The organism is Streptomyces sp. NPDC004284 (genome assembly GCF_042874035.1).
In the GTDB taxonomy this organism is placed as follows: Bacteria; Actinomycetota; Actinomycetes; order Streptomycetales; family Streptomycetaceae; genus Streptomyces.
In genome coordinates, this window is record NZ_JBIAMJ010000019.1 from 1 (window position 1) to 54,460 (window position 54,460).

At 72.4% G+C, this 54,460-nt stretch carries 55 protein-coding genes, 1 tRNA gene, 1 pseudogene and 1 riboswitch (1 of these 58 cut by a window edge); of the genes and pseudogenes, 27 read left to right on the forward strand and 30 right to left on the reverse strand.

What is annotated here, in order from left to right; translation table 11 throughout:
- Positions 1–120 precede the first annotated feature (120 nt).
- Positions 121–193: transfer RNA gene (locus tag ACFYUS_RS33260), tRNA-Leu, on the forward strand.
- Positions 194–426: 233 nt separating this feature from the next.
- Complete coding sequence (locus ACFYUS_RS33265; protein WP_388860717.1) at positions 427–570, forward strand: HNH endonuclease; 144 nt, start codon at positions 427–429, stop codon at positions 568–570.
- Positions 571–663: 93 nt separating this feature from the next.
- Here ACFYUS_RS33265 and ACFYUS_RS33270 read toward each other — a convergent pair whose 3' ends face one another.
- A complete protein-coding gene (locus tag ACFYUS_RS33270) occupies positions 664–1,125 on the reverse strand; it encodes a hypothetical protein (RefSeq protein WP_388860720.1) in 462 nt (153 codons plus the stop codon).
- Between the two features lie 855 nt (positions 1,126–1,980).
- On the opposite strand from ACFYUS_RS33270, the pseudogene ACFYUS_RS33275 reads away from it, so the two are divergent.
- Positions 1,981–2,927, forward strand: a pseudogene (locus ACFYUS_RS33275) (major capsid protein).
- A 79-nt stretch (positions 2,928–3,006) separates the two neighbouring features.
- Here the strand turns inward: ACFYUS_RS33275 and ACFYUS_RS33280 are convergent.
- Genes ACFYUS_RS33280 through ACFYUS_RS33290 form a run of 3 tightly spaced genes read right to left on the reverse strand, consistent with a single transcriptional unit; the run spans position 3,007 to position 4,611 of the window.
- Positions 3,007–3,855: a helix-turn-helix domain-containing protein gene (locus ACFYUS_RS33280; protein WP_388860723.1), complete on the reverse strand. Its 849-nt coding sequence runs from the start codon at positions 3,853–3,855 to the stop codon at positions 3,007–3,009.
- Positions 3,856–3,869: 14 nt separating this feature from the next.
- Entirely contained in the window at positions 3,870–4,385 is a 516-nt protein-coding gene (locus ACFYUS_RS33285) for a DUF6879 family protein (RefSeq protein ID WP_388860726.1), read from the reverse strand.
- Positions 4,357–4,611 (reverse strand): hypothetical protein, encoded by a 255-nt coding sequence (locus ACFYUS_RS33290; protein ID WP_388860729.1) that lies wholly within the window; start codon positions 4,609–4,611, stop codon positions 4,357–4,359. The genes ACFYUS_RS33285 and ACFYUS_RS33290 overlap by 29 nt, the downstream gene beginning before the upstream one ends.
- 185 nt (positions 4,612–4,796) lie before the next feature.
- On the opposite strand from ACFYUS_RS33290, the gene ACFYUS_RS33295 reads away from it, so the two are divergent.
- The 3 genes from ACFYUS_RS33295 to ACFYUS_RS33305 all read left to right on the forward strand — a co-directional run bounded on the left by ACFYUS_RS33295 (position 4,797) and on the right by ACFYUS_RS33305 (position 6,913).
- Entirely contained in the window at positions 4,797–4,988 is a 192-nt protein-coding gene (locus ACFYUS_RS33295; RefSeq protein WP_383167423.1) for a hypothetical protein, read from the forward strand.
- A 325-nt stretch (positions 4,989–5,313) separates the two neighbouring features.
- Positions 5,314–6,471, forward strand: a complete 1,158-nt coding sequence (locus tag ACFYUS_RS33300) for a serpin family protein (RefSeq protein WP_388860732.1) — start codon at positions 5,314–5,316, stop codon at positions 6,469–6,471.
- Between the two features lie 37 nt (positions 6,472–6,508).
- Positions 6,509–6,913, forward strand: coding sequence for a hypothetical protein (locus ACFYUS_RS33305; protein ID WP_388860735.1), 405 nt, complete (start codon positions 6,509–6,511; stop codon positions 6,911–6,913).
- Between the two features lie 29 nt (positions 6,914–6,942).
- Here the strand turns inward: ACFYUS_RS33305 and ACFYUS_RS33310 are convergent, their stop codons facing one another.
- The 3 genes from ACFYUS_RS33310 to ACFYUS_RS33320 all read right to left on the reverse strand — a co-directional run bounded on the left by ACFYUS_RS33310 (position 6,943) and on the right by ACFYUS_RS33320 (position 10,069).
- The gene (locus ACFYUS_RS33310; protein WP_388860738.1) at positions 6,943–7,611 is read right to left on the reverse strand and encodes an O-methyltransferase; all 669 of its coding nucleotides are present in this window, start codon (positions 7,609–7,611) and stop codon (positions 6,943–6,945) included.
- Complete coding sequence (locus tag ACFYUS_RS33315; protein ID WP_388860740.1) at positions 7,608–8,702, reverse strand: DUF2330 domain-containing protein; 1,095 nt, start codon at positions 8,700–8,702, stop codon at positions 7,608–7,610. The genes ACFYUS_RS33310 and ACFYUS_RS33315 overlap by 4 nt, the downstream gene beginning before the upstream one ends.
- Positions 8,703–8,785: 83 nt before the next feature.
- Positions 8,786–10,069 carry a cytochrome P450 gene (locus tag ACFYUS_RS33320; protein WP_388860743.1) on the reverse strand — a complete coding sequence of 428 codons (1,284 nt, stop codon included), beginning with the start codon at positions 10,067–10,069 and terminating at the stop codon, positions 8,786–8,788.
- A gap of 229 nt (positions 10,070–10,298) precedes the next feature.
- Here ACFYUS_RS33320 and ACFYUS_RS33325 point away from each other — a divergent pair, with 229 nt between their 5' ends.
- Positions 10,299–11,468 carry a steroid 3-ketoacyl-CoA thiolase gene (locus ACFYUS_RS33325; protein ID WP_388860746.1) on the forward strand — a complete coding sequence of 390 codons (1,170 nt, stop codon included), beginning with the start codon at positions 10,299–10,301 and terminating at the stop codon, positions 11,466–11,468.
- On the opposite strand, the gene ACFYUS_RS33330 is transcribed toward ACFYUS_RS33325, so the two are convergent.
- The 7 genes from ACFYUS_RS33330 to ACFYUS_RS33360 all read right to left on the reverse strand — a co-directional run bounded on the left by ACFYUS_RS33330 (position 11,452) and on the right by ACFYUS_RS33360 (position 19,172).
- A complete protein-coding gene (locus ACFYUS_RS33330) occupies positions 11,452–12,567 on the reverse strand; it encodes an NAD(P)H-dependent flavin oxidoreductase (protein WP_388860750.1) in 1,116 nt (371 codons plus the stop codon). The two genes, ACFYUS_RS33325 and ACFYUS_RS33330, sit on opposite strands and share 17 nt — an antisense overlap.
- A gap of 191 nt (positions 12,568–12,758) precedes the next feature.
- Complete coding sequence (locus ACFYUS_RS33335) at positions 12,759–13,160, reverse strand: transglycosylase SLT domain-containing protein (protein WP_388860753.1); 402 nt, start codon at positions 13,158–13,160, stop codon at positions 12,759–12,761.
- Between the two features lie 286 nt (positions 13,161–13,446).
- Positions 13,447–14,322 (reverse strand): ECF transporter S component, encoded by an 876-nt coding sequence (locus ACFYUS_RS33340; protein WP_388860756.1) that lies wholly within the window; start codon positions 14,320–14,322, stop codon positions 13,447–13,449.
- The gene (locus tag ACFYUS_RS33345) at positions 14,319–16,091 is read right to left on the reverse strand and encodes an ABC transporter ATP-binding protein (protein WP_388860759.1); all 1,773 of its coding nucleotides are present in this window, start codon (positions 16,089–16,091) and stop codon (positions 14,319–14,321) included. The genes ACFYUS_RS33340 and ACFYUS_RS33345 overlap by 4 nt, the downstream gene beginning before the upstream one ends.
- Complete coding sequence (locus ACFYUS_RS33350) at positions 16,088–17,179, reverse strand: energy-coupling factor transporter transmembrane protein EcfT (RefSeq protein WP_388861155.1); 1,092 nt, start codon at positions 17,177–17,179, stop codon at positions 16,088–16,090. The genes ACFYUS_RS33345 and ACFYUS_RS33350 overlap by 4 nt, the downstream gene beginning before the upstream one ends.
- Before the next feature lie 95 nt (positions 17,180–17,274).
- Positions 17,275–17,928, reverse strand: coding sequence for an SCO2322 family protein (locus ACFYUS_RS33355; RefSeq protein ID WP_388860761.1), 654 nt, complete (start codon positions 17,926–17,928; stop codon positions 17,275–17,277).
- Positions 17,925–19,172: a prenyltransferase/squalene oxidase repeat-containing protein gene (locus ACFYUS_RS33360; RefSeq protein ID WP_388860764.1), complete on the reverse strand. Its 1,248-nt coding sequence runs from the start codon at positions 19,170–19,172 to the stop codon at positions 17,925–17,927. The genes ACFYUS_RS33355 and ACFYUS_RS33360 overlap by 4 nt, the downstream gene beginning before the upstream one ends.
- Before the next feature lie 74 nt (positions 19,173–19,246).
- Positions 19,247–19,397: riboswitch (cobalamin riboswitch) on the reverse strand.
- 148 nt (positions 19,398–19,545) lie between these two features.
- On the opposite strand from ACFYUS_RS33360, the gene ACFYUS_RS33365 reads away from it, so the two are divergent.
- On the forward strand, positions 19,546–21,543 hold the full coding sequence (locus tag ACFYUS_RS33365) for a protein kinase (RefSeq protein ID WP_388860767.1): 1,998 nt from the start codon (positions 19,546–19,548) through the stop codon (positions 21,541–21,543).
- Between the two features lie 9 nt (positions 21,544–21,552).
- Here ACFYUS_RS33365 and ACFYUS_RS33370 read toward each other — a convergent pair whose 3' ends face one another.
- Positions 21,553–22,638: an MBL fold metallo-hydrolase gene (locus ACFYUS_RS33370; protein ID WP_388860770.1), complete on the reverse strand. Its 1,086-nt coding sequence runs from the start codon at positions 22,636–22,638 to the stop codon at positions 21,553–21,555.
- A 132-nt stretch (positions 22,639–22,770) separates the two neighbouring features.
- On the opposite strand from ACFYUS_RS33370, the gene ACFYUS_RS33375 reads away from it, so the two are divergent.
- From ACFYUS_RS33375 to ACFYUS_RS33385, 3 genes are all read left to right on the forward strand, one after another.
- The gene (locus ACFYUS_RS33375) at positions 22,771–24,234 is read left to right on the forward strand and encodes an aldehyde dehydrogenase (RefSeq protein WP_388860773.1); all 1,464 of its coding nucleotides are present in this window, start codon (positions 22,771–22,773) and stop codon (positions 24,232–24,234) included.
- Positions 24,234–24,467, forward strand: coding sequence for a ferredoxin (locus ACFYUS_RS33380; RefSeq protein ID WP_388860776.1), 234 nt, complete (start codon positions 24,234–24,236; stop codon positions 24,465–24,467). The genes ACFYUS_RS33375 and ACFYUS_RS33380 overlap by 1 nt, the downstream gene beginning before the upstream one ends.
- Positions 24,468–24,563: 96 nt before the next feature.
- The gene (locus tag ACFYUS_RS33385; RefSeq protein WP_388860779.1) at positions 24,564–25,109 is read left to right on the forward strand and encodes a hypothetical protein; all 546 of its coding nucleotides are present in this window, start codon (positions 24,564–24,566) and stop codon (positions 25,107–25,109) included.
- Between the two features lie 19 nt (positions 25,110–25,128).
- Here ACFYUS_RS33385 and ACFYUS_RS33390 read toward each other — a convergent pair whose 3' ends face one another.
- Entirely contained in the window at positions 25,129–25,767 is a 639-nt protein-coding gene (locus tag ACFYUS_RS33390) for a TetR family transcriptional regulator (RefSeq protein WP_388860782.1), read from the reverse strand.
- A gap of 206 nt (positions 25,768–25,973) precedes the next feature.
- Here ACFYUS_RS33390 and ACFYUS_RS33395 point away from each other — a divergent pair, with 206 nt between their 5' ends.
- The 4 genes from ACFYUS_RS33395 (at position 25,974) to ACFYUS_RS33410 (ending at position 29,850) form a co-directional block, all read left to right on the forward strand.
- Positions 25,974–27,293: a glycosyltransferase family 4 protein gene (locus ACFYUS_RS33395; RefSeq protein ID WP_388860785.1), complete on the forward strand. Its 1,320-nt coding sequence runs from the start codon at positions 25,974–25,976 to the stop codon at positions 27,291–27,293.
- A 109-nt stretch (positions 27,294–27,402) separates the two neighbouring features.
- Entirely contained in the window at positions 27,403–28,137 is a 735-nt protein-coding gene (locus ACFYUS_RS33400) for a class I SAM-dependent methyltransferase (RefSeq protein ID WP_388860788.1), read from the forward strand.
- Positions 28,134–29,225: a prenyltransferase gene (locus ACFYUS_RS33405; protein ID WP_388860791.1), complete on the forward strand. Its 1,092-nt coding sequence runs from the start codon at positions 28,134–28,136 to the stop codon at positions 29,223–29,225. Before ACFYUS_RS33400 ends, ACFYUS_RS33405 begins: the two co-directional genes overlap by 4 nt.
- Before the next feature lie 82 nt (positions 29,226–29,307).
- Positions 29,308–29,850: a hypothetical protein gene (locus ACFYUS_RS33410; RefSeq protein ID WP_388860794.1), complete on the forward strand. Its 543-nt coding sequence runs from the start codon at positions 29,308–29,310 to the stop codon at positions 29,848–29,850.
- A gap of 2 nt (positions 29,851–29,852) precedes the next feature.
- Here ACFYUS_RS33410 and ACFYUS_RS33415 read toward each other — a convergent pair whose 3' ends face one another.
- From ACFYUS_RS33415 to ACFYUS_RS33425, 3 genes are all read right to left on the reverse strand, one after another.
- Positions 29,853–30,863, reverse strand: a complete 1,011-nt coding sequence (locus ACFYUS_RS33415) for an LLM class F420-dependent oxidoreductase (RefSeq protein WP_388860797.1) — start codon at positions 30,861–30,863, stop codon at positions 29,853–29,855.
- A 117-nt stretch (positions 30,864–30,980) separates the two neighbouring features.
- Positions 30,981–31,826, reverse strand: a complete 846-nt coding sequence (locus tag ACFYUS_RS33420; protein ID WP_388860800.1) for a hypothetical protein — start codon at positions 31,824–31,826, stop codon at positions 30,981–30,983.
- Positions 31,827–31,954: 128 nt separating this feature from the next.
- Positions 31,955–32,863: an N-acetylmuramoyl-L-alanine amidase gene (locus tag ACFYUS_RS33425; protein WP_388860803.1), complete on the reverse strand. Its 909-nt coding sequence runs from the start codon at positions 32,861–32,863 to the stop codon at positions 31,955–31,957.
- A 637-nt stretch (positions 32,864–33,500) separates the two neighbouring features.
- On the opposite strand from ACFYUS_RS33425, the gene ACFYUS_RS33430 reads away from it, so the two are divergent.
- The gene (locus ACFYUS_RS33430; protein ID WP_388860806.1) at positions 33,501–35,216 is read left to right on the forward strand and encodes a hypothetical protein; all 1,716 of its coding nucleotides are present in this window, start codon (positions 33,501–33,503) and stop codon (positions 35,214–35,216) included.
- Between the two features lie 20 nt (positions 35,217–35,236).
- Here the strand turns inward: ACFYUS_RS33430 and ACFYUS_RS33435 are convergent, their stop codons facing one another.
- On the reverse strand, positions 35,237–35,866 hold the full coding sequence (locus ACFYUS_RS33435) for a class I SAM-dependent methyltransferase (RefSeq protein ID WP_388860809.1): 630 nt from the start codon (positions 35,864–35,866) through the stop codon (positions 35,237–35,239).
- Between the two features lie 438 nt (positions 35,867–36,304).
- Here ACFYUS_RS33435 and ACFYUS_RS33440 point away from each other — a divergent pair, with 438 nt between their 5' ends.
- Positions 36,305–37,567: an RNA-guided endonuclease InsQ/TnpB family protein gene (locus ACFYUS_RS33440; protein WP_388860812.1), complete on the forward strand. Its 1,263-nt coding sequence runs from the start codon at positions 36,305–36,307 to the stop codon at positions 37,565–37,567.
- 35 nt (positions 37,568–37,602) lie between these two features.
- Here the strand turns inward: ACFYUS_RS33440 and ACFYUS_RS33445 are convergent, their stop codons facing one another.
- Positions 37,603–38,010 carry an ATP-binding protein gene (locus tag ACFYUS_RS33445; protein WP_388860815.1) on the reverse strand — a complete coding sequence of 136 codons (408 nt, stop codon included), beginning with the start codon at positions 38,008–38,010 and terminating at the stop codon, positions 37,603–37,605.
- Between the two features lie 84 nt (positions 38,011–38,094).
- Between ACFYUS_RS33445 and ACFYUS_RS33450 the strand changes: the two genes are divergently transcribed.
- From ACFYUS_RS33450 to ACFYUS_RS33460, 3 genes are read left to right on the forward strand one after another with little or no spacing between them, the layout of a single operon-like run.
- Positions 38,095–38,934 (forward strand): Scr1 family TA system antitoxin-like transcriptional regulator, encoded by an 840-nt coding sequence (locus ACFYUS_RS33450; protein WP_388860818.1) that lies wholly within the window; start codon positions 38,095–38,097, stop codon positions 38,932–38,934.
- Complete coding sequence (locus ACFYUS_RS33455) at positions 38,903–39,175, forward strand: DUF397 domain-containing protein (RefSeq protein ID WP_388860821.1); 273 nt, start codon at positions 38,903–38,905, stop codon at positions 39,173–39,175. Before ACFYUS_RS33450 ends, ACFYUS_RS33455 begins: the two co-directional genes overlap by 32 nt.
- A gap of 20 nt (positions 39,176–39,195) precedes the next feature.
- Entirely contained in the window at positions 39,196–39,594 is a 399-nt protein-coding gene (locus tag ACFYUS_RS33460; RefSeq protein ID WP_388860824.1) for a hypothetical protein, read from the forward strand.
- On the opposite strand, the gene ACFYUS_RS33465 is transcribed toward ACFYUS_RS33460, so the two are convergent.
- Entirely contained in the window at positions 39,581–40,402 is an 822-nt protein-coding gene (locus ACFYUS_RS33465; protein WP_388860827.1) for a hypothetical protein, read from the reverse strand. The two genes, ACFYUS_RS33460 and ACFYUS_RS33465, sit on opposite strands and share 14 nt — an antisense overlap.
- A gap of 106 nt (positions 40,403–40,508) precedes the next feature.
- On the reverse strand, positions 40,509–40,952 hold the full coding sequence (locus tag ACFYUS_RS33470; RefSeq protein ID WP_388860830.1) for a hypothetical protein: 444 nt from the start codon (positions 40,950–40,952) through the stop codon (positions 40,509–40,511).
- Positions 40,953–41,158: 206 nt separating this feature from the next.
- On the opposite strand from ACFYUS_RS33470, the gene ACFYUS_RS33475 reads away from it, so the two are divergent.
- Together ACFYUS_RS33475 and ACFYUS_RS33480 are read left to right on the forward strand one after the other, a co-directional pair.
- Positions 41,159–41,395, forward strand: a complete 237-nt coding sequence (locus ACFYUS_RS33475; RefSeq protein WP_388860833.1) for a hypothetical protein — start codon at positions 41,159–41,161, stop codon at positions 41,393–41,395.
- Positions 41,392–41,814, forward strand: a complete 423-nt coding sequence (locus tag ACFYUS_RS33480; RefSeq protein WP_388860836.1) for a hypothetical protein — start codon at positions 41,392–41,394, stop codon at positions 41,812–41,814. Before ACFYUS_RS33475 ends, ACFYUS_RS33480 begins: the two co-directional genes overlap by 4 nt.
- Positions 41,815–41,817: 3 nt before the next feature.
- Here the strand turns inward: ACFYUS_RS33480 and ACFYUS_RS33485 are convergent, their stop codons facing one another.
- The gene (locus ACFYUS_RS33485; protein ID WP_388860839.1) at positions 41,818–42,222 is read right to left on the reverse strand and encodes a DUF4259 domain-containing protein; all 405 of its coding nucleotides are present in this window, start codon (positions 42,220–42,222) and stop codon (positions 41,818–41,820) included.
- A 141-nt stretch (positions 42,223–42,363) separates the two neighbouring features.
- On the opposite strand from ACFYUS_RS33485, the gene ACFYUS_RS33490 reads away from it, so the two are divergent.
- Positions 42,364–43,542: a hypothetical protein gene (locus ACFYUS_RS33490; RefSeq protein WP_388860843.1), complete on the forward strand. Its 1,179-nt coding sequence runs from the start codon at positions 42,364–42,366 to the stop codon at positions 43,540–43,542.
- A gap of 19 nt (positions 43,543–43,561) precedes the next feature.
- On the opposite strand, the gene ACFYUS_RS33495 is transcribed toward ACFYUS_RS33490, so the two are convergent.
- On the reverse strand, positions 43,562–43,984 hold the full coding sequence (locus ACFYUS_RS33495; protein WP_388860846.1) for a MarR family winged helix-turn-helix transcriptional regulator: 423 nt from the start codon (positions 43,982–43,984) through the stop codon (positions 43,562–43,564).
- A 30-nt stretch (positions 43,985–44,014) separates the two neighbouring features.
- The gene (locus ACFYUS_RS33500; RefSeq protein ID WP_388860849.1) at positions 44,015–44,902 is read right to left on the reverse strand and encodes an NmrA/HSCARG family protein; all 888 of its coding nucleotides are present in this window, start codon (positions 44,900–44,902) and stop codon (positions 44,015–44,017) included.
- 143 nt (positions 44,903–45,045) lie between these two features.
- On the opposite strand from ACFYUS_RS33500, the gene ACFYUS_RS33505 reads away from it, so the two are divergent.
- The 3 genes from ACFYUS_RS33505 to ACFYUS_RS33515 all read left to right on the forward strand — a co-directional run bounded on the left by ACFYUS_RS33505 (position 45,046) and on the right by ACFYUS_RS33515 (position 49,949).
- The gene (locus ACFYUS_RS33505) at positions 45,046–47,217 is read left to right on the forward strand and encodes an acyl-CoA dehydrogenase (RefSeq protein ID WP_388860852.1); all 2,172 of its coding nucleotides are present in this window, start codon (positions 45,046–45,048) and stop codon (positions 47,215–47,217) included.
- A gap of 13 nt (positions 47,218–47,230) precedes the next feature.
- Positions 47,231–48,424, forward strand: a complete 1,194-nt coding sequence (locus ACFYUS_RS33510; RefSeq protein WP_388860855.1) for a lipid-transfer protein — start codon at positions 47,231–47,233, stop codon at positions 48,422–48,424.
- 88 nt (positions 48,425–48,512) lie between these two features.
- Entirely contained in the window at positions 48,513–49,949 is a 1,437-nt protein-coding gene (locus ACFYUS_RS33515; protein ID WP_388860858.1) for an MFS transporter, read from the forward strand.
- Here the strand turns inward: ACFYUS_RS33515 and ACFYUS_RS33520 are convergent.
- From ACFYUS_RS33520 to ACFYUS_RS33535, 4 genes are read right to left on the reverse strand one after another with little or no spacing between them, the layout of a single operon-like run.
- A complete protein-coding gene (locus ACFYUS_RS33520) occupies positions 49,946–50,551 on the reverse strand; it encodes a response regulator (protein ID WP_388860861.1) in 606 nt (201 codons plus the stop codon). The genes ACFYUS_RS33515 and ACFYUS_RS33520 overlap by 4 nt on opposite strands.
- Positions 50,548–51,699: a sensor histidine kinase gene (locus tag ACFYUS_RS33525; protein WP_388860864.1), complete on the reverse strand. Its 1,152-nt coding sequence runs from the start codon at positions 51,697–51,699 to the stop codon at positions 50,548–50,550. Before ACFYUS_RS33525 ends, ACFYUS_RS33520 begins: the two co-directional genes overlap by 4 nt.
- Before the next feature lie 9 nt (positions 51,700–51,708).
- Positions 51,709–52,431: an ABC transporter permease gene (locus ACFYUS_RS33530; RefSeq protein WP_388860867.1), complete on the reverse strand. Its 723-nt coding sequence runs from the start codon at positions 52,429–52,431 to the stop codon at positions 51,709–51,711.
- Complete coding sequence (locus ACFYUS_RS33535; protein WP_388860870.1) at positions 52,428–53,351, reverse strand: ATP-binding cassette domain-containing protein; 924 nt, start codon at positions 53,349–53,351, stop codon at positions 52,428–52,430. Before ACFYUS_RS33535 ends, ACFYUS_RS33530 begins: the two co-directional genes overlap by 4 nt.
- A 262-nt stretch (positions 53,352–53,613) precedes the next feature.
- On the opposite strand from ACFYUS_RS33535, the gene ACFYUS_RS33540 reads away from it, so the two are divergent.
- Positions 53,614–54,460, forward strand: partial view of a MaoC/PaaZ C-terminal domain-containing protein gene (locus ACFYUS_RS33540; protein ID WP_388860873.1) — the 5' portion only. 8 nt of this gene lie beyond the right edge of the window; only the first 847 of its 855 coding nucleotides appear in the window; the start codon lies at positions 53,614–53,616; its stop codon lies off the right edge, out of view.

Here is a 54,460-nt window from a genome sequence, read left to right on the forward strand (position 1 = left end):
GGGAACGACGCGACGACATCCACGAAGCCTTCCTCGGCCTCGCCACCTGCCTCATCACCTACCGACACGTCCAGCGCCTTTGTTAGTACCTCTAAAGCCCGGGGCACGTACAACCACCAACCCGCCTAGCCCAACGGCAAGAGGCGTCGCGCTTAGACCGTGAAGGTTCCCGGTTCGAGTCCGGGGGCGGGCACGCAGAGAACGACGACCAGGCCGACGACATCGAGGGGCGCCATGCGCTGTATTGACTGCACGGAGCCGGCGACCCATCGCCGACGCTGCGAGCGACACCACACGGAGTACGAGAGGCGCCCAAGTGTCCGCACTCGCCGTGCACGGAGCCGACGACGGGCGGATCGGAACGACGCTGCGGCTCGGCTCCGCCGGGTCATCGAGCGGAAGGGACGGGCGTGGTGTGACTGGTGCATGGATGACTTCGCTACGGCGGATGTGGACGTGGACCATGTGCGGCCCCTCTCGATGGGAGGGACCGACACGGACGGCAACGTTCAAGTGCTGTGCCGGGGCTGCCACCGGCTCAAGACGAGCGCGGAGTTTGGTGGTCGGTGAACCTGTGGGGCACGGGAGCAGTTCGGTGCCTTGCAAGGAACGCCGGAACCGCTCGGCCGACTTGGCTCCACCCCCCGGTTCAGGGAGGGTCGCCTACCAGAAGCCGACGCAAGAGTAGGAGTTGGAGTAGAGGAGATCGCCCACGCACACCCGGGCCTGGTAAGGGCTTGCGTCGTAGTACCAGGCGGTCGCGTCGCTGATGGTGTGCACGGCGGAGATCCTGACAAAGGGTGCGCTCGGGCTTTCGCGCCGCTCCAGCCAGCCTTTGCACTGTGTGTCACGGGTGCTCGTGCCAAGCACGAAGGATCCCCGGGCATACGGCGTCCCGCTCCCCTCTTCGAAGCCTGCATCGACCCAGCCGCTGCACCCGACGAACTCGGTGTAGGTGCTTCCCACTTTCCCCTGGTTGGTGATGGAGGCGGCAGAGGAGGGCCCTGTTCCAAGGGCCGTTGCGGTGACTATCGCGCTGGCGATGGCGAACGCGCGTAGCGCGCGAGGTCCGTTCATCGTTCCTGCCTTCTGGCGAGCGTCTGTCGTGGCGGGCTTGTCCGACATGGCGCTAGGGACAGAGGAAGGAAACCGTGCCGGGTTGCACGGTGGGGAGGCGTAAGCCAGCCATAAACCGACACGATCGAACGCCGGGGCGCCTAGCGCTCGCGATCTACTCAGAGCTCAGGGCGCGTCTACCGCTGCGCCCACCACGTCCCCGCTGCACCGGTGGCTGTGGTGATCAGGGCGACGAGCCATCCGGGGATGCGCTGCACGGTTAAGTGCAGTCCGCCAAATCGGAGTTCGAGCGCGGGCGTGCAGTCCTTCGTTCGGCTTGGCTTCATGGGTCCATTAAAGATGAACTCCCCGAAACACCCCGAATACGGACAGTTCGCTACCCCTGATCGGAGGTGCCCCATGCCCCGACGACCCCGCCCCCCCCGTGCTCGGTACCCGGGTGCCCCGAGCTGACTGCGCGTGGTGGCCGCTGTGCCGAGCACCAGCATGAGGCCGAGCGGCTGCGTGGTTCCTCGGCAGAACGGGGCTACACCACACGGTGGCAGCGCATCCGTAAGGCGTACCTGTACCGGAATCCGTGGTGTCTGCTGTGCGGTCACACGGCGACGGTGGCTGACCACTTCCCTTTGTCTCGGCGTGAGCTGGTGGCGCAAGGGGTCGCCGATCCTGACGCGCCGAACCGCTTGCGTCCGCTGTGCACGCAGTGTCACAACCGCGAGACCACGCAACGGCAACCGGGCGGTTGGGCTGCCGCTAATGCGAAGCCAATTCGGGCATAGGGTGCAGCCCGACCAGGGGGGTACTTCCCTCCCTTCGCCTGCCAGATCGGCAGGGAGGCAAAAAACTCGCATGGCTCATTTGAGCGTTCCTGTGGAGAGCCGTGCGCTGATCAATTAACCAACTATGGAAGGAATTTTCTTGACTCTCACTCTTGCCGAATCGGCCAAGCTCACCCTCGACCAGCTTCAGTGTGGCGTAATCGAGACGTTCGTTCAGGAGTCGCCGATTCTCGACCGGCTTCCCCTTGTTCAGGTGGCGGGAAGCGCGTTCAAGTACAACGAGGAGTCCAGCCTTCCTGGCGTGGCCTTCCGTGCGATCAACGAGGCGTACCCGGAGAGCACTGGCACGTTGAACCAGCGTGTCGAGACTCTGGCCATCCTGGGAGGTGACGCCGACGTCGACAAGTTCATCGTCCAGACGCGGGGGAACCTGAACGATCAGCGGGCGATTCAGACTCACAGGTCAAGGCCGCCTCGATCCACTTCGCCGATCAGTTCTTCAACGGCGACGTGGAAGTGAACCCCAAGGGGTTCGACGGCCTGCGCAAGCGGCTGGTCGGGCGCCAGGTCATCGATGCCAAGGGCAAGGGGGCCGTCGCCCACGGGCACGACTTCTTCGATCTGCTCGACACCCTGACGAACCAGGTGCGTGGCATCGATGGCAAGAACGGCGCGCTCTACATGAACGCCGCGCTGCGAGCCAAGATCGCATCCGGTTTCCGGCGGCTCGGTGGCAGTGAACTGCTGAGCATGGACATCGCTGGAAAGCCCACGGTCATGTGGAACGGCATCCCGCTGCTGGACGCCGGCCAGCGTCTCGACGGCAGGGACGTGCTGCCGCTGACGACCGGGACCGGCGGTGCCGAGACGGGCGACATCTACGCAGTTCGTTTCGGCGCGACCGAGGCGGACGCCGGTGTCTCCGGACTCACCAACGGTGGTGTTCAGGTCACCGACCTGGGCGAGTCGCACGACAAGCCCGTCTACCGCACGCGTATCGACTTCTACTGCGGCATCGCGCTCTTCGGAGGCAAGGCAGCCGCCCGCCTCACTGGTGTACTGAACGGATGACGCCGTCATGTGGCCCCTGTTCTCTCTCCTAGCCGGAGAGGGGCATGGGGGCCTTTTCGTTTCCGTACTCGTTGGGCGGTCAGCCGAGCGACGACAGGGCGGACGTCACGAGCGAGCGTGCGGCGGCTCCCCGTGTCGACCCTTGCGACAGTCGGTCGAAGGCTCGTGCGTACAGCTCGATTTGGCTTGGCTGAGTCAGCGTGGACGCGGCGTCCAGGGTGTCCGCGTGCACCCTTGTGTCGTCGAAGATGGTGAAGGTCGGCATGGGCCAGACGGTTCGCTGCGACGAGAACGGGACGATGCCCACGGCCACGTTCTGGAGGTCCATGACCGCTAGGAGGTGACCGAGTTGCGCCGCCATCGTCTCGACGGTACACAGCCGGTAACGCAGGACCGATTCCTCCAGGACGAACGAGAACCGGTGCGCCGCGTTGTTCAGTACCGCGTTTCGTCTCATGCGGACCTTGACTGCCTCTGTCACGTCGTCTGGTGTTCCCCGGAAGTCCGCGATGGACGACAGGAGGGCCGTCGCGTAGCCGGGTGTCTGGAGGAAGCCGGGGATCACGTCGGAGACGTAGACGCGGAAGAGGCGCGTGCGCCGGTACAGGCTCTCCGTGGATTCCTGCACGTGCCGCAGGCCGCCTCGCTGGAGGCGTTTCCATTGGATGTGGGCGTCCGCGGATTGTCTGTTCGCTGCGATGAGGTCCGGCGCCTGGTCGTCGGCTCCGCACGCCTGGCACCATGCCCGGATGTCCGCGTCGGACGGGGGCGTCTTCGCGTTGCCGATGCGGGAGACCTTCGAGTCCGACCATCGCAGTCTGAGAGCCAGCTCCCGCCCACTGATTCCGGCGTCCCTGCGTAGCTCGCGTAGTCGGCCCGCGAGTGCTTCACGAGCCTGCTGGACGCTCGACGAGGGATGTGGGGGCATGGAGCTGGCTGTCCTCAGATCGCGTACAGGTGATGCGGGACGGCCCGGTCCCAGACGGCTTCGAAGGCCGATGCGCAGAGTTTCACCGTCGCCGGGTCATCGGTGATCTCGTCTTCGACCACCGCCCCGTCGCCGGAGAAGTGGTGCACGCGCAGAAGTTTGCCGTCGAAGAGCCAGAAGTCATTGCCGGGGAGGGCGATGTCGGTGGCCCGGCGGCGCGGCAGCCATCGGACGTCCTCGCCGGCCGTGACGTTGGCGTGGGTGACGTAGTGCTCCCACCGGATGTACTCCGTCACGGGTTCGGAGACGATCCGGGCACGACGGATCGACACCCCTCGCGCCACGGTGTCCGTGATCAACTGGTCGTACGGGTGCCACCAGGACACGCGGTCGTCCCAGTCGATGCGCTCGCCGCGCTTCCACGCTTCGAATCTGTCGGTGGACGCGTACGAGTCACGCATCTCCAGGTGTACGGCAGACCGCTCGCACCGGCCCAACAGCTCAGCGAAGCTGGGCACGCTCGATGACATCGCACGCCTCCCGGATCATCGGAATCATGCGGGCCGGAAGCCTGACGATCGCCTCACTGTCGGGCACCGGTCCGTTCGCGGGGCTGCTCGCCTCGCACTGGGCCTGAGTCTCGCTGTCCGGCTTCCAGCCTTGCAACAAGATCTCCTGAGCTTCCGCGTCCGCCCACACCGTCGGGCAGTGATCGCGGTCGGTGTTCGGGTCGATGCCTACGAACTCTACGGCCATGGCTGACTCCCTGGTCCAGGTGATTGCGTGGGCTTGCATGAACCATGCCGACCTGCGATTGGAGCGTCAACGCGCTAATGAGACAAGTGATTTGGCATGCAAACTCATGCAATTTCGTGGAGCTTCCGTCGGGTGTCTTCCTAGCGTCCTCGGCAAGAACGCAGACGGACCGAGGAGACGACGACATGCCCGGCAAGGCTCAGGAGCGTGAAACAGACGCACGGCAGTGGGAGTACACGACCTACGCCCCTTCGGGCGAGGTGTGTCCCGCCTGCGGCAAGCCGATCGCCTCACTCGAACGCTGTCGCCGGGGAACGCTGCGCGAGCCGTCCCAGCCCGACAGGGCCGTCTACCAGCACGTGAAGTGCCCGAAGTGATCTGCCCGGACGGCATCGGCCGGCGCGTCGAGGACGGGGCATGAAGGGTCGGCATCCTCCGTGACGTGATCCGGGACTACGAAGACCCCGCCGAGTTGCCCAGCGAGCGCCGGAAGCGCCCGATGGCGTTCCTGTGGCCCGAGCGCGGCGGGCGGGAGTGGCTGGTCCCGCCCGACCATGTGCGTCGAGCGTGATGGGGCATGGGCCGACAGCGAGGGCTGGCGGCTTCTAGGCTGGCCGACCACGGCGGCGCTCACGGTGTGAAGTTCTATGTGAGTGGCTTGACCCATTCATTGATCTTCACGATGCTCATGAGGGGCAGGATATGACCCGCGGCTCCGACGGGACCGAAGCGGACGCGATACGGGATCTGGCGGCGCGCTGGCTGCCCCTCCTCGGGGGTGGGGACTTCGTCGTGTCGCCCGTCGGGTTGTGGCTGGCGCTCGGGGTGGTGGCGGCGGGGGCGCGGGGGCGGACCGGGGAGGAGTTGCGGGGGCTGCTCGGGGTGGAGGGGGAGGCGGCGGCGGAGGCCGTGACGCGGGTGGGGCGGCGGGTCGCGGCCTTGGACGGGGTCGGGGTGGCTACCGGGGTGTGGAGCGGTGTGCCGGTGCGGGAGGCGTTCCGGCGGGGGGTGTCCGGTGTGCGGTTCGGGGTGTTGCCGTGGGCTGTCCTGTTCGCGCTGCCTGACGAGGTGTTCCCGGCCACGGACGACCTGTCCTTCGGTGAACCTCCCGACTTCCAGGGGGAGGTCGATGCGTGGGTGCGGCGGGTCACGGGTGGGCTGGTGCCGCGGATGCCGGTCGAGCTCGACGGGACCGAGGATCTCGTGCTGCTCAACGTGCTGGCCCTGAAGGCTTCTTGGGCGTCCGCCTTCCCGGGGCGTCTCACTCGTGACGAGCCTTTCACCGACCGGTTCGGCGTCACCCGGTCCGTGCCGACGATGCGGAAGCGGATCCCGGCCGGGTGGGTCTGGTGCGTGGGCGGGGTCACTGTCGTGGAGTTGCCGTGTGGGGGCGTGCGCGTGCGGTTCCTGCTCGGGGGTGAGGGGGACGGGCCCGAGGACGTGCTGCCCGCTGCCTGGGCGGGGGCCGGGGTGCGGCGGGCGCTCGCCGCCGACTCGGTCGATCTCGCCCTGCCGCGGTTCTCGCTCCGTACGACGACCGACGCGCTCCTGCATCTGCCGGCGCTCGGCGTCACCCGGGCCCTGCGTTCCGACGCCGACTTCTCGGGGATCTCCGCGGTGGACCTGTTCATCGGCGGGGTCGCGCAGTCGGCCCTCGTCGACGTCGCCGAGGACGGTGTCGAGGCGGCCGCCGTCACCCAGGTGGCGATGATCCGCGGGTCGGCCCCTCCCCGCCACACCGAGCGGATCGCCTTCGACCGGCCCTTCGGGATCGTCGTGCTCGACGGCGAGGGGGAGCTGCCGCTCTTCGCCGGCTGGCGGTCCAGCGCTCCGTTTGACGATTCCGGTTCGCGAGCGTAGTCCGGAATGAGGGGACCGCTCGGAGAGGAGTCCCGTCATGCTGGGCGACGAGCTGGGAACGATCACGGGTGAGATGACGGGGATGCGCGTGCTGTCCACGGACGGTGGTCATGCCGTCGTGGAGACCTCGTTCAGGGCGACGGGCACGCTCCTCGGCGTGGACGTCAAGGACATGGGGACGTACGAGTCGGTCTCGCGGCCCGACGGCACCCTCTTCGGTGAGGGGCACGGCGTCAGCATGACCCAGGCCGGGGACACGATCACCTGGCACGGCAGCGGTGTCGGACGGTTCACCGAGTCCGGCGGGGTGAGCTGGCGGGGCGCCCTCTTCTACGAGACCGCCTCCACCGAGTTCACCCGGCTCAACGGGATCGCCGGACTGTTCGAGTTCGAGACCGAGGAGAGCGGGAAGGTGTACGGCACGCTCTACGAGTGGAAGTAGCCCATGGTCCCTCCGGTCCCTCTGGTTCCTCAGTCCACGACGCGGGCCAGCAGCAGGCCGTCGTAGCCCTTCGTGCCGACCGTCTGGAGGGCCGTCGCGTCGAGGCGCGGTTCCGCGGCGACGAGGTCGAACATCGCGCGGGTGCCGGTGATCGCCTCGTCGTCCGGGTGCGGGGTGGCGACCCTGCCGTTCCGCACCACGTTGTCGACGATGATCACCGTGCCCGGGCGGGAGAGCTTCAGGGCCCATGCCACGTAGTGCGGGTTGTTGACCTTGTCGGCGTCGATGAAGACGAGGTCGAAGGGGCCCGCGCCCTCCGTCTCCAGCTGCGGCAGGGTGTCCAGGGCCGCGCCCGTGCGGACCTCGACGGTCTTGTCGAGGCCGGCGCGGGCGATGTTGGCGCGGGCGACGTCCGCGTGGGCCGGGGAGTACTCCAGGGTGATCAGCCGGCCGTCGGCGGGCAGTGCGCGGGCCAGCCAGATCGTGCTGTAGCCGCCGAGGGTGCCGATCTCCAGGATCTTCCGCGCGCCCTGCGTCCGGGCGAGCAGGTGGAGCAGTTTGCCCTGGTTGGGGGCGACGGCGATCTCCGGCAGGCCCGCAGCCGTGGAGTCGGCGAGCGCGGCCGTGAGCGCCTCGTCGGCGGGGGCGATCGTGTCGGTGAAGTACTGGTCCACCGCGGTCCACTGAGGGTTCGTCATGCCGTCGAACGTATACCGGGGGAGGGTCGCGAGCGGCGCCTTTTCACCCGTACGGCCAGCAGCGCCGCGAGCAGCGGGACGGCGGCGACCGTCAGGAGCCAGACCGGGACGCCGCCGCCGACGGTGAGCAGCCGGTCGGTGTACTCGACCTGGCGGTACGGGGTGTCGGCGACGGTCCGCAGGTGGTGGTCGTCGTCGATGCGTTCGGGGCGGGGGAAGTGCTGTTCCAGGACCGTCAGGCGGACGGGCGCGTCGCCCGTGAGGCCCGCGACCGCTCCCTCCGGGTGCTCGATGCGGCCCGCGAAGGTCACCTCGGGGCGGTCGCCGCCGATGGGGGAGCGGGGCTCCATCCGGTGCTCGGCGAGGACGTACAGGCCGAGGGTCTGCGGTGTCCGCGCGAGGCGGGAGAGCCGCATGGGGTAGACGAGTTCGGGGGAGGCGAAGCCGATCCGCAGCGGGGTCAGCTCGCCGTAGAGGGCCGCGCCCTTCTCCCGCGGGGCCAGGCGGACGGCGACGTACTCCCACTTCCGGTCGACGTACGGCCGGAGCGCGCCGGTGAGGCGTTCGGGCAGTTCGAAGCCGTTGGTGCGCAGCCAGTCGCCGAGGGCCTCGGGGTCGGTGGCGGTGAGCCGGGCGACGTCGAAGGGGCCGAGCCGTTCGCGGCCGACGACGCCGACGCCGGAGCCCGCGCCGGGCGGGGCGGCGGCGGCTCCGTCGCCGTAGCCGTGGTCGAAGGGCCAGTCGCCCTCGCGCGGCCAGAAGTAGGAGCGGTCGCGCTGCTCGGGCTCGGCGAGCTCGTCGAGCTCGTCGAAGAGCGCCGGGTCGCCGAGGGTGACGTCGGCGCGGCCCGGCACCGGCATGATCCAGGCCGCCCGACGGGCGTTCCCGTGCACGTGGAAGCGCATGACGACGGTCTCGGTGCGGCCGTCCCAGCGGACGGCCGACTCCTCCCGGTCGACGCCGATGCGCTCGGACCTGTCCGGGATCATCGCGCCGCAGCCGCAGGCGTAGGCCGGTGCGACGAGCGAACCGAGCTGGAGCGCCAGCAGCGCGATGACGACGGTCAGGATGTTTCTCTGTGTCCCCCGCATGCGGGGTCAGACGTGGCCGGTCGCGTTCCGGTTCCGCGGGGACGGGCTGTACGGGTCATGCGTTCCGGTTCCGTACGGGCGTGTCACGCCGAGGTGCGGACCTGGAGTTCCTTCACCCCGTTCAGCCAGGCCGCCCGCAGCCGGCGTGGTGCGCCGACGAGGGTGAGGTCGGGCAGGGTGTCGGCGAGGGCGTTGAAGATCAGCTCGATCTCCTTGATCGCGAGGGACTTGCCGAGGCAGAAGTGGGGTCCGCCGCCGCCGAAGCCGAGGTGGGGGTTGGGGTCGCGGGTGATGTCGAAGCGTTCGGGGTCGGTGAAGACCTCGGGGTCGTTGTTGGCGGAGGAGTAGAAGAGGCCGATCCGGTCGCCCTTGCGGATCTTCTGCCCGCCGAGTTCGGTGTCCTGGGTCGCGGTCCGCTGGAAGGAGACGACCGGGGTCGCCCAGCGGACGATCTCCTCGGCGGCGGTCGCGGGCCGCTCGCGCTTGAAGAGCTCCCACTGGTCGGGGTGGGTGAGGAAGGCGTGCATGCCGTGGCTGATGGCGTTGCGCGTGGTCTCGTTGCCGGCGACGGCGAGCAGCAGCACGAAGAAGCCGAACTCGTCGGAGGAGAGGTTTCCCTGGCCCTCGGCGGCGACGAGCTGCGACACGATGTCCTGGGCCGGGCACTCCTTGCGGGCGGCGGCCATGTTCATCGAGTAGCCGATGAGCTCCATGGCGGCCTCGGCGCCGATCTCCTCGGTGATGGCGTACTCGGGATCGTCGTACGCGACCATCTTGTTCGACCAGTCGAAGATCCGGGAGCGGTCCTCCTGGGGGACGCCGATGAGTTCGGCGATGGCCTGGAGGGGGAGTTCGACGGCGACCCGGGTGACGAAGTCGAAGGTGCCGTCGGCGCCCGCGCCGCGCTTCGCCTCCTCGACGATGGCCCGCGCGCGCTCGCGCAGGGCGGTCTCCAGGTTCCGGATGGCGCGGGGGGTGAAGCCGCGCTGGACGATCTGGCGGACCCGGGTGTGCTCGGGCGGGTCCATGTTGAGCATGATCAGCTTCTGGACCTCGATCTGGTCCCGGGTGATGTGCTCGTTGAAGCGGATGACGGCGGTGTTCTCGTTCGAGGAGAACAGCTCGGGGTGGGTGGAGACGTACTTGACGTCCGCGTGGCGCGTCACCGCCCAGTACCCGCCGTCCGCGAAGCCGGTGACGCCGGCCGGCTGGGGGCACCACCACACGGGCGCGGTCTGCCGAAGCCGGGCGAACTCCGGGAAGGGGACCCGGTCCTGGAGCAGGTCGGGGTCGGTGGCGTCGAACCCCTCGGGGAGCCCTTCCGGGAGACCGTCCGGGAGACCTTCGGGGAGATGGGGGCAGGCCATCGGCAACACTCTCCATATCTGATGGACCATCAGAAGTTGCCGCGAAAGTTAGTAACGAGTTCTACAAGTAGCAAGGGTCGGGGCGGGAACTGTTGCCTCCCGGACCCTTGCGTACCGGCGGTAGCAGTCATAAGACTGCACTCAGAACTAGAACGCGTACTAGTTCCCCCGTGACGCCGACCGACCGGGGTGCCGGGACACCCCGTCCGGTCGAGGAGAGGACGAGCTCATGGCCGCGGAACCCGTCATCGTCGAAGCCGTACGCACCCCCATCGGCAAGCGCGGAGGCGCGCTCGCCAACCTCCACCCCGCCTACCTCCTGGGCGAGACCTACCGCGAACTCCTCGGCCGCACCGGCATCCACGCCGACTGCGTCGAGCAGATCGTCGGCGGTACGGTCACCCACGCCGGCGAGCAGTCCATGAACCCGGCGCGCACGGCCTGGCTCACCATGGGCCTGCCCTACGAGACGGCCGCCACCACCGTCGACTGTCAGTGCGGCTCCTCGCAGCAGGCCAGCCACATGGTCGCCAACATGGTCGCGGCCGGGGTCATCGACATCGGGATCTCCTGCGGCGTCGAGGCCATGTCCCGCGTCCCGCTCGGCTCCGGCTCCAAGCACGGCCCCGGCAAGCCGTTCCCCGACGAGTGGAACGTCGACCTGCCCAACCAGTTCGAGGCCGCCGAGCGCATCGCCCGCCGCCGCGGCCTCACCCGTGAGCGCGTCGACTCCCTCGGCCTGCTCTCCCAGGAGCGCGCCGCGACCGCCTGGGCCGAGGAGCGCTTCAAGCGCGAGACCTTCGCCGTCCAGGTCCCCACCACCGAGGCCGAACAGGCCGCCGGACAGGGCATGTGGCGGCTCGTCGACCGCGACGAGGGCCTGCGCGACACCAGCATGGAGGGCCTGGCCCGCCTCAAGCCCGTCATGCCCACGGCGATCCACACCGCCGGGAACTCCTCCCAGATCTCCGACGGCGCCTCCGCCGTCATGTGGGCCTCCAAGCGCATGGCCCGCGCCCTGAAGCTCAAACCCCGGGCCCGGATCGTCGCCCAGGCCCTCGTCGGCGCCGACCCCCACTTCCACCTCGACGGGCCGATCGACGCGACCCGGGCGGTGCTCGGGAAGGCCGGGATGTCGCTCAAGGACATCGACCTCGTCGAGATCAACGAGGCCTTCGCGTCAGTGGTGTTGAGCTGGGCGCAGGTCTTCGACCAGGACCTGGAGAAGGTCAACGTCAACGGCGGCGCCATCGCCCTCGGCCACCCCGTCGGCGCCACCGGCGCCCGGCTCATCGCCACCGCCCTGCACGAACTGGAGCGCACCGACAAGGAGTTCGCGCTCATCACCATGTGCGCGGGCGGGGCGCTCGCGACCGGGACGATCATCCAGCGGCTCTGACCGCCTGCTCCACGAGGGCGGAGAGGTACGCGGCGGCCTTCGGCGACTCCTGCGCCAGGGCCGCCGCCTGGCCGGCCCAGAGGTTCACGTACTCGGGCCGGCCCTGCTCCGCCGCCGCCCGCCGCACCGGCCCCATCAGCGCGTTCTGCACGGGATACGGCGGTACGAGCTCCTCGTGGGCGGCCATGTCCCGGACGAAGCCGTTCGGGATGCCGCGCGCCGTGCGCCCCGAGAAGAGCCGGGTGAGCACGGTCGTCCGCGCCTCCGGGGTGCCGAGGAGCCGTCGGTGCACCTCGCTCGCCCCCGACTCGCGCGCGGCCAGGAAGCCCGTCCCGACCTGGACGGCGTCCGCGCCGAGCGCGAGCGCGGCGGCGACCCCGCGCCCGTCGGCGATCCCGCCGGCCGCGACCACCGGGACCGACACCGCGTCCGCCACCTGCGGGACGAGGGAGAAGGTGCCGACCAGGGACTCCCGGACGGGACGCAGGAACGCTCCCCGGTGGCCGCCCGCGTCGCTGCCGGAGGCCACGACCGCGTCCACCCCGGCCGCCTCCAGGGCCACCGCCTCCTCCACCGTCGTCGCCGTGCCGACCACGACGATCCCGCGCCGCCGGGCCTCGGCGACCAGGCGGCGCGGCGGCAGGCCCATGACCAGGCTGATCACCGGAGGGGCGGCCGCGATCAGGGCGTCCAGCTGCGCGTCGAAATCGGGCCGGGCCCGGACGTCCTCGGCGCTCGGCGGACGGACGCCCAGCTCCTCGTAGTACGGACGGAGCCGCTCGACGTGCTCGGCGAGCGCGTCGGCCGGGAGACCGGTCGGCTCGCCCTCCTGCGGCACCCACAGGTTCACGGCGAAGGGCCGGCCGGTCGCGGCGCGGAGCTCGGCCACGAGCGCGGTGATCTCCTCGGGGGTGTGGATGTGCGCCCCGTACGAGCCGAGGCCGCCGCCCTCGGAGACGGCCGCGGCCAGCTCGACGGAGGAGAGACCCCCGCCGAAGGGGCCCTGGACGACGGGGAGCGGGATCCCGACGAGCTCGCCGAAACGGCCGGGCGGGAGGACGGGAGCGGTGGAAGCGGTGGGGGCGGGGCGCGCGGACACGGGCAACCTCCGAAGCGGGTCGCGGCGGGGCCGTCCGATGGGGCCGCCGCCGTCGGTGCCAGGAACCCTAGACGAGGCTAGACGACCGGTCTACTAAAACGGGAGATGCGGAAAACGCCGCAGGCCCCGCCCCTCCGTGCGGAGGGCGGGGCCTTGCGGATGCGCGGTGCGGCAGTGGCGCTGGGTGTTTCTCAGTACCAGCCGTTGGCCTGCCAGAACGCCCAGGCGGCGTTCGGGGAGCCGTAGCGCTCGTTCATGTAGTTGAGGCCCCACTTGATCTGGGTGGCCGCGTTGGTCTTCCAGTCGGAACCGGCCGAGGACATCTTCGAGGCCGGCAGGGCCTGGACGAGACCGTAGGCGCCGCTGGCCGAGTTGGTCGCGCTGGGGTTCCAGCCGGACTCGTGCTCGACGATCTTGCTGAACGACGCGTACTGCGAGGCGGGGACGATCTGACGAGCGAGCTCCTGCGGGCTGGAGGCCGAAGCCGAGCCCGTCGTGCCCAGCACCGCACCCGACGCACCCAGCAGCACGGCTGCGGACACGGCGATCTTCTTGTTGCGGGCAGAGACACGAGTGGTGAGCGAGCGGATCAAGGTATCGACCTAACGTCGGGGACAAGGGTCGCGCCAGGCGTTTTCGGCAAGCCGGAACCAGAGCCCGGGAGCCCCGGGAGCTGGAGGGAACCGGCCGGCCGTGGTGCTGCGATGAGCACCGGCTGCCTGGCGACGTCCACCAGACAAGCAGGGCCGGAACGCCGATGCAACGACCCCCTGTACGAGGCAGGTTCGGACCAGGGGGGTGGGGGAGGGTGCGGCGGTGTGCGGTGTTTCCGCAGGTCATGAGGTGGTGTGGGGTGGTTTGGAGCGGTCTGCCGGTCTACTATTTCGGTTCGTACGTGATGTAGGTCCTATGGGGCGCCTCACTCGCGGAGGGCTCTTCCGGGGCCTCGAATGTGACCTGGGCCTCGAAGTTCGCCCGCCGCGTGGCCCGCCGCAGCGCCCGCAGGAGCGTGCCGCCGACGGTCAGGGTGAGGACGACCGTGAGAGCGGCGCGGCCGAGGTCCCAGCCGAGGGAGGTGGCGAGGACGTAGGCGAGGAAACGGACCAGGTTCTCGTGCAGCGGAGCACCCGGCACGAAGGAGATCCCGCTGCTCAGGCCCTGGAGCAGGACCCAGCCCTGCAGATTCATGACCGTGCCGTACGCGAACGCCGCCACGAATCCGTACGCGGACAGCATCAGCAGCTCGGCCCGCCCCCGCAGCCCGCCCGGGCCCGGCAGCAGCCCCGCGCCCATCGTGAACCAGCCCATCGACAGCATCTGGAACGGCATCCACGGGCCCACCCCGCCCGTGAGCAGCGCCGACGCGAACATCGTCACCGAGCCCAGGACGAAGCCGAACCCCGGCCCCAGGACCCGGCCGCTCAGCACCATCAGGAAGAACATCGGCTCCAGACCGGCCGTCCCCGCCCCCAGCGGGCGCAGCGCCGCCCCCACCGCGGCGAGCACCCCCAGCATCGCCACCGCCTTCGCGTCCATCCCGCAGTCCGCGATCGTCGCCACCACCACCGCGACCAGGAGCGGCAGCAGCGCGGCGAACAGCCACGGCGCGTCCCCGGCGTGCGAGGTCACGGCCGAACCGGCGTCCGCGAAGAGGGGCCAGCAGAAGGCGAGCACCCCCACGAGGGAGACGAGGGCGAGTGCCGCGACCGAGCGGGGGCCCAGGCGGACCGGGCGGGTCGACTCGGCTCCGCTCACAGCGCCGCCTCCACCTGTTCCACCGTGAGCCACGGCTGCGGGGCCAGGATCTTCGCCACCTGCGGCGAGAACGCGGGCGACGACACGACGACCTCGGCCGTCGGCCCGTCCGCCACGACCTCGCCGTCCGCGATGATCACCACCCGGTGCGCCAGCTCCGCCGCCAGCTCCACGTCATGCGTCGCCAGCACGATCGCGTGCCCCTCCGCCGCGAGGCTCCGCAGCCGGGCGACCAGCCGGGCCTTCGCCGCGTAGTCCAGACCACGGGTCGGCTCGTCGAGGAGGAGCAGCGGCGGGCGGCCGGACAACACCACGGCCAGCGCGAGCGCCAGCCGCTGGCCCTCCGACAGGTCACGCGGGTGCGTGTCGTCCGCGACCCCCGGCAGCAGCTCCTCCACCAGCGCCCGGCAGGTCCCGTCCACCGCGCCCGCGTCCGCGTCCGCTGCCGCGCACTCGGCGCCGACCGTCTCCGCGTACAACAGATCCCTCGGCTCCTGCGGCACCAGCCCCACCTGTCGGATCAGCTCCCGCGGTGCCGTGCTGTGCGGGGCCCGCCCCGCGACCCGGACCGTCCCGCCCGTCGGCTCGATCATGCCCACGAGCGTGGAGAGCAGCGTGGACTTCCCGGCCCCGTTCCGCCCCATGAGCGCGACGGTCTCGCCGGGGGCGACCCGGAGGTCGACGCGACGGAGGGCCTCGACGCGGCCCCGGCGGACGCCGAGGCCTTCGACGAGGACCAGGGGGGTGGGGGTGGGGTCGGGTGCGGCGGGCCGGGTGCGGCGCCGCAGGAAGGGGAGGATTCCCCCACCCCGCCCCTTCCCGAAACCGGGGCTCCTCCCCGGCCCCCGAGGCGCGGGAGCGTCCTCGCTCCCGGACACGGGGGCGCTGCCCCCGGACCTCCGCGCCTCAAACGCCGGCGGGGCTGGATTTCGGGCGGGGTGGGGGAGAAGCCCCGCAGGGACACGTCCCTCCAGTCGCTGCTTCAGCGGCGCCGCCCGTCGCCGCGCGTCCCGCACCGTCAGCGGCAGCGGGTCCCAGCTCGCGAGTCGGCCCAGGGCGACCACCGGAGGGTGTACCGGGGAGATGGACATGATCTCGGCAGGGGGGCCCATGACGGCCTCCGGGAGGAGGAGGACCTGGTCCGCGTACTGGACGACGCGTTCCAGACGGTGTTCCGCGAGGAGGACCGTGGTGCCGAGGTCGTGGACCAGGCGTTGGAGGACGGCGAGGACGTCTTCGGCGGCGGAGGGGTCGAGGGCGGAGGTCGGTTCGTCGAGGACGAGGACTTTGGGGTGGGGGGTGAGGACGGAGCCGATGGCGACCCGTTGGCGCTGGCCGCCGGAGAGGGTGGCGATGGGGCGGTCGCGGAGTTCGGCGAGGCCGAGGAGGTCGAGGGTCTCCTCGACCCGGCGGCGCATCACGCCCGGTGCGAGGCCGAGGGACTCCATGCCGTAGGCGAGCTCGTCCTCGACGGTGTCGGTGACGAAGTGGGCGGACGGGTCCTGGCCCACCGTGCCGACCAGGTCCGCGAGCTCGCGCGGCGGATGGGTGCGGGTGTCGCGGCCGTCGACGGTGACGCGCCCGGTGAGGGTGCCGCCCGTGAAGTGGGGGACGAGGCCCGAGACGGCGCCGAGGAGGGTCGACTTGCCTACGCCCGACGGGCCGACGAGGAGTACGAGCTCGCCCTCGGGGACCGTGAGGTTCACGTTCCGCAGGGTCGGCCCGGCGTCCTCCTCGTAGCGCACCGAGACGTTCTCGAAGCGGATCACGGGTTCTCCTTGGGAACGGGTGCGACGAACGCCGGTACCAGGCCCACGAGGACCGACACCGCCGGCCACAGCGGAAGCTCCGGCGCCTCCAGGGGGACGACCCCGGGGTGCAGCGCCTCAGGGGCGTAGGCGTTCGCCCAGATCATCAGGGCCGCGACCGCCACTCCGGAGCCCGAGACCAGCCAGGCCCGTGCGCCCCAGCGGTCGGGCCGGTAGCGGGTGCGGACGGTTCGGCGGCCGCCGAGTCGGAGCCCGGCCATCGCGGCGACGAGCCCGGCGCCGAGGAGGGGAAGCCCGTAGCCCGCGCCCTCCGCCGCCAGTAGCCCGTACGAGCCCGCGCACACGCCGAGGAGGCCCCCCAGAGTCAGGACGTTCGTGGTGCGGCGTACGGAGGCGGGGACCTGGGCCGTGCGGCCGTACCCCCGCGCGTCCATCGACGCCGCGACCGCGATCGACCGCTCCAGGGCTCCCTCCAGGACCGGCAGCCCGATCTGGAGCACCGCCCGGACCCCGCCCGTGGGCCGGCCGCGCAGTCGGCGGGCGGTCCGCAGCCGGGCGACGTCGGCGACCATGTTCGGCGCGAAGGTCATCGCCACGACGACGGCGACCCCGGCCTCGTACAGCGCACCCGGCAGCGACTTCAGCAGCCGCGCCGGGTTGGCCAGCGCGTTCGCGGCGCCCACGCAGATCAGCAGGGTCGCCAGTTTGGCGCCGTCGTACAGCGCGAACACCAGTTGCTCGGCCGTCACCCGGCCCCCGATCCGCACCCCTTGCGCCCAGTCGGGCAGCGGCACCTCGGGGAGGGTGAACAGTTCGTGCTCACCGGGGACGGGGGAGCCGAGGAGCAGGGAGAAGACGACCCTCAGCGCGACGACGAACAGGCCCAGCTTCACGAACGCGCCGTACGAGCGGGCCCAGGGCGCGTCCGTGCGCCGGGCCGCCACCACGTAACCGGCCACCCCGACGAGCAGTCCGAGCAGCAGCGGGTTGGTGGTCCGGGAGGCGGCGACGGCCAGGCCGAGCGCCCACAGCCACCACGCGCCCGCGTGCAGGGCGTTGGCCCGGCTCGCGACGGGTGCCGAGAACACGCCGACGCCGCCCCCGCCGACACGGGCACCGGCGACGGGCGCCGACTCCGTGGACGCACGACGCGCCGACGCCGTGAACACGCTCCGGGCCGTACTCATCCGCGCCGGCGGGCCTTCCAGATCGCCGCCCCGCCGAGCGCCAGGACGGCCGCCCCGCCCGCGAGGACGCCGAAGGACGGGCCGCCGCCCCCGTCGGATTCCTGGGCAGCGGCCTTCGGGGGAGCCGACGCCGTCGCCCCCACCTCCACCTGCTCGCCACAGCCCCGCGCCGGGTAGCCCGCGATCCCGCACAGCATGGCCACGCTGTCGTACCGCAGCGGCTTCGCCACCACGGCCAGCGCCTCCGCGGCCGTCGCGTCCTCGCGGACCTCCGCGCAGCCGGCCTCGACCGGCTTCTTCGGCGAGGTCTCCCCGGACGGCGCGTCGGTGGGGCCGCCGAAGTCGACGACGACCGCGATCCGCTTGGTGCCGTCCTTCTTCTCCACGCCCCCGCAGATCCCCGAGAAGTCGGGGGCGACGGAGGGGCGGGAGGTGTCGTCCGTGCCGTTGCTGACCGCGAAGCGGAAGCCGATCGCGTCGCCGTCGGCGGGCCGGGCGCTCGCCGGGCCCAGCGTGGCGTACGTCCAGGGCTTGCCGCCGTCGCTCTCCCAGAACGACCAGTAGCGGTAGCCGGCCGCCTGCGCCGGGGCCGCCGCGGCCAAGGCCAGGAGCGCTCCCGCCGCGGCGCCCGCGATCCGCGCGCGGCTCACTTCTTGCGGCCGCTGATGAGGAAGCCGATGCCGACGCCGACGACCGTGCCGATGCCGATGATCCACCAGACGTCGAAGCCGGACTCGTCGTCGCTGGTGGAGGCGGCGGAGGTGTCCGGGGCCTTGGGCGCGGGGCCGGTGGCGTTGAGCTGCTCGACGAGGTCCGCCGTGCCGAACTCGCGCGGGTCGGTCTCCGTCGCGCGGGCCGCCAGGATCAGCTGCGCGTAGGCGGCCGGGCCGTTCTCCTTCGCCCAGGCGGTGGAGTTCTTCTCCAGCCACGCGAGCGCCGGCTCGGCCTCCTTCGTGGCACCGGCGGCGGCGAGCGCGACCACGGCGTCGGCGGTGTTGCCGATGTCGGGCTGCTCGGTGGTGTCGGTGGCGCCCGGCATCGGCGGCAGGGTGAGGTGCCCGGTCTTCGCGAGGGCCTTCGCCAGGTAGGAGGCGCCGTTCAGCGCGGCCCGCTCGACGGTCGGCTTCGACAGGTCGTGGCAGACGGGCGGCTGCTGGGGGGAGGCCTTGGTGGCGACGATGCTCTTGCCGAGCGCGGCGAGGGTGGACGCGGCGGTGGCGTCGGCGTTGGCGAGGAGCTTGCCGGTCTTGTCCGGCTGGTACGCGAACGCCCCGGCGCCGTCCTTGTCGGAGCAGGGCAGGGCGAAGGAGAGGAGCGCGTCGTACGGGGTGCGGCCCTCGGCGGAGGTGAACGAAGCGGGCCGCACGCCGATCGCGGCGAGCGCGCCGACGACGACCGAGGTGGAGTTGGCGTCGCTCGCGCCGCCGGCGCCGTAGCCCCAGCCGCCGTCCTTGTTCTGCACGGTCCGCAGCCAGTCGGAGCCGGACTTGACGGCCTTGTCGATCTTCTCCGGGGCGGCGGCCTGGCCGCGCACGGCGCGCAGCGCCTGGACGGCGACGGCGGTGGCGTTGGTGTCCCGCATCGTCCTGGGGTCGCAGGGCTTCGTCACGTCCGCGCGGTACGAGGCGAACGAGCCGTCGGCGCACTGCTGGCCGAGCAGCCAGTCCACGGCCCGGTCGGCGGGCTGGTAACCGGTGGCGCGCTGGGCGAGGAAGGCGAGCGACTGGCGCCAGACACCGTCGTACGTCGGGTCCTTCGTGCCGTACAGGCCGGTCCCGGAGGCACCGGCGGAGGCGGACGGGGAGGGCGCGGCGACGGCCGGAACGGCTGCTGCGGTGCCGAGCGCGGCTGCGGCGGCGGCGAGCGCGGCGGCGCCGCGGCGGACGGTGTTCATGGGGCCCTCTCCTGCGGCCGGGCACCGGCACGCCTCGGGGGCACCAGGCTCCGGCTCCGTATTCCTCGACGGTGCCGGCGGTCATGTCCCGGGCGGGGCATTCCGACTCACCGACCTCCGGAATCTCCGGGGGGAGACGGTTCACGGCTGCGGGTCAGTGCCGGATTTCCACCGGCTTCCCCCCGTACGGGCATGATGACGACGCGCCCACTCTACCGGCCCGTACGCCCGCCGCCCCGGGGGTGGGAGGCGCCTCACACCGGGGCGGGAGCGGGTTCGCCGAGGCGCTGCCGGGGAGCGGACCGCTGTGCCATGCTGGCGCCGCCACGACAACATGCCGACGGCGTCTTCACGGGGGTGCGGAATGCGGGCGTTGACCGAGAGCGACCCGCGGGGGATCGGTCCCTACCGGCTCCTCTACCGGCTGGGCGAGGGCGGCATGGGCCGCGTCTACCTGGGCCGCTCGCGGGGTGGCCGCACGGTCGCGCTCAAGGTGGTGCACGGCGCGCTCGCCGGTGACCCGGGCTTTCGCACGCGCTTCGCCCGGGAGGTGCGGGCCGCCCAGTCGTTGCGCGGCGCCGGCACGGTCCCGGTCCTCGACGCCGACCCGGACGCGGAGGTGCCCTGGCTGGCCACCGCGTACGTGCCGGGCCCCGCGCTCTCCGAGGCGGTCCTGGCGCACGGACCGCTCCCCGAACCGGCCCTCTGGCGGCTGCTCTCCGGCCTCGCGCACGCCCTCGACGGCGTGCACCGGGCGGGGCTCGTGCACCGGGACGTCAAACCGTCCAACGTGCTGCTCTCGCTGTCCGGCCCCCTGCTCATCGACTTCGGCATCGCACGCTCCGCCGACGAGACGGCCCTGACGGGGACGGGCCTGGTCGTCGGATCGCCCGGTTTCATGTCGCCGGAGCAGGCGGAGGGGCGGACGGTCGGGCCCGACGCGGACCTCTTCTCGCTCGGCGCGGTGCTCGCGTTCGCGGCGACCGGCCGCGGGCCCTTCGGCGGCGGTTCGGTGGCGGAGCTTCTGTACCGGCTCGTCCACCACGAGCCCGACCTCGCCGGGGTCGACGGGCCGTTCGCGGAGCTCGTACGGCGCTGTCTGTCCAAGCGGCCGGACGACCGCCCACCGGTGACCGAGCTCGCCGCGCTCGCGGACCCCCACCGGGAGGAGTCGGGGAGCTGGCTCCCGGCGCCCGTGGTCGCGGCCATCGCGCAGAAGGCGGAGGAACTGCTCAACGCGGAGGCGGAGTTCGAGCCGGAGCCGGAGCGGGAGCCTGCGGCGGGGCTTTCGGTGGACCGGGACCGGGAGCGGGAGCGGGACCGGGAGCCTGAGCCGGGGCTTTCCGAGGCTCCGGAGCGGGGGCCGGAGCCCGATCCCGATCCCGATCCGGAGCCCCGGCCGGTCGCGCCGGACGCCGCCGCCGAACCGGGGCCGGCCGCCGCCACCGTCGCCCGGCCGCGTACCGGGCCGCCCCGGACGGCCGTCCTGCCCGCCCAGGCTCTCGCGCCGGAGCCCGCGCCGACGCCCGTCCGGGCGCGCGCCGCGCGGCCCTCCGCGCCGACACCCGCCCGGGCTCCCGCGCCGACACCCGCCCGGGCCCCCGCGCCGACACCCGCCCGGGCCCCCGCGGTGCCGCGTGCCCGTGCCGCCGTTCGCGGTCCGGGCGCCGCGCCGCGGGTCCGGGCCGCCTCGGCGGGGGCGCCGTCGACGGGGGTGCCGTCGGCCCAGGCGCGCGCCGCGCGCCCGTCCGCGCCGACGCCCGCCCGGTCCTCCGCCACGCCCGCCCGGTCCTCCGCGACGCCCCGTGACCGCGCGGCCGTCCGGGGGCCGGTCGCCGGGGTGCGGGCGCGGGCCACCGCGACGGGGGTGCCGTCGGCGCGGGAGCGTGCCGTGCGGGTGTTGGTCACGGGTCTGGGGAGGCCGATGCTGGGGCTGTTCTACCTGGTGCCGATGGTGGCCTTCCTCGTCGGCGGGGCCGATCTGATGGACAAGGCGGTGGAGCACCCTTCGCTCTCCGACCAGGCGCAGGGCCCGTACCAGTGGGCGATGGACGACTGGTGGCGCGGCCCCGCGACGCTGCTCCTGATCGCCGCGATGGTCGGATTCCAGGGCTACCGGGGGCGGCTGCTCACGGTCTCGCCCGGTCGGGTCCGGCTGTGGGCGGCCGGGATCGCCCTGTACTGGATCGCGCTGATCGCCGTACTGACGCTGCACGTCCTCTGGTTCCTCTTCGTCGACGGCGGTTACGACCACTGGGACGGCGGGGGGCAGCACTGGTTGTGGTGGGTGGCGGGTCCGGCGATGCTGCTCGGCGGCGGCATCTCCCCGCTGGTCCTGGTGATGGCGCTCAGGCGCCTCTTCAAGGCGTGAGGCGGGGCCTCACACCGCGATGTACGTGACCGGGTCCGAGCCCGGCACGGACTCCGCGCGGCCGAGCTTCACCAGGCGGCGGAGGTGGGCCTCGGCCTCGCTGACGGCGATGTTGCGGGAGCCGTAGGGGATCTGTTCCCAGGGGCGGTTCCACTCCATGCGCTCGGCGAGCTGCCAGGGGGTGAGCGGGGTGGCGAGGAGGCGGATGAGGCCGGTGAGGCGCTCCTCGTGGTGGTCGAGGAGTTCGCGGACCCGGCCGGCGGCGTCGGTGAAGGCGTACTGGTGGGCGGGGAGGACCTCGGCGACGCCGAGGCGGCCGATCCGTTCGAGGGAGTCGAGGTAGTCGCCGAGGGGGTCCGTCGCGGAGGGGGGTCCCCCCTGCTCGAACGAAGTCGAGAGCTTGGGGGAGTCGTCGGGGTCCTCGTACAGGCCGATGTGCGGGGAGATCCCGGGCAGCAGGTGGTCGCCGGAGAAGAGCCGGCCGTGGCCGGGCAGCCGGGAGGGGTGCTCCTCCTCCAGGTGGAGGCAGACGTGCCCGGGGGTGTGCCCGGGGGTCCAGATCGCGCGGAGGCGCCGTCCGGCCAGGTCGAGGAGCTCGCCGGGGACGATCTCGCGGTCGGGGAGGGCCGAGCGGAGACCGGGCAGGGTCCGCATCCGGCCGGCGTCGCGGGCGGCGCGCAGCGGGGCGATGTGGTCCTCGGGGGCGCCGACGGCGGCGAGTTTCCGGGCGAGGTAGTCGAACCAGGTGCCGGGTTCGGACGTGCGGGTGCGGCGGACGACGGCCGTGTCGGCGGCGTGCATGGCGATCCAGGCCCCGGACTCCTCGCGGACGCGGCCGGAGAGCCCGTGGTGGTCGGGGTGGTGGTGGGTGATGACGACCCCGTGCACCTCCCGGACGGAGAGGCCCAACGCGTCGAGCCCGCCCGCCAGTTCGTCCCAGGAGGCCGGGTCGTCCCAGCCCGTGTCGACGAGGACCGGGCCGCGGTCGGTGTCGAGGACGTGGACCAGGGTGTGGCCCAGCGGATTGTCCGGGATGGGCACCCGCAGGGACCAGACGCCTCCGCCGTGCTCGGTCACCTGGGGCACCTGTGTCATGAGCGTCCTCGTCTCTGCGTACCGGTACGACCATTGCCCACCATAACTAGAACTGGTATCAGTTCTGAAGCACCGTCAGGAACATCGTGGGAACTTCAACGGGCAATTCCATCTCCTCGGGAGGCAGCGGTCATGACCGAGCTTGTGGAGCACGGAAAGCTGTTCATCGGCGGGGAGTTGACCGACCCGCTCGGCGACGGGGTCATCGAGGTGATCTCCCCGCACACCGAGCAGGTCATCGGCCGGGTCCCGCACGCCTCCGAGGCCGATGTGGACCGGGCCGTGGCCGCCGCCCGCGCGGCCTTCGACCACGGGCCGTGGCCGCGGATGACGGTGGAGGAGCGGATCGCGGTCGTCACCCGGATCAAGGACGCGATCGCCGTCCGGTACGAGGAGATCGGCCGGGTCATCAGCGCGCAGAACGGCTCCCCGTACTCCTGGTCCGTCCTCGCGCAGGCGCTCGGCGCGATGATGGTCTGGGACGCGGCGATCACCGTCGCGCGGGACTTCTCGTACGAGGAGCGGCGGGGCGGGGTCCTCGGGCCGCTGCTGGTGCGGAGGGAGCCGGTCGGGGTGGTGGCGGCCGTGGTCCCGTGGAACGTGCCGCAGTTCACCGCGGCCGCCAAGTTGGGGCCCGCGCTGCTCGCGGGCTGCACGGTGGTGCTCAAGCCCTCGCCGGAGTCGCCGCTCGACTCGTACGTCCTCGGGGAGATCGCGGCGGAGGCGGGGCTCCCGGAGGGGGTGCTGTCGATCCTGCCCGCCGATCGGGAGGTCAGCGAGTACCTGGTCGGCCACCCCGGTGTCGACAAGGTCTCCTTCACCGGCTCGGTCGCCGCCGGCAAGCGGGTCATGGAGGTCGCCTCCCGCAACCTGACCCGCGTCACCCTCGAACTGGGCGGCAAGTCGGCCGCCGTGATCCTGCCGGACGCGGACCTGGAGACCGCCGTCGCCGGGATCGTCCCGGCGGCCTGGATGAACAACGGGCAGGCGTGCGTGGCCCAGACCCGCATCCTCGCGCCGCGCTCGCGGTACGACGAGATCGCCGAGGCCCTCGCGGCGGCGGCCGGCGCGCTCGTCGTCGGCGACCCGCTCGACCCGGCCACCCAGGTCGGCCCGCTCGTCGCACGGCGCCAGCAGCAGCGCTCCCTCGACTACATCGCCATCGGCCAGGCGGAGGGCGCGAAGGTCCTCACCGGCGGCGGCCGCCCGGACGGCCTCGACCGGGGCTGGTACGTCGAGCCGACGCTCTTCGGCGACGTCGACAACTCCATGCGGATCGCCCGCGAGGAGATCTTCGGCCCGGTCATCTGCCTCCTGCCGTACGGGGACGAGGCCGAGGCCCGCCGGATCGCGAACGACTCCGACTTCGGGCTCAGCGGCAGCGTCTGGACCGGTGACGTCGAGCACGGCATCGACTTCGCCCGCCAGGTCCGCACCGGCACCTTCAACGTCAACACCTTCAGCCTCGACATGCTCGGCCCCTTCGGCGGCTACAAGAACTCGGGCGTGGGACGGGAGTTCGGCCCCGAGGGCTTCGGCGAGTACCTGGAGCACAAGATGATCCACCTTCCCGGCGGTTACGAGGGCGGCGCGTGATGGGCGACCGCTGGCGCGTCGAGGTCGACCGGAGCGTCTGCATCGGCTCCGGCATGTGCGTCAACCACGCCCCCGACGGCTTCCGGCTCGACACCGCCCGCCAGTCCCACCCGGTGTCCCCGGAGACGGACGCGGGCGAACGCCTCCTCGCGGCGGCCGAGGGCTGCCCGGTGGAAGCCATCCTCATCACCCTGGCGGACGGCGGGGAGCCGGTGTACCCGCCGGAGGAGTGACCGGGGAGTCGCGCCGGTCTGTCGTTCCCACGTGCAAAACTAGGCCCCTTGATCACGGGGGCAAGGGGCCTTCGTGCGCGCGGAGTCGGGAGTGTTGTGCGCAAGGCGATGTGGGTGGCCGCGGCCGCCGGTGTGGTGCTGCTCGTTGCGGGCTGCGGCAGCGAGGGCGGCGCGGACAAGGGCGGTTCGTCCTCGGCCGGTTCGACGGGTTCGGCCGCGACGGGCGGTTCGGGCGGGGGGTCGGAGGCGGGCGGCGACACGCTGACCGCCGACGCGGTGAGCAAGGAGATCGAGAGTGCGGCGACCGCCGCCGGCTTCACCGAGGACCCCTCCGGCGACCCGGTGGCGCCCGAGCTGAAGAGCTGCATGGTCACCTGGGACGCCGACGCCGAGAAGGCGGCCGACCCGAAGAAGTCCTACGACGGCACGGTCACGGCCCTCACCAAGGGCGGCTGGGCCGAGGGCAAGGGCTTCGCGCAGGCCGGTTCGGAGATCAAGACCTTCACGAAGAGCAACTGGCAGCTCAAGGCCAGCAACCACTCCACCGGGCCGCTGAAGATGGTGATGTTCATCGCCACCGACACCGGCCCGGAGTGCGAGGCGCTCTTCGCGGCCGACCTGAAGAAGAACAAGAAGTCCTAGGTCGCCCGGGAGTTCCGAGTCACTCGCCCCCGGGAGCGGCGTCGGCCCCGGGGGCCGTCAGGTCGATCAGCCGGCAGACCGTCTCGATGTCGATCTTCACCTGTGCGATCGAGGCGCGCCCGGACAGCCAGGTGATCAGCGCCGAGTGCCAGGTGTGCTCGATCACCCGGACCACCGAGAGCTGCCTCGGGCTCGGATGCTCCGCGCCCATCGCGTCGAGGATGATCGCGGTCGTCAGCCGGGAGACCGTGTCGACCTCGGGGCTCACGCTGCGGTCCGCGAAGGTCAGCGCCCGCACCATCGCGTCGGCGAGCTGCGGTTCCCGCTGGAGCGCCCGGAAGGCGCGCATCAGGGTCTCGGCGACGCGTTCCGCCGGGTCCGCGCCGGCGGGCGGCCGCTTCCGCAGCGTGGTGTGCATGTGCTGGAGCTGGTCCTGCATGGTCGCCACGAGCAGGTGGATCTTGGACGGGAAGTACCGGTACAGGGTGCCGAGGGCGACCCCCGCCGCCTCGGCGACCTCCCGCATCTGCACGGCGTCGAAGCCGCCCCTGGCCGCGAGCTGGGCGCTGGCGTTCAGGATGCGGCGGCGCCGCGCCTCCTGGCGCTCCGTGAGGGGCGGTGACGCGGGTCTGTGGTCCGCTCTGCTCTCTGCGGTCATGAGGTCCCGTTCCGTGCGATGGGGAGCGACAGTATGGCGGTGCGGCCGCCGTGGCGTGAATCACCTGTTCCGGCTCTCACCGCGGAGCTACCTGCCGGTAGATTCTGTGCTCCTTGAAGGATCAAGAACGATCAAGTCTGTAACTTGTTCTAGATTAGCGCGAGCGGTTACGCTCCGGCTCAACGCACGCTCGAAGGGGGTCGCGCATGACCGCTGAGGCCATAGAGGCAAGCCCCCGACAGGGCGTCACCGCGGCCGGTGACAGTCCGTTGCGGATCGCTCTCCTCACGTACAAGGGCAACCCGTTCTGCGGTGGTCAGGGCGTCTACGTCCGCCACCTCTCCCGCGAGCTGGCCCGCCTCGGCCACTCCGTCGAGGTCATCGGCTCCCAGCCGTACCCGACGCTCGACGAGGGCGTCCCGCTCACCGAGATAGCCAGCCTCGACCTCTACCGCTCCCCGGACCCCTTCCGGACGCCGAAGCGCGAGGAGTACCGGGACTGGATCGACGCCCTCGAAGTCGCCACCATGTGGACCGGCGGCTTCCCCGAGCCCCTCACCTTCTCCCTGCGGGCCCGGCGCATGCTCGCCGCCCGCCGCGGCGACTTCGACGTCGTCCACGACAACCAGACCCTCGGCTACGGGCTCCTCGGCGGCCCGCGCGCGATCGGCGCGCCGCTCGTCACCACGATCCACCACCCCATCACCGTCGACCGGCAGCTCGAACTCGACGCCGCCGCCGACTGGAAGCGCCGCGCCTCCGTCCGCCGCTGGTACGCCTTCACCGGCATGCAGAAGAAGGTCGCCCGCAGGCTGCCCTCCGTCCTCACCGTCTCCGGCACCTCCCGCCAGGAGATCGTCGAGCACCTCGGCGTCCGCGAGGACCGCATCCGCGTCGTCCACATCGGCGCCGACACGGACCTGTGGTCGCCGGACGCGTCCGTCGCCGAGATCCCCGGCCGGATCGTCACCACCTCCAGCGCCGACGTCCCGCTCAAGGGCCTCGTCCACCTCATCGAGGCGCTCGCCAAGCTCCGCACCGAGAACCCCGACGCGCACCTCGTCGTCGTCGGCAAGCGCGCCGAGGACGGGCCCGTCGCCACCGCGATTGAGCGGTACGGGCTCGACGGCGCCGTCGAGTTCGTCAAGGGCATCAGCGACGCCGAGCTCGTCGACCTCTACCGCTCCGCGCAGGTCGCCTGCGTGCCGTCCCTGTACGAGGGCTTCTCGCTGCCCGCCGCCGAGGGCATGGCGACCGGGACCCCGCTGGTCGCCACGACCGGCGGCGCGATTCCGGAGGTCGCCGGGCCCGACGGCGAGACGTGCCTGGCGGTGCCGCCGGGCGACGCGGGGGCGCTGGCCGCGGCGCTGGGCCGGGTGCTGGGCGATCCCGAGCTGCGGGCGCGGCTGGGTGCCGCCGGGCGCGAGCGGGTGCTGGCGAACTTCACCTGGGCCAGGGCCGCGCAGGGGACGGCCGAGCTGTATCGCGAGGCGATCGCCCGTCAGGGCGCCGGAGTCCGTCGGTGACGCCTTGCCTCGTTCGCCGGGTGCAGCCCGGTGGGTGGGGTGTGCCCACCCGTTCCGCAGGGGCGGAACGCCTGCCCACAACCTCCGTCAACCGCGAAAGCAGGGTCTCGTGCTGACCGTCGACTTCACCCGTTTTCCGCTCGCCCCCGGCGATCGTGTGCTCGATCTGGGCTGTGGTGCGGGCCGGCATGCCTTCGAGTGCTACCGGCGCGGTGCCCAGGTCGTGGCGCTGGACCAGAACGGCGAGGAGATCCGCGAGGTCGCCAAGTGGTTCGCGGCGATGAAGGAGGCCGGGGAGGCCCCCGCCGGCGCGACCGCGACCGCGATGGAGGGCGACGCCCTCAACCTGCCGTTCCCCGACGAGTCCTTCGACGTCGTCATCATCTCCGAGGTGATGGAGCACATCCCCGACGACAAGGGGGTGCTCGCCGAGATGGTCCGCGTCCTGAAGCCGGGCGGCCGGATCGCGATCACCGTGCCCCGGTACGGCCCCGAGAAGGTCTGCTGGGCGCTCTCCGACGCGTACCACGAGGTCGAGGGCGGCCACATCCGCATCTACAAGGCGGACGAGCTGCTCGGCAAGATCCGGGAGGCCGGCCTCAAGCCGTACGGCACCCACCACGCGCACGCGCTGCACTCGCCGTACTGGTGGCTGAAGTGCGCCTTCGGCGTCGACAACGACAAGGCGCTGCCGGTCCGCGCGTACCACAAGCTCCTGGTCTGGGACATCATGAAGAAGCCCGCCCTGACCCGGGTCGCCGAGCAGCTGCTCAACCCGGTCGTCGGCAAGAGCTTCGTGGCGTACGCGACCAAGCCCCACCTCCCCAAGGCCGACGTCAAGTGACGTCTCCCGAGCGGATCGCGGAGCACCTCGTCCTGCCCGGGGTGCTCACCGCCGAGCAGGCCGCCGAGACGGTGGCCGGGATACTCGCGGGGCAGCGCGAGGACGGTGCCATCCCCTGGTTCCGCGGCCACCACCTGGACCCGTGGGACCACACCGAGGCGGCCATGGCCCTGGACGCGGCCGGCGAGCACGCCGCCGCCGCCCGCGCCTACGAGTGGCTCGCCCGCCACCAGAACGACGACGGCTCCTGGTACGCGGCCTACCACGACGGCGACCCGGAGCAGGTCACCGACCGCAGTCGCGAGTCCAACTTCGTCGCGTACATCGCGGTCGGCGTCTGGCACCACTACCTCTCCACCGGCGACGACGCCTTCCTCGACCGGATGTGGCCCGTCGTCTACGCGGCCGTCGAGTTCGTCCTCGGGCTCCAGCAGCCCGGCGGCCAGATCGGCTGGAAGCGCGAGCCCGACGGGACGCCGGTGGGCGACGCCCTGCTGACCGGCAGCTCGTCGATCCACCAGGCGCTGCGCTGCGCCCTCGCGATCGCCGAGGTCCGCGAGGAGGCGCAGCCCGACTGGGAGCTGGCGGCCGGGGCCCTCGGCCACGCGATCCGCCGGCACCCCGAGCGCTTCCTCGACAAGTCCCGCTACTCGATGGACTGGTACTACCCGGTCCTCGGCGGCGCGGTCACCGGGGCCGAGGCCAAGGAGCGGATCGAGGGCTCCTGGGACGCCTTCGTCGTCCCCGGGCTCGGGGTGCGCTGCGTGATCCCCAACCCGTGGGTCACCGGCGGCGAGAGCTGCGAACTGGCCCTCGCGCTCTGGGCGATGGGGGAGTCCGACCGGGCCCTCACGATCCTCCAGGACATCCAGCACCTGCGCGCCGGGAACGGCATGTACTGGACGGGGTACGTCTTCGAGGGCGAGACGGACGGCGACAGGGCCGTCTGGCCCGAGGAGCAGACGAGCTGGACCGCCGGCTCGCTCCTCCTCGCGGTGGCGGCCCTCGGCGGCGAGGAGGCGACCGTCGCCGTCTTCGGCGGCGACCGGCTCCCCGCAGGTCTCGAACCGGACTGCTGCGGCAGCTGACCGGCCCCGTTCGGCGCCCCCCGGTGGCGGGCGCCACGGGGCCGGGCGAGGCTGGCGGGACCGTCGTCAGGGAGGTCCCGTCGTGCCCAGAGGTGTTTCGCGCGGAGTCGTGGCGCTGCTGCTGTCCTGCGCCCTGCTCCTGACCACCGCCGCGTGCAACGACGACACGAAGAGCACCGGCAGCGCCGCGACCCCGTCGGCCTCCGCGAGCTTCGAGCAGCAGAAGCTGGCGAAGACGAGGTTCGTGGCGAACGCCGGTCTGGCCGCGGGCGCCACGTACCAGTGGATCGTGAAGCCGTACCGCGCGGGCAAGTTCCAGAAGGGCGCGGACGGCCGGACCTTCGCCCTGGTGAAGGCGGGCCTCGCGGGGGCGTTCACGTACAACAGGCTCAAGGCGGCGCTGAACAACGCCAAGGGCGACCCGCTGCTCTCGAAGGCGGTCGCGCCGCTCGCCGCCGGGATCGAGTCGCTCAAGGACCTGGGGACGAAGCTCCGCAAGGGCGAGGTGGGCGCCGCGGACGTCGGCGCCTTCGAGAGCGTCATCAACAGCGTGAAGGACGCGGGGAAGAGCGCCGGCGCCGAGGTCGTGGACCAGGTGCCCAGCACGTCGCAACTCGGCGGGTAGGACTATGCGTTGAGCTCCGCCAGGAGGCGGAGGGTGGCCGGGTCCGGTGCCGTGACCAGCAGGTCCGTCACCGGGCCCTGCCGCCATTTCTCCAGGCGCCCGGCGATCCGTTCCCGGGGGCCGACGAGCGAGATCTCGTCCGCGAAGGCGTCCGGCACGGCGAGCACCGCCTCCTCGCGCCGGCCCGCCGCGAACAGCTCCTGGATGCGGCGGGCCTCCTTCTCGTACCCCATGCGCCCCATCAGGTCGGCGTGGAAGTTGCGGGCCGCGTGCCCCATGCCGCCGATGTAGAAGCCGAGCATCGCCTTGACCGGCAGCAGCCCGGCCGCGACGTCCTGGCAGAGCTGCGCCCGGACCATGGGGGCGACGAGGAAGCCCTCAGGGAGGGCGTCCGGGAGGGCGTAGACCTCGGCCCAGCGGTCGGGCGTCCAGTAGAGGGGCAGCCAGCCGTCGGCGATGGCGAGGGTCTGCGCGACGTTCTTCGGCCCCTCGGCGCCGAGCAGGACGGGGACGTCGGCGCGCAGCGGGTGCGTGATCGGCTTGAGGGCCTTGCCGAGGCCGGTGCCGTCCGGGCCGGCGTACGGGTGGGAGTGGTGGCGTCCGTCGAGCCGGACGGGGGCCTCGCGGCGCAGGACCTGGCGGACCACGTCCACGTACTCCCGGGTCGCGGTCAGCGGGGAGCGGGGGAAGGGGCGCCCGTACCAGCCCTCGACGACCTGCGGCCCGGAGAGCCCGAGCCCGAGGAGCAGGCGCCCGCCGGAGAGGTGGTCGAGGGTGAGGGCGTGCATGGCGGTGGTGGTGGGGGCGCGGGCCGCCATCTGCGCGACGGCCGTGCCCAGCCGGATGCGGCTGGTGTGCGCGGCGATCCAGGTGAGCGCGGTGAAGGCGTCGGAGCCCCAGGCCTCGGCGGTCCACACGGAGTCGTAGCCGAGCCGCTCGGCCTCGCGGGCGAGGTCGAGATGGGCGGGGGAGGGGCCGCGGCCCCAGTAGCCGAGGGCGAGTCCGAGTCGCATGTCCCACATCCTTTCTGACGCTTCGTCAGATACGTGTTGCGGGGACTGTACGGCAACGGCCCCCCGCCCGGAAGGGATTCCGGACGGGGGGCCGTGTGCGCTCGTACCGCGCGGGTACTAGCCGCGCTGGATGCCGGTCGTGTCCTGGAGGACACCACGCCGGCCGTCCTGCGTCTGGGCCACCAGGCCCGGACCGCGCTGCTCGACCGCCAGGTACCAGGTGCCCGGGGCGAGCTCGGCGATCTGCGCCTGCGAGCCGTCCTCCGCGTACAGCGGACGCGCGACCGGGACCGCGAACCAGAACGGCGCGAAGTCCGCCGCCGGCTGCGGGGCCGGGGCGGCCGCCTGCGGCTCCGGCTGGTGCGCGGCCTGCGGCTGCGGGGCGGGAGCGGCGGCCTGCGCGCCGAACGGCTGGCCCGCACCCTGCGAGGGGTCGTGCTGGCCGCCGTACGGCTGCTGCTGCGCGCCCGGGTAGCCGTAGCCGCCGGGGACGCCCGGCTGACCCGGCTGCATGCCGTACGGCTGCGGGGCCTGCGGCTTGGGCGCGCCGACGAGCGGGGCCTTCAGGGCGGGGACCAGCGGGCCGGCGACGGCGGCACCGGCCAGGACCAGGGCGGCGATCAGGCCGAGGATCAGGCCCGCGCCGGCGTCGACCTGGCCGAGGTCGATGATCGTCCAGAAGAGGGACCAGGCGGTGAAGATCGTCGCGGCGGCACCGAACTGGCCGAGGTCGAGGCCGACGACCTTGCGGGGCTGAGGCAGTGCGCGGGTGAGGACGATGAGGGCCGCGCCGATGACGCCCACCATGTACACGCCGATGGCGTTCCCCAGGGATTCCCAGGCGCTCGGGGCGTCGGCGACCAGGCCCTTGTAGGAGAAGAAGTCCAGGAACGAGGCGATGAACAGCACCAGCGCCGCGCCGATCAGCACGCCATCGCCTCGGGTGAGGGAGCGGATATTCACGTAAGAGTCCTTCGTCGGGTCGTCGCGTCGGGGGGTGGCGCTCGGGGCTGGCGCTCGGAGGTGCCACTCGGGGTTTCACGGCACGGGGGCGGCCCCATGGTACGGAGCGAATCTATCGCCCGCCGGTTCTACCCCTCGAGGTAGGTCGCGATGCCGTCCGCCAGTCCCTGAGCCGCTTTCTGCCGCCACGCCGCCGACGTGAGCAGCTGCGCGTCCTTCGGATCGCGCATGTTGCCGCACTCGACGAAGACCTTGGGAACGGTCGAGAGGTTGAGTCCGCCGAGATCGTTCCGTACGTCCAACCCCGTACCGTCACCGATGTAGTTGGCGGGCGAGGTGCCGGTGGCGCGCGCGAACCGGTCCGCGATCCGCTCCCCGAGGGTACGGGAAGGGGCGACGATCTTCGTGGTGTCGGCGGCCCCCGCCCGCACCTGTGCGGGGAGAATCACATGGAACCCGCGGTGTCCCACGGCCGAGCCGTCCGCGTGGACGGAGACCACGGCGTCGGCATGCGCGGCGTTCCCGATCCTGGCCCGCTCGTCGATGCAGGGCCCCCAGGGGCGCTCGCCGTCATGGGTGAACACCACCTTCGCGCCGCGCGCCTTCAGCAGGTCCCGCAGGCGGTGGGAGACGTCGAGGGTGAAGGAGGCCTCGGTGTAGCCGGCGTTGGTGGACGTCCCCGTGGTGTCGCATTCCTTGCGGGTCGTCCCGATATTGACTTTTTGGTTGATTTCGTCTGAGTGGCGGAAATTGCCGGAGTTGTGGCCGGGATCGATGACGATCGTCCTCCCGGCGAGCGAACCGCTTCCCTGGGCCGCCACCGGCGAGCGGCTGGGCCGGGGCGAGGCGAACGGCGGGCGGGACTGCGTCCCGCTCTCGCCCTGGGCCGCCTGGCTCGCCGCCTGCGACTCCTGGGCCTTCCCGCTCGGCGGCGAGGCCTGTGAGGTCGCGCACCCGGCGAGCACGGCGCAGCAGCCCGTGGCGGCGAGTGCGAGGGCGAAGGTACGGCGGACGGTGTTCCGGTGGTCGTACGGCACCCCGCGACTTTAGGCCCTGCGCGGGGCGAAATGCCGTAGCGGGTACGTCGCAGCTTGGTCACCGGCCTTTCCGATCGGTGGACGCGTGTGACCGAACCGTGAAGGGTAAGGGGGAAGAGGCGACGGTGGGGTGTCACCGCGCATGGACCCACGAGGGGGAACCGTGGTGGGGGAAGAACCGAACGACGCACGTCCCGAGCCGAACGACAGACCGCCGGGCGGGAGCGACTTGAACGAGGTGGGCCGGGCGGGGGCCGGGGCGGATTCGGGTGCGGCTTCCGGGCCGGCTTCCAGGGCGCCTGAGCCGCCCTGGGCCGCTCCGACGCCGGCGACACCGCCGACTCTGGCGAAGCCGCCGACTCCAGGTGCGCCGCCGCCGACCCCGGCGACTCCGCCGAGTCCGGCCGCGCCTGCGGCGCCGACTCCGCCGGTGCCTGCGCCGTCGGCTTCGGCTGCTCCGGCCGAGCCCACGCCACCGACTCCGGCTGCTCCGGCATCGCCCGCGGCGCCGGTCCCGGCGGCTCCCGCTCCGGCGGCTCCCACTCCCGCGGATGCCGTCGCCCCGGCCGGAGGGACGCCCACGCTCGCCTTCGGGCCGCCGCCCGGCGCGGGGGCCGGTGCCGCTCCGCTCGCGGCCATGGCCGCCACGCCTCCCGGTGCCACTCCCGAGCCGGCCCCCGTGTCGCAGGGCGCGGCCGCCGTCCCGGCCGGTGCCGCGGCCGGGCCCGCGACCGCGCCCGGATGGGCGGGATCGGGGACCGTGCCGCCGCCGCCCGGTGCGCCGCCCGGCTTCGGGCCTCCGCCGGGGTACGGGCCGCCGCCCGGTCACGGCCCTCAGCCGCCCGCGCAGCCCCCGGGCGACGCGAACCCGGCCCAGGCGGCCATGATCGGCCTGCTCAACCTCTCCTGCCTGGGCCTGGGCTACGTCCTGCTGCGGAACTGGGTCGGCGCCGCGCTCTGCTGGCTCGCGACCGCCGCCCTGCTCGTGGTGGCGCTGCCCGCGGACGTCGACGGAGTGCCCGTCGGCCTGCTGGTCGGTTACGGCGTGTTCCTGCTGGCCGTCGCCGCCGACGGCGCCCGGCGCGGACTGCGGGCCACGCTCCGGATCGGCGCCGGCTTCCGGCGCCTGGTGCTGCCGCTCGCGCTGGTGCTGCTCGCCGTGCCCGCCGGGGGCTCCCTCGCGTACGGCGCGGCCCGCGACGAGGCGAAGGAGCAGGCGATGCTGGAACTGCTCGCGGCGGCGGACGCGCTGGTGAAGTCCGCCGACGGCCTCGCCTTCGACAAGGCCGAGCCGACCTTCCGCCAGGCGCTCAGCGCCTATGAGGACCTCGGCACGCACCACGCCGGCTCACGGGCCGGGAAGCTCGTCCCCGACCGCCTCGACGCGTACTACAAGACGGTCTCCGCCCCGTACGCGAAGAAGCAGTACTGCGCGGCCGTAGCGCCGCTCAAGCACCTGCGGGAGCTCCCCGCCACCGTGGACAAGAAGCTGCTCGGCTCCCGGCCCGCGAAGACGGACGAGCCGCTGGCCGAGTCGCTCTACGAGTGCGGCACGGCGGCGCTCGGCGTGCGGACGGCGAACCCGACGGCGAGCGAGAGCCTCAACGAGCTCCACGACACCTTCCCGCAGTCGGCCCAGGCGGCCAAGGTCGAACCGGCCGTCCGCGCGGCGATCAGGACCCGCACGGCCGCCCTCACCGGCGGCGCCGCGCCCTGCGACACGACGGACGAGCTGCGCGCGCTGCGCTCCTCCCTCGACAACATGACGGACCCGTCCCTCGAAGGCGCCTCGAAGGAGACGGCCGACGCGGTCCAGAGGGGCGACTTCGCCTGCGGAACCTCCCAGTTCAAGAACAAGGAGTTCAGCAGCGCGGCCACGACCATGACCGACTACGCCAAGACGTACCCGAACAGCCCGCAGGCCGCCCACGCCCGCTCGATCGCCATCGCCGCCGAGATCGCCGAGGAGGAGCCCGCGGCAGGCAGGAGCCTCCCGTCGGCGGACGTCCCCGACGGCCCCCGGATGGTCATGGTGATCAGCAACGACGGCCCCGGTGAGGTCGAGGTGCTCTACACGGGCCCGATGACCGGCAAGATCACCCTCAAGTCCTGCGGGACCTGCAAGAAGTACCAGACCCCGCTGCTCGTCAACTCCCCGAAGATCAAGGCCTGCTCGGGGCCGTCCTCGAAGTACCCGAAGGCGACCCTCCTGCTGCCCGCCGGCGACTACCACTTCCTCCAGAAGCGCGCGGCCACCGGCACCTCGACCGCCGGGGACACCAAGTCCAGCAAGACCAAGATCGAAGAGGGCTACAGCTACACGAACTGCCTCTACGTCACGTCGCTCTTCTGATCCACCGCTCCACCACGGCGTCAGCGGCGGCGCAGGACCCGCAGCGAGTCGGTGACCGAGACCTCCTCGAAGTCGCCCGACTCCAGCGCCCGCAGATAGATGCGGTACGGGGCCTGGCCGCCGTCCTCCGGGTTCGGGAAGACGTCGTGGATGACGAGCAGGCCCCCGGGGGCGACCTTGGGGGCCCAGCCCTCGTAGTCGTTCGTGGCGTGCTCGTCCGTGTGCCCGCCGTCGATGAACACGAACCCGAGCTGCCCGCCCCACACCTTCGCGACCTGCGGCGACCGCCCGACCACCGCGATCACGTACTCCTCGAGCCCCGCCTTGTGCAGCGTCCGCCGGAAGGTCGGCAGGGTGTCCATCAGCCCCACCTCCGGGTCCACCACGCTCGTGTCGTGGTACTCCCACCCCGGCTGCTGCTCCTCGCTGCCCCGGTGGTGGTCCACGGTCACCGCGACCGTCCCCGCCTGCCGGGCCACGTCCGCGAGCAGGATCGTCGACCGCCCGCAGTACGTCCCGACCTCCAGCAGCGGCAGCCCCAGCTTCGCCGCCTCGACGGCCGCCCCGTACAGCGCGAGCCCCTCCCCGACGGGCATGAACCCCTTCGCGGCCTCGAAAGCGGCAAGGATCTCGAGCGAGGGCTCGGACATGGTCACTCCTACCAGTGATCTTGGCCAGTGCCCCTGCCTTCAGACGGGGGCTGTAGGCCATCTCAGAATTGCTCTGACCTTAGCTTGAGGCGCGGATCTGCCCTGTTGTTCTCGGCTCGGTCGGGCGGGTGTGATCGCGTTAGCGGTTGACTTCTTTCGGAGCCGTCTCGAAGCCGGTGTGCAGGGTGCGTGGGATGTCTTCGCGGCGTTTCGGCGTCTGGGGCGTGTGGCAGGCCGGGGAGCGCTGGTGATCATCCGGTGTCGGAACTGGCGACAGTGAATCGCGTGAACGTGCGAGGTGTGGCCAGTATGCGAAGAGTTCCGTCACTGAGGTTCGGTGTCCGAAGTGGCCGTATAGCTTCGTAGTCGTCGGCGACCGGGTCATGTCTGGGGCGTCGCCTCTTCAGTGTCAGTCAATGAGCTTGATCGGGAGGGGTGTTGAAGCGTCAGCGTGGTCACAAGGCCCGGCTCTGTCTCACCCCCGCTCAGGCGCTGGCCGCTGAGGAGCAGGGTCACGCGGCCCGCGCGATGTGGAACCTCGTGCACGACTGGTGGACGATGCTTCCCGAGGAGCGCCGGAACCTGGCCGCCGCGGACACGGCGATCCGCCAGGGCCGCAGGGATCTTCCCTGGCTCGGCGTCCTCCCGGCGCAGGCGGCTCAGGCCGTGCTGAAGACGTACTTTCAGGCGTGGAAGAACTGCTGGGAAGGCAGGGCTCAGGCCCCGAACTTCAAGGGCCGCTCCCGGTCCCGCATGGCCGTCGACATCCCCCAGGGCCGCGACCTTCAGATCGTGCGCCTGAACCGCCGGTGGGGCCGCATGTGGGCGCCGAAGATCGGGCATCTCCTGTTCCGCTGGACCAAGGACCTCCCCGTCGGCAAGCGCGCCGACAAGGAGAACCGGGTGACCGGGGCCCGGCTCGTGAAGGAAGCGGACGGATGGCATGTCGTCTTCCGCGTCCAGAGCGACGTGCCCGGACCGGCCCCGCACACCGGGCCGACGGTCGGCATCGACCGGGGTATCACCAAGCCCCTCGCCCTCTCGGACGGCACCTTCCGCGAGCACAGGCCGTGGCTGTCATCCGGCGAGGCCGAAAGGCTGCGCCGCTTGGAGAAGACGAAGGAACGAGGGCGCCGTGCCCGCAAGCCGGGAGAGAGGAATTCCAGGCGTCTGAAGCGCACGTATGACCAGATCGCCCGGCTCCGCGCGACAGCCAAGCGCAGGGCCGTCGACTGGCAGCACAAGACCACCACCGAAATCGCCGGAATGTTCTCGCGCGTCGGGGTGGAAGACCTGGCCATCACCCACATGGTCAGGTCCGCCCGGGGAACCGTGGAAACCCCGGGCAGGAACGTCCGCCAGAAAGCCGGGCTGAACCGTGCGATCGCCGCCGAAGCGTGGGGCAGGACCGTGACCATGCTGGAGTACAAGAGCGCCGACCGTGGCGGCAGCGTGGTCAAGGTCCCCGCGCCGAACACCTCCCGGCGCTGCTCCGCGTGCGGGTTCATCACACCCGGCAGCCGGGAGACCCAGGCCCGATTCGTCTGCAAGAACCCCAGCTGCGGGTTCGAGGCGAACGCGGACACCAACGCGGGACGCAACATCGATCACGCCGCCGGGCAGGCGGTGTCAGGACGTGGAGACTTCGGGATCGCCCGGTCTGCGAAGCGTCAACCACCCACCCAGCCGCACGCGGCCTGAGGTGGGATTCCGTCCCGTTCACGGGGTGGAGGATGTCAATCGTCGCACTCGAACCACACCGTCTTCCCCTCGCCCCTCTCCTCCACCCCCCACCGGTCCGTCACGGCCTCCATCAGCGCGAGCCCCCGGCCCCCCTCGTCCAGCGGATCGGCCGCCTTGGCGACGAGGCCGCCGGGCACGCCGTCCGCGACCTCGACCCGGAGCCCGTACGGCTCCCGCAGCATGAGTACGGAGCAGCGGCGGCCTGGCACGTGCCGGACGACGTTGGCGACGAGCTCCGTGAGTGCGAGCGTCGCGGAATCGGACAGCTGGTCGAGTCCCCAACGCGTGAGGAACATGCGCAGGATGCGGCGCATGTGACCGGCCGAGTGCTCACCCACGGTGAACCCCATGCGGTAGCTGTGGGTAACTTCCGCAGGGTAGAAGTCAGTTACGTCATTCATGCCACCAGCGTGGAGCCTCTTCGTTACGCTCGGCTACGGCCTGAACACAACGCCTTCGCGCGTCCGCTAGGGGGTGACCTCGCCGTGGTCAACATCCGCAACCTGGATCCGAGCGCCTCGCCGCTGGACTACTACGGTTCGGAACTCCGCCGCCTGAGAGAGGAGGCCGGCCTCAACCAGCCGCAGCTGGGCAAGATCCTCTACTGCACGGGTTCGCTGATCGGCCAGATCGAGACGGCGAAGAAGGTCCCCACGCGCGAGTTCTCCGAACGACTGGACGCGGCGCTGATGACGAGCGGCTCGTTCTCACGGCTGGTGGGGTTGGTCCTGCGGAGCCAGTTGCCGACGTGGTTCCAGGCGTACGCGGAGATGGAGGCGCGGGCGACGTACCTCTCCACGTACCAGGCGCAACTCGTGTACGGCCTCCTCCAGACGGAGGAGTACGCCCGGGCCGTCCTGGGCGTGGAGAACCCGGATCGGCTCGACGAGATGGTGGCGGCCCGGATGGACCGGCAGCGGATCCTGGGGCGCGAGCATCCGCCGGTGTTGTGCGTCGTGCTCGATGAGGGGGTGCTGCATCGGGAGATCGGCGGTGCCGAAGTCATGCGGAACCAACTCGACCACGTGTTGGGCTTCCTGGACCATCCGTGGATCCAGGTGCAGGTGCTTCCCTTCAAGGTGGGCCAGCACGCGGCGATGATGGGCTCGTTCACTCTGCTGCGCTTCGACGACGACCCGGATCTCTTCTATTCGGAGAGCTACGACTCGGGGCACATGACCGCCAATCCGCAAGTGATCAGGGAGCGTTCCGTCGGCTACGCTCGGCTGCAGGCCTCGGCCCTCTCCCGGGAGGACTCGGCGGCACTGATCGAACGCGTGATGAGGGAGCGGTATGGACACCAGCCAGGACCTGCGGTGGCGTAAGTCGTCCTACAGCGGCTCCAACGGCGGCGAGTGCATCGAGTGCGCGCCGCTCGGCGCCGCTGCGTGGCGCAAGTCCTCGTTCAGCGGCCCCAACGGCGGCGACTGCATCGAGGTCGCCGACCTCACCGCCCACATCGCCGTCCGCGACTCCAAGAACCCCGAAGGCCCCGCCTTCCTCGCCACCCCCGCCGCCTTCACGGCCTTCGTGAGCGCCGCCGCCGAGGGGCGCATCGGCGGCTGACCGTGGCGACCCTCATAGGGATGGTGATCCTCGCCCTCGTCCTGCCGGCGTGGGCGGGGATCACGTACGTGGGGCTGGTCCGGGCCCGGCGGGAGAACGCCGCGCTGCCCCCGCCGCCGCGGCCCCGCCGTAGCCCCGCGAAGAAGGCCGCCTGGATCGCCGGGCTCGCCTACCTCGCGGGCGGGGCGCTGCACGTGTACGGCCTGTCGTACCTGCCGTCGCTCTTCCCGAAGGACGCGTGCTGGTTCAACGCGGGTGTGATGGTCTACCCGGACTCCAGCAGCGCGCTGCCCGTCAGTCTGGTCTGCCAGGGCGAGGAGGTCGTCCCGTGGTGGGTGAACCCGGGGCTGCTGGTCCTGGGGGTGACCGCCGTGGCCGCGACCGTCGCCGCGGTCGTCCTCCGGTTCAGGCGCCGGTAGGGGAGAGGCGGAGGGTCCAGGTCTCGACGGTGTACTTCGCCGGGTCGGTCGGGTGCGGCTCCGCGATGCTCGCGACGATCCTGCCCTCCTGGTCCTGGTGGAGGGTCCGTATCGCCCGGCCGTCGCCGATCTTCTTCAGCTCGGCGAGGACGGTCGTGCCGAGGTCCCGCCCCACCGCCCGGAGCGTCCCGCCGTCGAGGACCAGGACGGTCCCGTCCGGGAGGACGACCGGCTTCGGCGGCTGCGGGTCGGACAGCTGGGGGCCGGGGGTGACGACGCCGCCGGGCAGGAGCCGTACGACCCGGTTCTTCGTGGGGACGTTCCGGTCCGCTTCCACGACCCGGACGCCGCTGCCGACGACGTAGTGCCCGTACGAGGGCCACCGGTCGGTCTCGTCGCCGTCGCGGTCGTACTCCCGCGTCTCGAAGATGCCGTAGCCCTCCAGGCCCAGCAGGAACCGGCCGCCGCCGCGCGCCGCCCCGCGCGCCCCGCGCAGCTCGGCGACCAGCCGCCCGTCGGCGAGGTCGAGGAGGAGCGCCGGACCGAGGTGGCCCCATGCCGTGTACTCCAGCGAGTCGGTGGTGACGAGGACCCGGCCGCCCGAGATGTGCGCCGCGTTCGGCCGCCCGGAGAAGGAGTGCGTCCACAGGGTGCGGCCGTCGGCGCCGACGCCGGTGACCGCGCAGGTCCTGCCGTGGACGGCGGTCCCGTCCCGGCGGGCGAGCGGCGCGCCGGGACGGGGCCGCTCGTACGGGGGCAGGCCGTCGGCCCGCCGATGGTCCAGGATCACCGCACGGATGCTCGACATGGCGGGAGCGTAGCCCCCGCCGGCCGCCGCCGTCAGCGCCCGTCGAACCACCGGCGGGGAAGTCCAGGCGGTCCGGGCCCGGAGCCCCCCGCCCCGCCGGACGTCCTCAGGGCAGGTCGTCGCGGCCCAGCCACGTCGGTCTGACCGGCACCCCGTCCGCGTACCGCTCGACGCCCGGTTCGACGTCCGGCTCCATGTCCGGCTCGGGTTCCGGTTCCACCGCCGTGGACTCCGGCTCCGGAGCCGGAGGTTCGGGCGCGGGCTTCGGCGCGGCGGAGTCCTCAAGGAGCTCCGCCACCGTGAACCGGGTGACGTACGACTGCCACGCTCCGTCCACGACGAGCAGGAACCCGTCCTCCTTCCGAAGGAGCCGACGGCGCTTGGGACTTCGGGGGTGCTCCGGTGTGAAGCTCCGAGCCCGGCGCTCCAGCTCCTCCAACGCGTCCTCGCGCGACCCGGAGACGTGCGCCATCACGTAGGCCTCCGTGTGCTTGCGCTCCCCGAGCCCCACGGTCATCTCCATGACCAGCCCCCACGTCCGCACGTCCATGAACCCCCCGTTCTCGTACGTGTGTCCCCCTTCCACAGTAGAGCGAAGCCCCTGTGCCGCGTGTGCTCCCGTGCCGGCGGATGCCTTGAAGCCGGGGAGGCCGATAACCTGGTCCGTCCCCGACGGGCCCGGCAGGGGACAAAACGCGACGAGGTGGCCCTGTCGGCGACGTTCACCGCGCCTCACCGGAAGGGGGAAGGAGCATCGTGACCGAGTACGGATTCCCCCGTGCTTCCGGTGAAGTCATTCCCGTGCGAACCGAGTTGGCCGACCTGGTGGTCCAGGAACTTCGGCGTGCCGGCCTGCCCGCCTTCCGCGAGGGGGGTTCGGACGGCCCGGACCGGTCGGGTGCGGTGGTCTACGTCGATCCTGACACCGAGTTCGGACGGATGTCCGACCTGCTCCCCGCGCTGCGGCCCACGTTCGTTCGGCCGGGCGCATGAACGAGCCTCGGTTCGACCTGCCGCCCCAGGCCACGCCGGAAGTCGTCGCCGAGTGGAACGACCTGGCCGACAAGGTCTGCCATGAGCTGACCAGGGCCGGACTCCCCGCCTGCAGGGGCGACGTCGAGGGCGGCCCGCCGCGTCGGCCCGGTGCGGTCGTCCACGTGGACCGCATGGCCGACGGCGGGGTGTTCGTGGACTGGGAGACGGGCGACGAGCTGCGGACCGCCGCCGGCGAACTCTTCGCGAAGGGGATCGACTACGGCAATCCGCCTCCGGTCGTACGCCATCACCGGGACGTCCACCAGTTCATGCAGGACGCCCTGCTGGGGATCCTCGCCTCGGCCGGATTCCAGGTCGAGGTACCGGATCCGCATACGTACGGAAGCGCGGCGTACGTGAAGGGTCTCCGCCCCTGACGGTCAGGCTTTCGCGAGGACGGCCCGCAGCGCGCGTACCCCCGCCTTCCATTCCTCGCCGTCCGACTCCTCCCAGAGCTCCAGGAGTTCGGACGGCTCGGTGAGGACCCGGTCCAGGGCCTCGACCGCCGCCGGGCGCAGCTCCGCCGGGAGGGGCGGCAGGGGGTCCTTCGGGCCGTACGAGGTGGTGACCGGTTCGCCGCCGGGGCACTGGGCCGCGAGCAGGGCGGCCGAGGCGATCGCCTCCACGGCCAGGTCGGAGTCGAGGTAGTCGCCGCCGGTCTCGACGACCTCGCGGAAGGCCGTGCGCAGCACCTCCGCCTTCTTCTCCGCCGGGGCCTCGTCCACCCGGTAGGAGAAGTCGGCGGCGGTGTCGTTGTCGAAGGGGCCGATGTCCCACGTACCCATGGTGTGCTCGCTCTCTGCTCTCGATCAGCTGTACCGACAGCGTGACAGCCGCCACTGACAACGCCCCCGGAGAGCCCGCCGGACTAGGCTCTTCCGGGCCGCCGGAACGGGCGGTACGGGACGCGACGCGGGGGTCGGGACGTGAACGAGCAGGCCGAGGCGGCACAGGAGACGGTGGAGACCGTGGAGTCGGGCGGTGGTGGTGGGCGAGTGTCGCCGCTGCGGCGCCTGATGCGGAGCCGTACCGCCCGCACGGCGGTGGTCGCCGGGCTCGTCGGGGCCCTGCTCGGCGCCGGTGTCGTCGCGTGGCGCACCGATACGTTGCCGCTGGTCGGCGGCCCGGCGCCCTGCTGGGGCTCGTTGAGCGAGGGGACCGTGAGCGCGCTCTTCGGGGAGGGCCGGGAGGTCCGTTCCGAGGACCAGCGTCTGGGCGGCGGCAGTGGCCTCACGTACGGGAGTTGTCGGGTGACGAGCTCCCGGGACGGGCGGCTGCTCCGGGCGGTGGACATCCGCGTCCATGAACTCGACGGTCTGTACGGCATGGACGGCGACCGCTGGCCCGCGGACTATCTGGACCCGGACATGGTGTCCCTGGGCGAGGGGCTGCCCGGCATGGTCTCGGGTGCGCGGGCCTGGATCGCGCTTCCCGAGAAGTGCACGGGCAAGCCGGGCGACTTCGAGGCCGCGACCGTCGTCGACGTGAACCTGGGGCGTGCGGGGGTCGACTCGGACCCGGGGCTTCCGGGGTGGGAGGAGGACCGTGCCGCCCTGGCCCGGGCGGTCGTCGACGCGGCCAACGGGGCGATCCGCTCCTTCGGCTGCTCGCAGTCCTATGCGGCGCCCGGCGCCCTGGCGAAGGCGGGGGACTGGAAGGAGGCGGACCAGGACGCGTTGTGCGGGATCAAGGGGTTCGCTCTGCCCGCCGGCTTCTCCCCGGAGCGGCGTGAGGCGCTCGGGCAGGAGCGCTTCGGTGATCTCGGCGGCCCGGCCCGCAGCTGCGAGGTGGGCGGCTCGCTCCCCAACACGTACCTCAGGTTCACGACGGTGGAGGACCCGTCGCTGACCGCGATCTTCAACAAGGCCGTACTGCACGGCGGCAACCGGGTGGAGGGCCCCAAGGGCTACGGCTCGCTGAGCGAGACGCGCGCCGCCTACAAGGCGAAGTGCCCGAAGGGGTCGGTGGTCTTCCTCGTGGAGCAGAAGCGGGCGATCGACGACGTCGCCTTCGACCTGACGCGCTCGCTGCTCCCGGCCTACGTGGCGGCGGAGGCGGAGCGGATCGGCTGCGGCCCGGAGAGGCTGAGGATCATGCGCGGCTGACCGGCCCGGCCCTTCGCCTTCAGGGCCGGGTGCCTTCGAGGTTCTCGATCATGCGCTCCAGGACGCGGACGGCGGTTCCGTACTCCTCCGGGGTGATGCCGTCGACGGAGCGGGTCCGGAAGGCCCTCACGTGGTCCGCCACCTCGGCCAGGCGGGCGGCGCCGTCCGGGGTGAGGGCGAGCCGCCCGGGGGCCGGGCGGGACACCCAGCCGCCGGTGACGGTGGTGTCGACGGCGGCGGTCAGGGCGGGGGCGTCGGCGTTGGCCGAGAGGATCGACAGGACCTCGGCGTCGGTGGTTCCGTCGCCGTCCTTGACGACGTTGAGCACCTGCCAGGCGAGGCGGGTGAGGCCGAACTTCCCGAGCGTGCCGTCCATGACACGCGTGAGGGCTTCGTCGGTGCGGTTGAGCAGGAAGCCGATCGGCTTGGGCTTGCGCTCCATGCGGGACTCTCCGAACGGTGAGGAAGGGTGTCAGCGGTGGGACGACAGCGCGGGCTCGGGTGCCAGTATCGACGTCCAGTCCTGTGTTCGGGCCCAGTCGTCGAAGCCGTGCCAGGCGACCTCGGGGAACTCGCGGCGCAGTCCGGTGACGTCGACGTCGAGGCCGGTCGTGGTGAAGTACGAGAACATCGCCGCCAGGTCCGTGGAGCGGGTGCGGACGTAGGCGAGGGGAACCTCCTCGTAGGCGATCGGGCGGCCGAGGGCGGCGGCGAGGATGCCGGTCATCTCCCCGGGGGTGCGCGTGTCGGCGGCGATGTCGACGCGCCGGCCCGTGAAGTCCGCGCGGCGCCCGAGGGCGAGCGCGGCGAACGCGCCGATGTCCTGTGAGGAGATGAGCGCGAGCGGGCGGTCGGCGGGCATCGGCCAGGCGAAGGTTCCCGCGCGCAGTCCGTCGGCGGTCCAGCCGCCGGCGTAGTTGTCCATGAAGGCCGCGGGGCCGATCACCGTCCAGGGCGTGCCGGAGGCGTGGAGGTGGTGCTCGACCGCCCGCTTGCTCTCGTAGTGGGGGACGCCGGTGTCGCGGTCGGCGTGGGCCACGGAGGTGAGGACGACGTGCCCGAGGCGGGCGGCCGCGGCCGCGTCGACGAGGGCCCTGCCCTGCCGGATCTCGGCCTCGATGCCGGCCTCGAAGGCGGTGACGGCGAACAGGGAGTCGGCGCCCGCGAGGGCGGCGTCGAGCGAGGCGCGGTCGTCGAAGTCGGCGTACCGCACGTCGGCGCCGAGGACGCGCAGGGTGTCCGCGGCGGGCGAGTCGGGGCGGCGGGTGAGGGCGCGGACCCGGTGGCCCGCGGAGAGGAGGCTGCGGGCGGTGGCCCCGCCCTGGGCTCCGGTTGCTCCGGTGACGGCGACGGTGAGCATGGTTCCCCCGAAAGGTGTGGCTGTGTCGTGCATTCTCTGCGTTACGCAGAAGACTCTACCTATCTTTCTCTGCGTCGTGCAGGTTTTCTCGAATCATGTTTCTGACCTTCCGTCAGAATGGAACGTGTTCTAGTCTGCGGCGCATGGGCATCGCCATCACGCACGAACAGCGGGAGCTCGCCCGATCCGTCCGGGGCTGGCTCACCCGCGCCGTACCCCCCGAGGAAGTCCGCAAGCACCTGGACGTCCCCGACACCGCCACCGGCCGCCCCGCGTACTGGGACGCCGCCGCCGAGCAGGGGCTCCTCGGGCTGCACCTCCCCGAGGAGTACGACGGCGGGGGCGGCGACCTCGGGGACCTCGCCGTCGTCGTGGAGGAGGCGGCGCGGGCCCTGCTGCCCGGGCCCTACCTGCCCTCTGTGCTCGCCGCCGAGCTCCTCCACCGCTGCGGGCGGCACGAGACGGCCGGCACGCTCGCGCGTGGGGAGCGGATCGGGGCCGTCGCCCTCGGCGGCACCGGCAGCCTCACCGCCGTCCGCACCGCGAGCGGACACCTCCTCGACGGCACCGCGCCCCCCGTCCTCGGCGGCGCCCAGGCCGACCTGGTCCTCCTCCGGGCCGCCACCGCCGACGGCTCCGTCTGGCTCGCCGTCGACACCGAAGGCCTCGCCGTCCGGCCCCACGAGAGCGCCGACCCCACCCGGCCCACCGCCGAGATCACCGCCCGCGCCGCCCACGTCCCCGCCGCGCGCGCCCTGGACCTCGACACCGCCCTCGTCCACGACCTCGCCGCCGTCCTCTTCGCCGCCGACGCCTGCGGCACCGCCGCCCGCGCCGTCGAGACCGCCGCCGAACACGCCCGCACCCGCGAACAGTTCGGCCGCCCCATCGGACAGTTCCAGGGCGTCAAACACCTCTGCGCCGACATGCTCGTCCGGCTCGAACAGGCCCGCGCCCTCACCTGGGACGCCGCCCGCGCCGGCCAGGACAGCCAGGAGGGAGCCCGCTCCCTCACCGCCGCGCTCGCCGCCGCCACCGCCCTCGACACCGCGTACACCTGCGCCAAGGACTGCATCCAGATCCTCGGCGGCACCGGCTTCACCTGGGAGCACGACGCCCACCTGCTGCTGCGCCGCGCCCTCGTCGCCCGCCAGCTCCTCGGCACCGGCGACCACCACCGGCTCGCCGCCCTCCGGCACGCCGCCGCCGGCGTCCGGCGCGGCCTCCGCCTCGACCTGCCGCCCGAGGCCGACCCGTACCGCCGCCAGGCCCGCGAGGCCGTCGCCCCCGCCGCCGGGCTCGACCCGGCCGCCGCCCGGCGCGCCCTCGTCCCCACCGGCTACGCCGCCCCGCACCTCCCGGAGCCGTACGGGCTCGGCGCGGGCCCCCTCCAGCAGCTCGCCGTCCAACGGGAGCTCGACGAGGCCGGGATCAGACTCTCCGGACTCGGCATCGCCACCTGGGTGGTGCCGTCCCTGCTCGCCCACGGCACCCCCGAGCAGCAGGCCGAGCACCTCGGCCCGACCCTGCGCGGCGAACGCCTCTGGTGCCAGCTCTTCTCCGAGCCCGAAGCCGGCTCCGACCTCGCCTCCCTGCGCACCCGCGCCGAACGCACCGAGGACGGGCGCTGGCGGATCAACGGGCAGAAGGTGTGGACGAGCGCCGCCCAGTGGGCCCACCACGGCATCCTGCTCGCCCGCACCGACCCCACCGCCCCCAAGCACCAGGGGCTCACCTACTTCCTCGTCGACATGAAGAACACCCCCGGCATCGACATCCGCCCGCTCAAGGAGATCACCGGGGACTCCCTCTTCAACGAGGTCTGGTTCGACGACGTCCTCCTCCCCGCCGACGCCGTCGTCGGCGAGGTGAACGACGGCTGGCGCGTCGCCCGCAACACCCTCGGCAACGAACGCGTCCACATGGCCGACCAGGTCGCCTTCGACACCGGCCTCGAAGCCGTCATCGAGCGGGCGGACCAGGTCGACAGCTCCGTACGCGTGCGCATCGGGGCCCTGCTCGCCGAGGCCCACGCGCTCGCGTGCATCGGCCTGCGCACCACCCTGCTCCAGGTGTCCGGCCTCGAACCCGGCGCCGGCGCCAGCGTCCGCAAACTCGTCCAGACCCTCCACCAGCAGAAACTCGCCGAACTCACCCTCGAACTCCGCGGCCCCGAGGGCGCCGTCCGCGAGGGCCCCGGCGAACGGGCCGTCCACGGCCTGCTCATGTCCCGCTGCCTCACCATCGCGGGCGGCACCACACAGGTACAGCTCAATGTCGTCGCCGAGCGCCTGCTCGGCCTCCCGAAGGACTGAGGGGGAAATCGGAATGGGCAAGGCGTATGTCGTCGGCGTCGGCATGACGAAGTTCGAGAAGCCGGAGACCCGGGACTGGCAGTACTGGGACATGGCCAAGGAGGCCGGCACCGCCGCCCTCACCGACGCCGGCGTCCCCTACGCGCGCGTGGAGCAGGCCGCCGTCGGCTACTGCTTCCAGGCCTCCACCGCCGGCCAGCGGGCCGCGTACGAACTCGGGCTCACCGGCGTCCCCGTCTACAACCTCAACAACAACTGCGCCACCGGCTCCACCGCCCTCATGGTCGCCCGCCAGTTCGTCGAGGGCGGCATCGCCGACTGCGTCCTCGCCCTCGGCTTCGAGAAGATGGCCCGGGGCGCGCTCGGCGGCGGGTCCGGCGCCGGGGACTTCAAGACCTCGCCCGTCGCCCGGCACTACGGCATCATGGCCGCCGCCCACGGCTTCGAGATGTCCCCGCCCACCGCCCAGATCTTCGGCAACGCCGCCCGCGAGCACATGGAGCGGTACGGGACCACCGAGGTGCAGCTCGCCGCCGTCGGCGCCAAGAACCACCAGCACTCCGTGAACAACCCGAACGCCCAGTTCCAGGACGTCTACACCGTCGACGAGATCCTCGCCGCGAAGACCGTCCACCGACCGCTCACCAAACTCCAGTGCTCGCCCACCTCCGACGGCGCGGCCGCCGCCGTCGTCGTCTCCGAACGCTTCGTCGACGAACACGGTCTGCGGGACCGGGCGGTGGAGATCGCCGGACAGGCGATGACCACCGACACCGAGGAGTCCTTCGCCTCCGGCTCCTGCATCGACGCCGTCGGCCGCCCGATGTCCCGGGCCGCCGCCCGCCTCGCGTACGAGCGCTCCGGCCTCGGCATCGAGGACGTCGACGTCGTCGAACTCCACGACTGCTTCTCCATCAACGAGCTGCTCACCTACGAGGCGCTCGGCATGTGCGAGGAGGGCGCCTCCGGCAAGCTCGTCGAGTCCGGCGCCACCACGTACGGCGGGCGCTGGGTCGTGAACCCCTCCGGCGGCCTCATCTCCAAGGGCCACCCGCTCGGCGCCACCGGCCTCGCCCAGGCCGCCGAACTCGTCTGGCAGCTCCGGGGCGAGGCCGGGGCCCGGCAGGTGACGGGGGCGCGGGTCGGCCTCGCCCACAACATCGGCCTGGGCGGCGCGGCGGTGGTGACGCTCCTGCGGAAGGCGTAGGGCCTCATTCCCGGGACCGTTCCCGGGCCCGGGGCGTAGGTCCATTTCCCCATGTACGGGGCGGAGCCGGTCTGCGACCATCACATTCATGCCGCAGACCGACTCCGCCACCACGACCACGCCCTCCGCCCCGAAACCCTCCGCCCGCGCCTGGACGGTCGTCCTGACCGCCTGCGCGGGCCAGTTCCTCGTCGTCCTCGACGTCTCCGTCGTGAACGTGGCGCTGCCGTCGATGAGGTCCGACCTCGGACTCTCGGCGGCCGGCCTGCAGTGGGTGATCAGCGCGTACGCGATCGCCTTCGCCGGGTTCATGCTGCTCGGCGGGCGGGCCGCCGACCTCTACGGGCGCAAGGCGATGTTCCTCCTCGGCCTCGGTCTCTTCACCGCCGCCTCGGTCGCCGGCGGCCTCGCCCAGGAGGGCTGGCAGCTCGTCGCGGGCCGCGCGGCCCAGGGCCTCGGCGCGGCCGTCCTCTCCCCGGCCACCCTGACCCTGGTCACCGGCGCCGTCGCGGCCGGGCCCGCCAGGACCCGGGCCATCGCCACCTGGACGGCGGTGGGCGCGGCCGGCGGCGCGGCGGGCGGCTTCGTCGGCGGGCTCCTCGTCGACCTGCTCTCCTGGCGCTGGGTCCTCCTCGTCAACGTCCCCGTGGGGGTCCTCGTCCTGGCCGGGGCGGTGTTCTGGCTCCGCGAGAGCCGCACCGGCACCGGCCGCCGCCTCGACCTGCCGGGCGCCGTCCTCGTCACCGCGGGCCTCGCCGGCCTCGCGTACGGCATCGTGCAGACCGAGGCGGCCGGCTGGACCGACCCGGCGACCGTCCTGACGCTCCTCGGCGGCCTCGGGATCCTCGCGGCCTTCGTGGCCGTCGAGGCCCGCACGGCGGCCCCGCTGATGCCGCTGAAACTGTTCCGCACGCGTGCGGTGTCGGCGGCCAACGTGGGGATCATGCTGTGCGGTTCGAGCTCGTTCGGCATGTGGTTCTTCATGACGACGTACGCGCAGAGCGTCCTCGGCTACAGCCCGCTCCAGGCCGGCCTCGCGCTCGTCCCCAGCTCCCTCAGCGTCGTCCTGGGCTCGAAGGCGGCCCCGCGTCTGATGCCGGCCTTCGGCGCCCGGAACCTCGCGGTGGCCGGCGCGCTCATCGGCGCCGCCGGCTTCGCCTGGCAGTCCACCATGACCGTCGACGGCGACTTCCTCACGACGATCCTCGGCCCCGGCATCCTGATGATGGGCGGCATCGGCCTGGCCACCACCCCGCTGGCCACCCTCGCCACCTCCAGCGCCGCCCCGGGCGACGCGGGCCTCGTCTCCGGCCTCGTCAACACCTCCCGCACCATGGGAGGCGCCCTCGGCATCGCGGTCCTGACCACCCTCGCGACCGCCGTCACGGGCCCGGCCGCGACCCCCGCCGGCCTCACCGCCGGTTACGCGGCGGCCTTCCGCGTCTCGACGGCCGTCCTCGTCGCCGCCGCCCTGCTGATGCTGCTCTGGCTCCCCCGCCGGAGCGCCGGGACCGCCACGTCCTAGAGCCAGCCCTGCTGACGTGCCGCCCGCACCGCCTCCATGCGGTTGCGGGTGCCCGTCTTGCCGATCGCCGAGGACAGGTAGTTCCGTACGGTCGACTCCGAGAGGTGGAGGGCGGCCGCGATGTCCGCGATCGTCGCGCCGTCCACCGAGGCCGCCAGGGCGTCCCGCTCACGACCCGTCAGCGGGTTCGGGCCCGCGCTGAGGGCCGCCGCCGCGAGGGCCGGGTCGATGACCGTCTCGCCCCGCAGCACCTGCCGGACCGCCTCGGCGAGGTCCTCCACGGGACCGTCCTTCACGAGGAAGCCCGCCGCACCCGCCTCCATCGCCCGCCGCAGATAGCCGGGGCGTCCGAAGGTGGTGAGGATCAGGACCCGGCACTCCGGGACCTCGTCCCGCAGGTCCGCCGCCGCGTCGAGCCCCGAGCGGCCCGGCAGTTCGATGTCGAGCAGGGCCACGTCCGGGCGGGCGAGGAGCGCCGCGTCGACGATCTCGTCGCCCCGGCCGACCTGTGCGACCACCTCGATGTCGTGCTCCATGCCGAGCAGCAGGGCCAGCGCCCCGCGCATCATGCCCTGGTCCTCGGCGAGCAGAAGTCTGATCATTCCGCGGGCTCCCCCCGGTGCTGTACGGAGGTCTCCACGGGGAGTTCCGCGGTGACCCGGAACCCGCCGCGCGGCGCCGGTCCCGAGTCAAGAGTGCCGCCTGCCGCGGCGACACGCTCGCGCAGGCCGCGCAGTCCGCTCCCCGGCGTGGCGTCCGCCGGGCCGCGGCCGTTGTCCGTGACGGTGAGGCGGACCCGTTCGGCCGTGCCGGAGAGGTCGATCTCGCAGCGGGACGCGCCGCTGTGCCGTACCGCGTTCGTCGCCGACTCCCGCACCACCCAGCTCAGCAGGGCCTCCGTCTGCGGCTCCAGGAGCGGGCCCGAGCGCCGTACGACCGGCTCGATGCCGGCCGTGGAGAGCGCGTCGCGCGCCCGGTCGAGCTCGGTGGCGAGGCTGCCCTCGCGGTAGCCGGTGACCGCCTCGCGGATCTCGGTGAGCGCCTGGCGGCCCACGGACTCGATGTCCGCGACCTGCGCGAGGGCCGCGTCCAGGTCGTGCGGGGCGAGGCGCCGCACGACCTCCGACTTCACGACGATCACCGACAGGGTGTGGCCGAGGAGGTCGTGCAGGTCGCGGGAGAAGCGCAGCCGCTCCTTCTCGACGGCCGCCCTGGCCAGCTCCTCCCGGGTCGCCCGCAGCTGCCGGACCGTCTCGTCCAGGGCGAGGATCGCCGCCGTCACCATGATCGAGATGAACGTGCCGTACACGATCCCGATGGAGTCCCAGCCGTCCCGCCAGAAGGTCACCACGCCGACCGCGAGGACCAGCGGGAAGGTGATGACGGGCAGGAGCCGGCCGCGCCGCACCACCGCGCCGACCCCGAGGCCCAGGAGCGGGAAGAGGAGCAGCCACTCCCGGCCGTACCCGATGGCGAGACCGAAGGTGAGCGCCCCGAGGCCGATGAGGAGTCCCCAGGTCAGGGGCGTCTCCCGGCGGATCGGGTCGAAGGCGCGGAACACGATCGCGATGTACAGCGTGTTGAAGGCGAGCAGACCGAGGACGCCGATCCACGGGTTGGGCGCCTCGCCGCTGATGAGGTGGGAGAGCGCCCCCAGGCCCATCAGCAGCCAGGGGAGGAGGCTCAGTCCGCTGGGCCCCCGTTCGTCACGCTGGTGCGCTCTCGTCCTCAACCGCCGCCGGATCGTCACGTCCACTCCTCACACCGTCCTCGCCGAACGACGGTACGAGACCGCCGCGTACGTCCCGAACAGTGCCGCCCAGGCGACGATCACCGCCAGGGCCGTCGTCCCCGGGGCGTGTCCGTCGGCGACGGAGACGCCGAGTTCGGCGAAGCGGTTGGTGGGGGTGTACGCGGAGAGGGAGCGCAGCCAGTCGGGGAAGAGGCTCACCGGGAACCACAGGCCGCCGAGGACGGCGAGGCCCAGGTTGCAGGCGATGTTCGCGACGCCCGTCGTCTGGGCGGTGAGGCGGTAGCCGTTGCCGATGCCGAGGAGGGTGAAGGGGAGGGAGCCGAGCCAGAGGGCGAGGGCGACCGCGGCCCACTGCCAGGCCGCCAGGTGGACGCCGTTGACCAGGCCGCCGGCGAGGAGGACTCCGAGGATCGCCGGGAGCACCACCACCGAGCCGGTGAGGGCGCGGCCGGTGACGACCTGGCGCGGGGTCATCGGGGTGATCCGCAGCTGCCGCAGCCAGCCGGACGACTTGTCCTCGGCGACGCCGGTGCCGATCGACAGGGCGGCGCCGAGCGCTCCGTACGCGGCCATGCCGACCATGGAGGCGGTCTTCCACGCCTCCTCGTTCTGGCCGCCGAGGTTGGTGAAGAGGAGGTACATCATCACCGGGACGGCGATGGAGCCGATGGCGAAGCCGGTGTCGCGCAGGGTGCGGCGGACTTCGAGGCGTACGTACTCGGTGATCATCGGGTCGTCTCCAGGGAGGGGGCCTGCGCGGTCGAGGCGCGCGAGGTGAGGGTGAGGAAGGCGTCGTTGAGGGACACGGGGGCGACTTCGAGGCCCCGGATCGCGTTCCGCCCGGCGAGCGCGCGGACGGTCGCGTCGGAGTCGTCGCTGTGCAGCCGGGCGCGGTCGCCGCGGATCTCGACGGAGGTCACGCCGGGGAGCAGGTGCAGGCCCTCGCTGGGCTCGCCGGCCAGGTCGAAGGAGACGAGGTTGCCGCCGGCGGCGCGCTTGAGCTGCTCGGCGGTGCCGTCGGCGAGGACGCGGCCGGAGTCGATGACGACGATCCGGTCGGCGCTGGCGTCGGCCTCCTCCAGGTAGTGGGTGGAGAACAGGACGGTGTTGCCGCGCCGGGCGTAGCCGCGCATCGACTCCCAGAAGACCTCGCGGGCCTCGACGTCGAGGGCGGCGGTGGGCTCGTCGAGGACGATGAGCTCGGGGTTGCCGGCGAGGGCGACGGCGAAGCGGACGCGCTGGACCTGGCCGCCGGAGAGCCGGTCGACCCGGCGGTCGGCGAGGTCGGCGAGGCCGGCGAGCGCGAGGGCCTCGGAGACCGCCATGGGCTCGGGGTAGGTCCGGGTGACGAAGGCGACGAGCTCGCGGACGGTGACCCGGGAGACCGGGCGGGCGTCCTGGAGCATCGCGCCGACCCGGCCGGCGGCGACGGCCCGGGCCGGGGTGCCGCCGAAGAGGCGGACCTCGCCGCCGTCGGGCTCGTCGAGGCCGAGGAGCAGGCCGATGGTGGTGGACTTGCCGGCGCCGTTGCGGCCGAGCAGGGCGACGGTCTCGCCGCGGCGGATGGTGAGGTCGATGCCGTCCACGGCGCGGACCGGTCCGAAGGACCGGGTGACTCCGGTGAAGGCGACCGCTGTCTCGTTCTTCATGGGTACGACGCTACGGAGCGGGGCCGGGGTCCGGCAGGCGTGGATGTACGGACCCGGCCGTGACAAATGTCCCGGGGTCCCATCTGACGTACCGTCAGGAGGGGTTCCCAACCCACCGCCCCTCCGCTATACATGGGTCACCGAACTGGAACGCGTTCTAGATCCGGCGCGTCTCCGGGGCGGTCCCCGCACGGCCTCGGTGCGGTCGACGGTGCGGACGGCCGCGCCGAGGTCTCCACCCGCCACAAGGAGCTGCAGCCCGATGCCCATCGACCCCGCAAAGGCCGTCGCCGCGGAACCCCGCAGCGCCGAGATCTCCTGGGACCACAAGGACGTCCAGCTCTACCACCTGGGCCTCGGGGCAGGCGTCCCGGCCACGGACCCCGACGAGCTCCGCTACACCCTGGAGTCCCGGCTCCACGTCCTGCCCAGCTTCGCCACCGTCGCGGGCGCCGGCATGGGCGTCGTCGGCGGACTCTCCGCCCCCGGCATCGACATCGACCTCGCCGCCGTCCTGCACGGCGGCCAGTCGATCACCCTCCACCGCCCGCTGCCCACCGGCGGCCGCGCCGTCTCCACCTCCCGCGTCGCCGCCGTGTACGACAAGGGCAAGGCCGCCGTCCTCGTGCTGCGCTCCGAGGCCGCCGACGAGGACGGCCCGCTGTGGACGAGCGACGCCTCGATCTTCGTGCGCGGCGAGGGCGGCTGGGGCGGCGACCGCGGGCCCTCCGAGCGCCTCGCGCTCCCGGACCGCGCGCCCGACGCCACCGCCGAGCGGCCCATCCGCGAGGAGCAGGCCCTGCTCTATCGGCTCTCCGGCGACTGGAACCCGCTCCACGCCGACCCCGAGTTCGCCAAGCTCGCCGGCTTCGACCGGCCGATCCTGCACGGGCTCTGCTCGTACGGCATGACCCTCAAGGCGGTGGTGGACACGCTGCTCGGCGGGGACGTCACCCGGGTCCGCGCGTACCGCACCCGCTTCGCCGGGGTCGTCTTCCCCGGCGAGACCCTGCGCATCCGGATGTGGGCCGGGGACGGCCGCGTCCAGGTGGCGGTGACGGCCGTGGAGCGCGACGACGCCCCGGTCCTCGCCGACACCCTCGTCGAAC

Bases quoted from the DNA above. Each gene is read 5' to 3' on its own strand.
- ACFYUS_RS33300 (WP_388860732.1), top strand. From the start codon at position 5,314: ATGACCCGCGGCTCCGACGGGACCGAAGCGGACGCGATACGGGATCTG.
- ACFYUS_RS33485 (WP_388860839.1), bottom strand. From the start codon at position 42,222: ATGGGTACGTGGGACATCGGCCCCTTCGACAACGACACCGCCGCCGAC.
- ACFYUS_RS33530 (WP_388860867.1), bottom strand. From the start codon at position 52,431: ATGATCACCGAGTACGTACGCCTCGAAGTCCGCCGCACCCTGCGCGAC.
- ACFYUS_RS33445 (WP_388860815.1), bottom strand. From the start codon at position 38,010: ATGAATGACGTAACTGACTTCTACCCTGCGGAAGTTACCCACAGCTAC.
- ACFYUS_RS33375 (WP_388860773.1), top strand. From the start codon at position 22,771: ATGACCGAGCTTGTGGAGCACGGAAAGCTGTTCATCGGCGGGGAGTTG.
- ACFYUS_RS33535 (WP_388860870.1), bottom strand. From the start codon at position 53,351: ATGAAGAACGAGACAGCGGTCGCCTTCACCGGAGTCACCCGGTCCTTC.
- ACFYUS_RS33360 (WP_388860764.1), bottom strand. From the start codon at position 19,172: ATGAACACCGTCCGCCGCGGCGCCGCCGCGCTCGCCGCCGCCGCAGCC.
- ACFYUS_RS33470 (WP_388860830.1), bottom strand. From the start codon at position 40,952: ATGGACGTGCGGACGTGGGGGCTGGTCATGGAGATGACCGTGGGGCTC.
- ACFYUS_RS33380 (WP_388860776.1), top strand. From the start codon at position 24,234: ATGGGCGACCGCTGGCGCGTCGAGGTCGACCGGAGCGTCTGCATCGGC.
- ACFYUS_RS33520 (WP_388860861.1), bottom strand. From the start codon at position 50,551: ATGATCAGACTTCTGCTCGCCGAGGACCAGGGCATGATGCGCGGGGCG.
- ACFYUS_RS33495 (WP_388860846.1), bottom strand. From the start codon at position 43,984: ATGGAGCGCAAGCCCAAGCCGATCGGCTTCCTGCTCAACCGCACCGAC.
- ACFYUS_RS33270 (WP_388860720.1), bottom strand. From the start codon at position 1,125: ATGTCGGACAAGCCCGCCACGACAGACGCTCGCCAGAAGGCAGGAACG.
- ACFYUS_RS33455 (WP_388860821.1), top strand. From the start codon at position 38,903: ATGGACACCAGCCAGGACCTGCGGTGGCGTAAGTCGTCCTACAGCGGC.
- ACFYUS_RS33320 (WP_388860743.1), bottom strand. From the start codon at position 10,069: ATGGCCTGCCCCCATCTCCCCGAAGGTCTCCCGGACGGTCTCCCGGAA.
- ACFYUS_RS33305 (WP_388860735.1), top strand. From the start codon at position 6,509: ATGCTGGGCGACGAGCTGGGAACGATCACGGGTGAGATGACGGGGATG.
- ACFYUS_RS33285 (WP_388860726.1), bottom strand. From the start codon at position 4,385: ATGTCATCGAGCGTGCCCAGCTTCGCTGAGCTGTTGGGCCGGTGCGAG.
- ACFYUS_RS33515 (WP_388860858.1), top strand. From the start codon at position 48,513: ATGCCGCAGACCGACTCCGCCACCACGACCACGCCCTCCGCCCCGAAA.
- ACFYUS_RS33325 (WP_388860746.1), top strand. From the start codon at position 10,299: ATGGCCGCGGAACCCGTCATCGTCGAAGCCGTACGCACCCCCATCGGC.
- ACFYUS_RS33435 (WP_388860809.1), bottom strand. From the start codon at position 35,866: ATGTCCGAGCCCTCGCTCGAGATCCTTGCCGCTTTCGAGGCCGCGAAG.
- ACFYUS_RS33500 (WP_388860849.1), bottom strand. From the start codon at position 44,902: ATGCTCACCGTCGCCGTCACCGGAGCAACCGGAGCCCAGGGCGGGGCC.
- ACFYUS_RS33315 (WP_388860740.1), bottom strand. From the start codon at position 8,702: ATGCGGGGGACACAGAGAAACATCCTGACCGTCGTCATCGCGCTGCTG.
- ACFYUS_RS33465 (WP_388860827.1), bottom strand. From the start codon at position 40,402: ATGTCGAGCATCCGTGCGGTGATCCTGGACCATCGGCGGGCCGACGGC.
- ACFYUS_RS33280 (WP_388860723.1), bottom strand. From the start codon at position 3,855: ATGCCCCCACATCCCTCGTCGAGCGTCCAGCAGGCTCGTGAAGCACTC.
- ACFYUS_RS33460 (WP_388860824.1), top strand. From the start codon at position 39,196: ATGGTGATCCTCGCCCTCGTCCTGCCGGCGTGGGCGGGGATCACGTAC.
- ACFYUS_RS33480 (WP_388860836.1), top strand. From the start codon at position 41,392: ATGAACGAGCCTCGGTTCGACCTGCCGCCCCAGGCCACGCCGGAAGTC.
- ACFYUS_RS33265 (WP_388860717.1), top strand. From the start codon at position 427: ATGGATGACTTCGCTACGGCGGATGTGGACGTGGACCATGTGCGGCCC.
- ACFYUS_RS33430 (WP_388860806.1), top strand. From the start codon at position 33,501: ATGGCCGCCACGCCTCCCGGTGCCACTCCCGAGCCGGCCCCCGTGTCG.
- ACFYUS_RS33390 (WP_388860782.1), bottom strand. From the start codon at position 25,767: ATGACCGCAGAGAGCAGAGCGGACCACAGACCCGCGTCACCGCCCCTC.
- ACFYUS_RS33505 (WP_388860852.1), top strand. From the start codon at position 45,046: ATGGGCATCGCCATCACGCACGAACAGCGGGAGCTCGCCCGATCCGTC.
- ACFYUS_RS33290 (WP_388860729.1), bottom strand. From the start codon at position 4,611: ATGGCCGTAGAGTTCGTAGGCATCGACCCGAACACCGACCGCGATCAC.
- ACFYUS_RS33370 (WP_388860770.1), bottom strand. From the start codon at position 22,638: ATGACACAGGTGCCCCAGGTGACCGAGCACGGCGGAGGCGTCTGGTCC.
- ACFYUS_RS33415 (WP_388860797.1), bottom strand. From the start codon at position 30,863: ATGCGACTCGGACTCGCCCTCGGCTACTGGGGCCGCGGCCCCTCCCCC.
- ACFYUS_RS33295 (WP_383167423.1), top strand. From the start codon at position 4,797: ATGCCCGGCAAGGCTCAGGAGCGTGAAACAGACGCACGGCAGTGGGAG.
- ACFYUS_RS33395 (WP_388860785.1), top strand. From the start codon at position 25,974: ATGACCGCTGAGGCCATAGAGGCAAGCCCCCGACAGGGCGTCACCGCG.
- ACFYUS_RS33510 (WP_388860855.1), top strand. From the start codon at position 47,231: ATGGGCAAGGCGTATGTCGTCGGCGTCGGCATGACGAAGTTCGAGAAG.
- ACFYUS_RS33310 (WP_388860738.1), bottom strand. From the start codon at position 7,611: ATGACGAACCCTCAGTGGACCGCGGTGGACCAGTACTTCACCGACACG.